The following is a 57,245-nucleotide window of genomic DNA, read 5'->3' on the forward strand; positions in this document are numbered from 1 at the left end:
AAACTCGGGAAGTACACCGTGATCATCAAGGTGGCCACCGCCGGGTAATAAAGGTCGTGCCTGAGCGAATCCCGCAGGGCATCGGCCAGGGTGCTGAACAACGCCAGGGCCGCGAGCGCCAGGATCACCGGCGAGGGGATCAGCGACAACAGGCTCACCAGGCTGGCGGCAAAGAGCGCCATGACCAGGTAACTGACACCTGCGGCACAACTGGCGATGTACCTCAGGGACTTGTCGCTGGACGCCAGCGGGCCTGCACACATCGCCGCCGTCAGCGCCGCCAGGTTGAGGTTATGGCAGCCCAGTAGCGAGGCACACGAGGTGGCCAGGCCGGTGACGAACAGCGTGCCCGGGAAATGCGTCGTGTAGCCATTGTTGCGCATGATCAGGTAGCCAGGGATGTTCTGGGAAAACAGGGTGACCACGAACAGCGGGATGGACAGGTTGATGAAGGACGAAAGCGTGAAGACCGGAACCACCCACTCGAAACGATAGGTCGACAGTTCGATGGCATATCCCGCTGGTTGCTTGAACAGGAAATAGACGAACAGCACTGCCAGGGAGGTCGGCAGGGCAAACAGCGGCTTGAAGATGAACAACAGCAACCAGACCAGCATTACCGCTCCAACGATCAGCGGATACTGCTCGAAGGCCGGCACGAAGGACTTGGCCAATGACAGCAGGACTCCCGCCAGCATCGCCGACGAAAGGCTGGCGGGGATCTTCTCGATGTACCGGGCGATCCTCGGCACCATGGCCAGTGCCAGCATCAGCATGCCGGACATGCAGAACGCCCCGACCGCTTCGTCGAAGCCCCCCAGGGGCTGGCTATAGCCAAGCAGGATCGCCGATCCCGGCGTCGACCAGGCGAAGGCATAGGGCTTGCGGGTAGCCAGGGAGAACCCGATGCCCATCAGCCCCTGGAACAGGCACAACATTGCCAGCGCACTCACCGCCTGGCTGGCCGAGGCCCCAACGTTGTAGAAACCCTGCAACACGATGAAGAACGTGCTGATGAAACCGATCAGCGCAGCACTGGCCCCGGTGCTGATAAGACTCCACCACTCACCGGACCAGCCGCCACCCGACACTCCCGCCCTGCTCAAAGCACCCATGTTGCCACCCCGTTCACAGAATCTGCGGCGAAAGAGCCAAGCCGCCTTGCATTCCCTAAAAGCTGGTGCTACAACCAATATCCATTGGATATTGGATACGCAAATTAATAGTAATGAGAAAGACTTGAAAAGCAAACGACTAAGCAACCTCGGTGAGATCCAACACAAAACAGCAAGTGAACAGATTGAACAGGTGTTAAAGCAGGCGATCCTTGAGGGGCGCCTTCCCCCCGGCGAGGTCCTGCGCCAGGAGGAGCTGGCGCAAACCTTCAATGTCAGCCGAATGCCGGTTCGCGAAGCACTGAAGAAACTGGAAGCACAGGCACTGGTGGACTTCGTTCCCTACAAGGGCGCGATCGTGACGCAGATATCCAAGGCCGACGGCCTGGACAACTACGCCATCCGGCTGGCCCTGGAACCTGCGGCCATCCGGTATTCGATTCCACACTTGACCAGTGCCGACCTGCAGCAGGCCAAGGACCTGATGCAGCAGATGAATGAAGAAACCGAGATGGACCAGCTAGGGGACCTGAACAAGCGCTTCCACATGTGTCTCTACGGGAAAACGCCCCACCTGAAATTACTGCAGTTGGTGGAGAAGCAGTTGTCCGTAGAGGACCGCTACTTGCGCTTTCACTTATCGGCCATGGGCCGTGAACACATGTCCCAGGATGAACACCTGGCGATGATCGAAGCCGCTACCGAGCAGGACCTGGACCGGGCCGAAGCCCTGGTACGCAACCATTTGATAAAGGCCGCCAAGGCCCTGGAAGACTTTTTCGACCGCAAGACCTGAACGTACGCTCATCACACAAGGAGGTGGACCATGGCCCAAGTCATGTCGGCATCAGCAATCGACTCTGCACAGAACCTGGCAGGCAAATCGATTTTCCTGGAGATGGGCGCACGCCTCGGGGTCATCGACCTGCTCATGCAAGGCGAGCCTTTCGATGTCGAGCAGGTAGTGCGCATCAGCGGTGCCAACCGGCACTTCGTCGTGTCCTACCTGGCCGCCTTGTGCAAACTGGGGCTGGCGACCCAGGAGGCTCGTCCCGACCGCTACAGCGGCACGCCTGCCCTGCCGGTGGCCGTCAACAACTGTGGCTACCTGCTCTGGGCCCTACAGTCCTGCGCGCCCTTGATCGAGCATCCGGTGCAGTTCGCCAACAACATGCCGGACGCCATCAACACCTATGTGCGCAACGGCGAACATGTGGCACGCACCTCCAAGTGGATGGGAGCCACCGACTTCTACCCCCATGCCGAACAAGAAATCCTCCAGGCCAATCCGAAGAAGATCATCGACTTCGGTTCAGGCACCTGCGGTTTGCTGATCCGACTGCTGGAGCGCCTGCCCCAGGCCACCGGGATCGGCATCGACCTGAGCGCCAGCGCCTGCCAGAAGGCCCGGGAAATCATCGAGGCAAAAGGCTTGAGCCACAGGCTCCAGGTGATTCATGCACCGGTGCAAAGCCTGATCGACGATCCGACCCTGCTCAAGGATGTCGATGTCGTCCATGCCGGATTCGTCTTCCACGATCTGGACCCCACCCAAAGCCAGGTCCTGCCGAGCCTGCTGGCCACCATCAAGGCCGCCTCGCCCCGGGCCAAGCTGGTCATCGCCGATGCCATACCCGACGATGCCCCCTGGGAAAACAACGCCTATTCATTGGCCTTCACGTTCCTGCACACCCACTTCATGGACCGCAAGTTCCCTTCGGAGGAAGGCTGGAAGGCCTTGCTCGAAAAGGCCGGGTTCATGGACGTGACCCTCTCTAAACCCGGCCTTTCCGGCAGTCGCCTGATCGTCGGTCACTAGAGCAACACCCAACTCCGAGCAGTAAGGAATCCTATGTAGCCGCCACTCATCGGGAGATCGATCATGCGCGTGGAAACCCTTGTAGAGCGTGTCAAGAACCATCGCTGCTATAGCCATCCGATTTTTCACAACTGGGCCCGGGTCAATCCCGGCACCGAAGCCATCGGCGCCCTGTTCCACCACATCCGCAGCTTTTGCGATGCCACCCGCCCAGGCTGGAACCTGCCCCAGGGGCTGAAGGAAATCGGCCTGTCCACGGAAAGCCACCTGTTGCAGGAGATCGTCGACAGCGAGGAAAACCATGGCCCTGAACTGGCGATGATGGCCGGGCACATCATCAACCGCTCGGTCCCCGGCAAGGCGATCTTCGACGACTTGAGCGACCAGATTCATATCGAATCCATGCTCAAGCGCTGCTCCGATGAATTGCTGGGCCAACTCCCCGGCTATGACTTCGCCACCGGCCTGATGCCCCAGACCAAAAGGGCTATCCACACCTTCGAGGCCCGCAAGTCGACAGCCGCCCAGGATGTCTACAAGAGCCTGGGGACCGCACTGGCCCTGGAGATCATCTCCAATCGCCAACTGATCCCCGGGGAAAAGGCCTGCCTGGTGGACAGCGGCCTATACCGCGCCAGCTTCGACGAGCCGGCCATGCACTACCTGCTGGAGCACTACGGCGAAACCGGAGCCGAATGCCAGCACGAGCAGAACGCCATCGAGGCGGTCGGCTCGGTACTCAACCCGCAGAACAGCGCCGCCATCGTCCAGGGCGCCGACGACTTCCTCGATAACCTGGAAGCCCTGTGGGACCTGCTGGACTCGACCCTGTTGCAGGCCGAGGGTGACCGCGCTGCAGCCTGACCCCTTCCCGGGCCGGGCAACCGGCCCTCTTCCCGACAACGAGGCAGGTCAATCATGAGTAGCGAAAAGCTCGACAAACTCTTCGAAGACGTCTTCCGCCGCCCGGTCGCCAATGACCAGGACATCTTCGAACTGGGCGCCAACTCGCTCACGGCCATCCAGCTGGTCAGCCAGGTGAACGAGACGTTCGGCGCAAACATCAACATGGAGCAGTTCTTCCTCAGCCCCTGCAAGCAAACCATCCTGGACCAGTTGCCCGCTGCCGCGACAGCGCGCTACGCCTGAAGAGGTGCTCCATGCACAGTCTGTTCACATCGACCTTGGATTTGCAGCGTGCCGGCAAGGTGATCTGTGTGCGGAGCCTGCCTTTTGATCCTACCCGCGAAACCCTGTTGCTGCTGGCGCCAGTGGGTACCCAGTGCTTCTACATGAAGAATGCGGCGCTGTTCCTCATCAGCCACTTCAACCTGGTCATTCTGGAAAGCGACGCCCTGTTGTCCTACGCCGCGGCAGCCGGGTTGGCGCCCAGCGAGGGCGTCGCCGACTTCGTCAGGCAACTGCACGCCGCCCTGCCCGAAGCCGTCAGCGTGGACGCCGTGGTGGGCTACTGCTCTTCGGCCCCCCTGGCGCTTCTGGCCGCCGCCCAAGGGGTGTGCAGCAAACTGCTGTTGCTCAACGGCGCTTACTTTCTCAAGGGCGACGACATCGCCAAGAGCCAGTACGAGCGCGATGTAGAACGCATGATGCAGTCGATTCCCCAGGGCAACTGGGCCCAGGTGTACGAGGCGGTCAGCCTGTTGCACGACAACAGCGGCCTGGCCCCCAGCGACTATCGCTACCAGCAGATCCGGCCCTTGCGCGAGCGACAGGCCTTTCATCAGTACCTGACCTTCCTCAACCACCTGGCGACCCTGGAAGTAGCCGCCACCGCCCAGGCCGTCGAGGCCCCGACCCTGGTCTGGTGCGGCGGCAACGACAGCTACACCGACACCGCATCCTCCCGATACGTTGCCAGATGGCTGCCCAACGGCGAGCTGGTCGAAGACCCGGCCGGGCACCACCATGACTTCGTCGATGGCCACGAACGGCTGTACCAGGCGATGACGCATTTCCTCACCCGCCATCAACCGAGGGCTGCCCGATGAATGCGCACACCTCGTCACCGACCAGGGTCTTTCGCAAGTTCCAGTCGATCTGCACGGTGACGCCCCATGCCCTGGCAGTGGTCGACAACGGCAATACGCTCACCTACCAGCAACTGCACGAGCAGGTACTGGGCTTGTCCCAGCAACTGGTCCGCCAGGGCCTGGCCGACAGTTCATGCCTGCCGCTGGTTGCCAGTCGTTGCCTGCCCTACCTGGTCACGCTACTGGCCTGCTGCAAGCTGGGGATCGCCTACGTATCCATCGATCCGAGCACGCCAGCCCAACGCATCCTCGCGCAACTCGAACAGCTCGACTGCCAGCACCTGCTGCTGATCGGCCAGGCCGAGGACCTGGAGATCGACCCACGCCTCACCTACCTGCACCTGGACGCCAAGGGCCGCCTGCGCAGCCGGGGCCCGACCCTGCGCCGCACCAGTCAGCGGCGCCCTGCCGACGCCGACAGCCTCACCGTGATGTTCACCTCAGGGACCACTGGGGTGCCCAAAGGGGTCCGGGTGTGCCATGCCGGCCTGCTGAACCTGGTGGAAAACGTGCAAGGACAGGTCCAGGGCAAGGCCCACAACTATGTTCATCACTCCTCCATCAGCTTCGATGCCGCCTTGTTCGAAGTCTGGGTGCCACTGCTGACGGGCGCCTGCGTCACCCTCCACGCCCCGGCGTTCAACATCGAGAGCCTGGCCGACTGTGTAGGGGCGAGCCACTGCGATGTGCTGTTGCTGACCACTTCACTGTTCCACCTGGTGGCCCAACATCGCCTGCAAATGCTCGATGGCGTCCGCGTGCTGTATGTCGGCGGCGAAGTGCTCAAGCCCGCATACGCCAGGGCACTCTTGGCCGCCAACCGTGAGATCACGCTGGTCAACGGCTACGGCCCGACCGAAAACACGGTGTTTTCCAGCTGGCACAGCATGAGTTCCCCCAAGGACATCGTCGGCGATGCGATCCCCATCGGCCGCCTGCTCAACCACGTGCACGCCAAGGTCGTCGATGCCCGGTTGCAGGAAGTGGAGCCCGGGGCTCCTGGCGAGCTGTTGCTCGGCGGGCGCAACCTGAGCCTCGGTTACCTGGACGAAGAACTGACCCGCACGCGCTTCCTGCACCAGGCCGAGGGGCTCTACTACCGCACTGGCGACCTGGTGGTGGAAAACGAACAGGGGGTGTTCTTCTACCAGGGACGCCTGGACGAACAAGTGAAGATCCAGGGCTACCGCGTTGAAATCACCGAGGTCGAACAGGCATTGGGGCAGTTGCCCGGCATTGCCCAGGCCGTCGTACTGGCGCGCCCCATGAATGCCCTGGAAAACTGCCTGCATGCCTTCGTGGTGTTCCAGCATGGCTGGCCGGACATCGACGAAGGCAAGCTATTGAGCCTGCTGTCGGCTCGACTGCCCCACTACATGCTGCCCGCCCGTATCCACCGGTTGTTCGAATTACCGGTCACGGCCAATGGCAAGCTGGACAAACGCACCCTGCACTCCCTGGCAGGCGAGCAACCCAAGGCCCACAGGTCGTCACCACCTGCCGGTTCGGCCGTCCTGGAAGCCTGGTCAGGCATCCTCGGCACCCGCGACCTGCAATTGGAGCACTCGATCTATGCCTACGGCGCCTCATCCTTGAGCGTCGTCATGGCCCATACCCGGATCAACCAGAGTCTTGGCAAGAAAACCCCATTCGATGAAGTCGCCCGGTTGAACACCTTGCAGGAGTGGGTGCAGTACTACGTAACGCATGAAAACCTCAGTAACCTCTCGTAGGAGCCGACATGGACATCACTGACTTTTCGTTGACGGAACAGGAACTCCAGCAATTCGACCGGGACGGCTTCATCGGCCCCTTCACGCTCTACGAGCCTGAAGAAATGATGCAGATGCACAAGACCGTCCGGGCGCAACTGTTCAACCGGACCCATGCGCCCTATGACGCGCCCCTGGACGTGGCGATCACCAACTACGATCGCCACCTGGATGTCGAACTGCTGACCCGCCATGTGTTTCGCAAGGAGATCGTCCATCGGCTGCGGAGCATCCTCGGCCCGGACGTGATTTGCTGGCGCAGCGAGTTCATTCCCAAGTACCCCGGCAATGAAGGCACCGACTGGCACCAGGCCGACACGTTCGGCCATGCCTCGGGACAACCCCAGCTGGTATGGCCCCAGGACGAGGCATTCGGTGGCGCCATCAACGTCTGGACCGGCTTCACCGATGCCACCCAGGAAAACGGCTGCATGCTGTTCATCCCCGGCACCCACAAGAAGATGAACTACGACGAATCCATCGGCATGACGTTCGACCCGGTCGCCAACAAGGACGTGGTCAAGGGCCAGTACGCACGTGGTTTCAACGGCTATGACTACAGCACCCTGCAAAAGGACAAGTCCTGGCGGCCGGATGAAGCCGCTGCGGTGCCGATCGTGATGAAGGCCGGGCAGTTCGTGATCTTCCGCTCGATGCTGATGCACTCCTCGCTGCCCAACTCGACATCGGACAAGACCCGCCTCGGCTATGTGGCGCGCTACGTGCCCGGGAGGGTGAAGGTCTATCCCGGCACCGACTACGTGAAAGAGTTCGGTGGTGAATATCGCCTGGACAAGTTCGGCGTGGTGCAGGTGGCCGGTACTCGCACCGACCAACAGAATCGGGTGGCGAGCCAGAGCCTTAGCGGCCTGGACCTCAAGCCCCTGGCCTGCAGCTGAGGAACGACCATGGAACAGCACTCCTACCTGGGGATCGACCATATCGCGTACGCCACGCGATCCACGCAGAAGACAGCCGCATTCTTCACGGCCCTGGGGTTCGAAGTGCTGTTCCATCGCCAACCGATCGACAAGTTCGGCGTGCTCATCACCAAGCTGCGCTCGCCGACCGGGGAGATCGTCGAGGTCGTCGAGCCCTTTCGCCCCGACAGCGTGGTCAGCCGCTTGCTGGTCAACGTCGAGGCCTGCATCTATCACGCTGCCTTCAGGGTCGACGACCTGGCGGCGACCCAGGCCTCGCTAGCCGGAATCGGGGGCGTGACGGTGACCAACGCCATGACCATTCCCTACCCCGCGACCGAGGAGCATCGCTCGCTGACCACCTCGCACATGTTCCATCCGGCGGTGGGCCTGTTCGAGATCACCGGATAGGAAACCCCCATGGCCACAGCCTCGATCACCCAGCCGCGCTGGCTCGCCCCACTGTCCACAGCCCCCTGCCGGGAGGGTCAGGACATACTGCTGTGCTTTCCCTATGGCGGCGGCGGCAGCTCGGCCTTCCATGGCCTGGAGGCACTACGCTACGCCGGCATCACGCCCTGGGTGGTCAAGTTGCCCGGACGCGAGGAGCGGATCCAGGAGCCCGCGGCCACCTGCATCCACGGGCTTATCGATGCCATCGTCGAGGCGCTGCAGGCATTCACCCGGCCATTGGCCTTCTATGGCCACAGCTTTGGCGCGGGCCTGGCCCTGGATGTTGCCCACGCCCTGGTCGAACGTGGCTGCCAGCCTCCAACACGGCTGGTGCTGTCCGGGCGCATGCCTCCCCACACCGGGTATTCACCGCTACTGGGCGCCATGGACGACGAGCAACTATGGCAGCACGTCTGTGCCGAAAGCGCGCTCCCCCTGCCCCGGGACGCCTCCTGCGGGTTTGCCCGGCAAGCCCTGGTCAAGCTCAAGGCCGACCTTGAACTCAATGCCCAGCTGACCTACAGGTTCATCCGCCCCCTGCCCATACCGCTGTATACCCTCAATGGCCTGGACGACCCGTTGATCGACACCCACCGCCTCGACGAGTGGCAGCGCTATAGCAGCATCCGCTACCAGGGGCAGTGCCTGCCCGGCGGGCATTTTTTCTTCGAAAACGATTTCCAACGCTTCTACGCGACCCTCCTGACCACCCTCACAGAGCAAGACAGCTAAGCCCTATGGAACGTGCCTTCTGGAATACCCCGTATCTTTCGACCCTGGATGCCCGAGTGCTGAGCATCGAAGGTGCCGACGTCACGATCAGCCCGACGATCTTCTTCGCCGAATCCGGTGGCCAGGAATCGGACCGGGGCACCATCAACCGGATCGAGGTTGCCCAAGCCACGGTGGTCGACGACCGGATCGTCTATCGCCTGGCGACCGAGCCGGACTTCGCCGTGGGCGACCTGGTCAACGTGCAGATCGATTGGCCCCGGCGCTATGCCCTGATGCGCCTGCACTTCGCCGCCGAGATCGTCCTTGAACTGTTCTACAAGAAATTCCCCGGGCTGGAGAAAGTCGGCGCCCACATCAGCCAGGGCAAGGCTCGCATCGACTTTGTAATGGAGGACAACGTCAGCCAGTACTTCCCTGAGATCCTCGAGCAGGTCGAACGATTGGTGGCCGCCGACCTGCCGATCGAAAGCCGCTTCACCGATGCCGAACACCTGCGCCGCTGCTGGCACATCGAGGGGTTCTCCCAGGTGCCTTGCGGCGGCACGCACCTGCGCAAGACCGGCGAAGTCGGACGGATTCGCCTCAAGCGCAACAACATCGGGGCGCACAAGGAGCGCGTCGAGATCTATCTAGTGGACTAGCCATCGCCCGTTGATCGTGGCCCGGCGTGCTTCAGGAGACCGCCTGCATGCTGAACATCATGCCTGCACTTGGATTGTTGCTGTTGATGCCGGGACCGACCAATACACTGCTGTTGCGCTCGGGGGTGCTCAGCGGGTTCAGGCATGCCTGGCCGCTGAGCCTGCTGGAGTGCCTGGCCTACCTGCTGCAGATTTCATTCTGGGGCTACCTGCTGGGCCATATCGGCGACAACGCGCCCTGGTGCCTGAGGCTGGTGCAGTTCGCCTCGGTCTGCTACCTGGCCAAGACGTCGTACCTGCTCTGGCGCAAGCCCGACGGTAAACTGTCGCCCCCCGCGGAGGGCCGAGTGTCCAGGCTGCACTTCTTCCTGCTGACCCTGATCAATCCCAAGGGCTTGCTGGTGGTCTCGTTCATCGTTCCGGTGCAGACCTTCACCGACCCTGGCCTCTACCTGCATTTTGTCGTGCAGTTCACCGCCGTGGTGATCCCGGTGGGGTGTGCCTGGGTGCTGTTCGGCGCCCGGATCAAGCGCAGCGGCCATGCCTGGCTGACGCCCCACGCCATCAACCGCACGGCCTCGGTGGTCATCTGCTGCTTCGCGGTGGCCATCCTCTCGCGACTGGCGGATTCCCTGATCAATAGCGGCCTGGCGCTGTAGTCAGCCAGGCGGGTCTGGCACTTTGCCACAACTCAAGGCATGCTAGCCGCCCTTCGGGCGTCCGGCTTATAGTGCACGTCGCGCCAGTCCAGCCAAACCGCAGGATCACAGCTTGTCCAACGTCACTTCGCCACAGCCCGCGCGCGCTAAGAACACTGCGCCGGCTTACCCTTTGCGAGGCACACTCAAAGGCGCACTGGCGACGCTGGTGCTGCTTCTCCTGGCCTTGCTGTTCTGGCAGTTGCTCGACCAACTGCAACAGAGCCGCCAGGACCAACGCCAGCATGCCATCGACTACAGCGCCGATCTGGCCGACCACTTGAGCCTGAACCTGGCACTCAATGCCCAGATCGCCCTCAATCTGCTTCCGATCGTCGAAGCCCCCCAGGACAGCCAGCAACAACAGCAATTGCTGCAAAAACTCCAGCGTTCCCTGCCAGATGTGCGCAGTTTCGCCCTGCTCGATACCCGGGGGCAGATCATCAGCGACAGTGCCACCGACAGCCAGGATGCCCTCTGGCTCGCCGACCTGATACAACGCAGCCGCTCCCAGCGCTTTTACTACAGCAACCCGGCCGATGGCTCGGTGGTGCATGTACTGCTGCACCAGGCCAGCGGCTCGACCCGCGGTTACTGGATCCTGCGGCTGGCCCCAGGCTTCCTCCAGACGCTGGTCCGCCAGAGCGAAGAAGGCAACAAGCCGAACTGGGTGATCGAGAATCGCCTGAGCCACCAGGTAATCACCCGCGACGAACACAGCACCGCGACGCCCGGCATGCTGGACCCCGACGAGATGGCCAGCAGCGTGCTGCTGGTGCCGCTGAACAACAGCGACTGGCAACTGCGCGGGTTGTTCGACCAGCGAGCGGTGATCGAACAACTGCTCCCGGCCTTCATCGGCAAGTGCCTGCTGGGCCTGGCCTTTTCCCTGCTGCCGGTGATCGCCCTGCTGAACATGCGCCGGCGCCAGCGCCAGTTGCATGAAGGCCGGCGCCGTTACCAGGATATTTTCGAAGGCACCGGCGTCGCCCTCTGTGTCCTGGATATCTCCGGTCTTCCGGGGCTGCTGGAAAAACACCATGTGCACAACAGCGATCAACTCAAGCGCTGGCAGGGCGAACACCCCCAGCAGCGGCGCCAGTTGCTCCAGGAACTGCGGATCACCGAGGTCAACCAGGTCGCCCTGCGCCTGCTCAACGTCGAGTCCAGCGAACAGGCCTGGCAACTGCTGATCGAAGGCCACCCGAACAGCAACAGCGCCATCGGCAACCAGTTGCTGCAGGCCCTGGTCAGCCAGCAGAAACAGCTGGAGCTGGAGATCAAGCTCGGCGATGCCCAAGGCAACGACCAGCACCTGTGGCTGGTCATGCGCCTGCCCGAGCAGAGCGAAGACTACGGCGCGGTGATCCTCAGCATCAGCGATATCACCAGCCGCAAGCTGATCGAGTTGTCACTGCTCGAGCGCGAGGGTTTCTGGTCGGACGTGGTGCGCACCGTGCCTGACCACCTGTACGTGCAGGATGTGATCAGCCAGCGGATGATCTTCAGCAACCACCATCTGGGGCAGACCCTGGGCTACAACAAGGCCGAACTGCAGCAGATGGGCGAATACTTCTGGGAGATCCTGCTCAACCCCGAGGACGCCGACCTCTACCACCGCCTGCGCCAGGAGCAACGGCACTCGGCCTACGCCCAACTGCTGCAATGCCAGCTGCGCTTCCGCCATCGTAGCGGCCAGTGGCGACGCTTCGAAATCCGTGAACAGGCCCTGGCCAGGGACCGCTACGACCAGGTGACGCGGATCATCGGCGTGGCCAAGGACATCACCGACCAGATCGAAGCCAGCGAATCCCTGCGCGACAGCGAGCAGCGCTACCGCATGCTCGCCGAAAGCATCAGCGACGTGATCTTCTCCACCGACAACAAGCTTTCGCTGAACTACGTCAGCCCCTCGGTGCAATCGGTGCTCGGCTACGACGTGGAGTGGGTGTTCCAGAACGGCTGGCAGTCGACCATCGCCAACCCGCACCAGCTGACCGGCATCTATGCCCTGATGGACCGGGTCAGCAAGGCCCTGGACAAGCCCGAGCAACTGGCACAACTGCGCAGCCAGGTGCAGACCCAGTTGTTCCTGTTCGACTGCCTGCGGGCCGACGGCCGCAAGATTCCCATCGAGCTGCGCCTGGTACTGGTCTGGGACGAGCACGGCGCCTTCGAAGGCGTACTCGGGGTCGGCCGCGATATCAGCCAGCAACGTCGTGCGGAAAAAGACCTGCGCATGGCGGCCACGGTATTCGAGCACTCGACCTCGGCGATCCTCATCACCGATCCGGCCGGCTACATCGTCCAGGCCAACGAGGCTTTCAGCCGGGTCAGCGGCTATGCGGTATCCCAAGTGCTGGACCAGTTGCCCAACATGCTCACCGTCGACGAGCAGCAGGAAGCCCACCTGCGCTACGTGATCAAGCAGCTGAACCAGCACAGCACCTGGGAAGGCGAGGTCTGGCTCAAGCGCCGCGATGGCGAGCACTATCCGGCCTGGGTCGGGATCACCGCGGTGCTCGACGATGAAGGCGACCTGGCCAGCTACGTGTGCTTCTTCAGCGACATCAGCGAGCGCAAGGCCAGCGAACAGCGGATCCACCGCCTGGCCTACTACGACGCCCTGACCCACCTGCCCAACCGCACGCTGTTCCAGGACCGCCTGCACACGGCCCTGCAATCGGCGGAGCGGCAGAAGTCCTGGGTGGTGCTGATGTTCCTCGATCTCGATCGCTTCAAGCCGATCAACGACTCCCTGGGCCACGCCGCCGGCGACCGCATGCTCAAGGAGATGGCCGTCCGCCTGCTCGCGTGCGTCGACGATGACGACACCGTGGCGCGCATGGGCGGCGACGAGTTCACCCTGCTGTTGCAACCGCGCGTGAGCCGGGAAATCGCCCTGAACCGGGCGATCCATGTTGCCGAGCAGATCCTTGCCAGCCTGGTCAAACCCTTCGTTCTCGAAGGCCGGGAGTTCTTCGTCACCGCCAGTATCGGCATCGCCCTGAGCCCCCAGGACGGCAACGAACTGAGCCAGCTGATGAAGAACGCCGACACCGCGATGTACCACGCCAAGGAGCGTGGCAAGAACAACTTCCAGTTCTACCAGGCGGACATGAACGCCAGCGCCCTGGAGCGCCTGGAACTGGAAAGCGACCTGCGCCACGCCCTGGAACAGCAGGAATTCGTGCTCTATTACCAGCCGCAATTCAGTGGCGATGGCAAGCGCCTGACCGGTGCCGAGGCGCTGTTGCGCTGGCGCCACCCACGTCGCGGGCTGGTGCCGCCGGGAGACTTCATCCCGGTGCTGGAGGAACTGGGCCTGGTGGTGGACGTCGGCGACTGGGTGATCAGCGAAGCCTGTCGCCAGCTCAAGGCCTGGCACATGGCCAAGGTACGGGTGCCGAAGGTCTCGGTGAACATTTCCGCCCGGCAGTTCTCCGACGGCCAGTTGGGCATGCGCATTGCCACCATTCTCCGGGACACCGGCCTGCCGCCGGCATGCCTGGAGTTGGAACTGACCGAAAGCATCCTGATGCGCGAGGTCAGCGAGGCCATGCAGATCCTCGATGGCCTGAAGAACCTGGGCCTGAGCATTGCGGTAGACGACTTCGGTACCGGCTACTCGTCGCTCAACTATCTCAAGCAGTTCCCCATCGACGTGCTGAAGATCGACCGCACCTTCGTCGACGGCCTGCCGTCCGGCGAGCAGGACGCGCAGATCGCCCGCGCCATCATCGCCATGGCCCACAGCCTGAACCTGGCGGTGATCGCCGAAGGGGTGGAAACCCACGAACAGCTGGACTTCCTGCGCGAGCACGGCTGCGACGAAGTGCAGGGCTACCTGTTCGGCCGACCGATGCCGGCCAACCGCTTCGAGGCGCAATTCAGCAACGACGCCCTGTTCATGTTCGACTAGAAGCAGCGGCACGCTTCAAGCGACAAGCTGCAAGAGAAAAGCGATCCGCTTGCAGCTCGTCACTTGAAGCTGTTTTGCGTGCGACATGATGTCCTTTCATATGCCATCCAAAACCCATTGGGTTAGAATGCCTGCCTTTTCTGCCCCCGATCCTTGAGGACCGCCATGTTCAGCCGTGATTTGACTATTGCCAAGTACGACGCAGATCTCTTTGCCGCCATGGAGCAAGAAGCTCAGCGCCAGGAAGAGCACATTGAGCTGATCGCTTCGGAAAACTACACCAGCCCAGCGGTGATGGAAGCTCAAGGCTCGGTACTGACCAACAAGTACGCCGAAGGCTACCCAGGCAAGCGCTACTACGGCGGTTGCGAATACGTCGACGTGGTCGAGCAGCTTGCAATCGACAGAGCCAAGGAGCTGTTCGGCGCCGATTACGCCAACGTCCAGCCCCACGCCGGCTCCCAGGCCAACGCCGCGGTCTACCTGGCCCTGCTGCAAGGCGGCGACACCATCCTGGGCATGAGCCTGGCCCACGGCGGCCACCTGACCCACGGTGCGGCCGTTTCCTCCTCCGGCAAGCTGTACAACGCTGTCCAGTACGGCATCGATGCCAATGGCCTGATCGACTACGACGAAGTCGAGCGCCTGGCCGTCGAGCACAAGCCGAAGATGATCGTCGCCGGTTTCTCCGCCTACTCGCAGATCCTGGACTTCCCACGTTTCCGCGAAATCGCCGACAAGGTCGGTGCCTACCTGTTCGTCGACATGGCCCACGTGGCCGGTCTGGTCGCCGCTGGCGTCTACCCGAACCCGGTGCCATTCGCCGACGTGGTGACCACCACCACCCACAAGACCCTGCGCGGTCCACGTGGCGGCCTGATCCTGGCTCGCGCCAACGCCGACATCGAGAAGAAACTGAACTCCGCCGTATTCCCTGGCGCCCAGGGCGGCCCGCTGGAGCACGTGATCGCCGCCAAGGCCATCTGCTTCAAGGAAGCCCTGCAACCTGAGTTCAAGGCCTACCAGCAGCAAGTGGTGAAGAACGCCCAGGCCATGGCCGAAGTGTTCATCGAGCGCGGTTTCGACGTGGTTTCCGGCGGTACCCAGAACCACCTGTTCCTGCTGTCGCTGATCAAGCAGGACATCTCCGGTAAGGACGCCGACGCCGCTCTGGGCAAGGCCTTCATCACCGTGAACAAGAACTCCGTGCCAAACGACCCACGCTCGCCGTTCGTCACCTCGGGCCTGCGCTTCGGTACTCCAGCCGTGACCACCCGTGGTTTCAAGGAAGCCGAGTGCCGCGAACTGGCCGGCTGGATCTGCGACATCCTGGCTGACCTGAACAACGAAGCGGTGATCGACGCCGTACGTGAGAAGGTCAAGGCCATCTGCAAGAAACTGCCGGTATACGGCGCCTGATCAGCACCGCACCGCAACAGAAAAGCCCGGCCTAGTACCGGGCTTTTTCATGTCCCCCAAAAACTTCCTCTAGCCGCTACTGCAGGCCGGCGACGCCCCTGCAAAATCCTCCAAGGCTCTGCAACGGCACTTGCACGCCCCCCGAACGGCCATCAAGCCAAAAGTCCGGTTCGGTGACACACGGTCACTGGTCAGACCGGTCAAGCCAATTTGCCCGAGCCCTCTTGTAAACCCCAAAAAACCGAGCGTAGACTGCGCCTGCACTGGACATACCGGTAAGACCACAATAATTAAGTCCGCCACCCGCTGCGCCCTCAAACGCACGGCAGGCAGGACACCGACCAGGACTCCTCCCATGCTCAGATGGTGCTCGCGTTCGATTTTTCTCCAGGTAGTGCTCGGGCTGATACTCGGCATCGTGTGCGGCCTCACCCTCCCCGAATACTCCTCGCAACTCAAACCACTGGGCGATGCCTTCATCAAACTGATCAAGATGCTGATCGGGCTCATCGTGTTCTGCGTAGTCGTCAGCGGTATCTCCGGCGCCGGCGACCTGAAGAAGGTCGGGCGCATCGGCCTGAAGTCGGTGATCTACTTCGAAATCCTCACCACCCTGGCCCTGGTGATAGGCCTGGTCATGGCCTTTGGCACAGGCATCGGCACAGGCGCCAACATCCACCTGGAGCAGCTATCCCAGGCAGACATGGGCGATATCGCCGAACGTGGCCAGCACCTGCACACCACGGCGCAGTTCCTCATGGGCCTGATCCCCTCTTCGGTCATCGGCGCCTTCGCTGAGAACAACATCCTCCAGGTCCTGCTGTTTTCGGTGCTGTTCGGCAGCGCCCTGAACCTGGTGGGCGAGGCCGCCTCGGGCATCTCACGCCTGATCAACGAACTGAGCCACGTGATCTTCCGCATCATGGGCATGATCGTACGACTGGCCCCCATCGGGGTGTTCGGCGCCATTGCCTTCACCACCAGCAAGTACGGCCTGGACTCACTGCAGCACCTGGGTAGCCTGGTGGGGTTGTTCTACCTGACCTGCATCGCTTTCGTCGCGTTGGTCCTGGGCCTGGTGATGCGCCTGTCCGGGCTACGCATGCTGCCTTTCCTCAAGTACCTGCGCGAGGAGCTCCTGATCGTCCTGGGCACCGCGTCATCGGACGCCGTGTTGCCGCAGATCATGCGCAAGCTGGAGCACCTGGGAGTGGGCAGCTCCACGGTGGGGCTGGTGATTCCCACTGGCTACTCGTTCAATCTCGACGGCTTCTCCATCTACCTGACACTGGCGATCGTCTTCATCGCCAATGCCACCGGCACGCCGCTGTCCATGGCGGACTTGCTGACCATCCTGCTGGTGTCGCTGATCACCTCCAAGGGTGCCCACGGTATTCCCGGGTCGGCCCTGGTGATCCTGGCGGCGACCTTGACCGCCATCCCGGCAATCCCGGTGGTCGGCCTGGTGCTGGTGCTGGCGGTGGACTGGTTCATGGGGATCGGCCGAGCCCTGACCAACCTGATTGGCAACTGCGTGGCCACCATCGCCATCGCCCGCTGGGAACAGGACATCGACCTGCAGCGCGCCGACAAGGTACTCAGCGGCCAGCAAGGCTATGCCTTCCAGGCACGCAAGACCACGGCCAGCCCCCAGCAACAGGAGTTCTGAGTGCATCTTGTGCCAGCCGGCGACTGGCACAACAATCAGCGCGCAACAGCGCGCTACCTATAGCTTATGGAGTCGACAGTGATCAGCTCGTCAACGGTTGTGAACTCAGTGGTAGAAAAACTCCGCACCGCCCTGGCCCGCGGCCAATGGCGCTCGGGCGACATGCTGCCGGGGCAGCGCGAACTGGCCGAGCAGATGGGCATCAGCCGCCCCAGCCTGCGCGAGGCGGTCATCGTCCTGGAGACCCTGGGCCTGGTGCGCTCGATGCCTGGCAAAGGCGTGCTGGTACTCGACACTCCGCCAGACGAGATCCAGGGCGAGAACAGCGTGGCCGGGGCCAGCCTGGAGGACCTGCTGCAACTGCGCTATACCCTGGAGCCGTTCATCGTCGGCCTGGTGGCGCAATCCATCAGCAGCAAGGAAATCGGCCAGTTGCGCCTGACCCTGATGGACATGCGCGAGGCCCTCGAAGCCCGGGACGCCGAGGCAGGCGCCAATGCCTACATCGCCTTCCATGAGGAGCTGTTCGCCCTGACCAGCAACCCGATCTTCCAGAACGTGGTGCAACAAACCAGCAACGCCCTCAAGCAAAGCACACAGATCCTGCGTAACTCGCCGGAACACCTGGCCGAGCGCCTGGAGGAGAACGAGGCCGTGGTACGGGCGATTCGCAACCGCAACAGTGCCCAGGCCAGCGCCGAGATGCGCCGGCATATCCTCCAGGAGGGACAACGCATGGGCATCGAGCTGAACATCCCGGACGACCACCTGGGTTAGCGCTTCTTGTAATCCCCTTTCATTCGAGCAACTGGACTGGAGACAGGCCATGGCCAGCCACGCCCTGGAAAACCCGCACTTCACCCCGGTGAGCCACCTGCCCCGGCGCCGGCGCAGCGAAAGAAAACTGCTGGTGGACGATGTTTATCCGCAGATATTCGATGCCATTCTCGAACAGCGCATCGCTCCGGGCAGCCGCTTCACCGAGGACAGCCTGGGCCAGGCATTCGGTGTCAGTCGCAGCATCATCCGCGAAGTGCTGGCACGCCTTTCACACCAGCAAGTGATCATCCTGCAGCCCCATCGTCGGCCACAGGTCGCCGCTCCGGACCTGGAGCACACCCGGCAGATCCTGCACGCCAGGCGCCTGGTGGAAGTCACCCTGGTGCTCCTGGCTTGCCAACAGCCCCGCAGCCGCCTGCAACCGCTACGACAGTGGGTGGCCCGGGAACGGGAGGCCATCGAGCACAACCAGCATGGAGCGGCGATCCGCCTGTCTGGAGAATTCCACCTGCAGCTGGCGCAGATCGCCGGCAACGCACCGCTGGGCCAGTTCCTTGGCAGCCTCGTGCCCCTGACGTCCCTGGCTATCGCCCAGTTCGCCGGGCGGGCCCGGCACCACTGCGCCTGGCAGGAACATTCGGCGCTGGTGGAAGCCTTGCAGGATGGCGATGCCAATCGGGCCGAGCAGTTGATGCAGCAGCACCTGGAACATCTGCAGCAACGCTTGCTGGATGGCTTGCAGGAGCGCCTGGAGAATCTTGCCCAGCCCCCGGGAAAACTCAGCCGGCGAGCATCCGCGCAAACCCCTCGCGAATCTTCTGCTCCGGAAGGTCATCGGCGATGAACACCATCACGCTCTCGCGTGTTTCGCCTTCGGCCCACTGGCTGTCCCAGTCAAAGCCGTACAATTTGAGTACCCCCTGGAACACCATGCGCCGGGGCTCGTCGATGACGTTCAGCACCCCCTTGTAACGCAACAGCTGCTTGCCATGGTCTTCCAGCAACTCGTTCATGAACTCGCTCAAGCGGTCCAGGTCCAGGGGCTGTTCGGTGCGCAGCACCAGGCTGGCGATACGGTCCACCGACGGTGCCTTGCTCACCGGGCGCAGGCTGATGCCGCCGCCCAGGTCGGCGTTGAGGTTGAAACCGCGCACATCGAGCAACTGCGAAAGCTCGATATTGCCGTGGTCCACCCCATGGATCGATGCCCGGCGGTTGATCCGCGTCAGGCGCTGGCAGAGTGCCTCGAAGGTGTCCTGGTCCACCAGGTCGCGCTTGCTTACCAGCAATCGATCGGCAAAACCGACCTGGGCCTGGGCGATGGTCTGGGTCAGGTGGAACTCGGCGTGCTTGGCATCCACCAGGGTGATGATGCCGTCGAGGATATAACGCTCGCGCAGTTCTTCATCGATGAAAAAGGTCTGCGCCACGGGTGCCGGGTCGGCCAGGCCGGTGCATTCGATCACCAGCCGGTCGAAGGCGATCTCACCGCTGTCCAGGCGCTCCAGCAACAGGTACAGGGCCTTGTTCAGGTCGGTGTGGATGGTGCAGCAGACACAACCATTGGACAGGGTCATGACTTGGACCGGTTCGTCCCCCAACAACTGGCTATCGATACCGGCCTCACTGAATTCGTTTTCGATCACGGCGATCTTCAAGCCGTGCTCGGCCTTGAGCAGGTGACGCAGCAAGGTGGTCTTGCCGGCACCGAGAAAACCGCTGAGGACGGTGACGGGAACGGGATTGTGCAAAACGGGATCTCCCACGCCTGAAAGCGCAAGAGCCGGCGGGCCGGCTCTTGCATGGAGTGTTATCTAATCATCGTGCTTCAACAGCACTTCGGACCACCCTTGCCGCCATAGCGTGCCTCCTGGCGTTCGCGAAAGAACGCCTCGTAGGACATCACCGGCTTGTCCGGGTGCTTGGTCTGCATATGCTCGACGTAGTTGTCGTAGTCGGGCATGCCGACCATCAGGCGTGCGGCCTGACCGAGGTATTTACCGAGGCGACTCAAGTCATTGAACATCGCTGCATTCCTCTATTACGCGTCCGGTACCGCCTGGTATGGCGATTCCTTGTCCGTGCGTTCCTTGTTGCCCCAGGCGGCGACACCGACCTTGAGCGCATAGAACAGGATGCTGAATACCACCAGCAGGAACAAGGCCGTCAGGGTCGCATTGGTGTAGGCGTTGAAGATCACGTGCTGCATCTGCGTGATGTCCTTGGCCGGAGCGAGGATCTGGCCGGCGGCCAGGGCATCGTTGTACTTCTTGGCCAGCGACAGGAAGCCAATCGCCGGGCTTGGGTCGAACAGCTTGATGAAGCCTGCGGTAGTGGTGCAGATCAACAACCATACAGCCGGCAGCAGGGTGACCCAGATGTAGCGCTGGCGCTTCATCTTGATCAGGACCACGGTGCCCAGCATCAGGGCAATACCGGCCAGCATCTGGTTGGAGATACCGAACAGCGGCCACAAGGTATTGATGCCCCCCAGCGGATCGATCACGCCCTGGTACAGCAGGTAGCCCCAGAGTGCCACGCAGCCGGCGGTCGCGATCAGGTTGGCAGTCCAGGACTCGGTGCGCTTGAGCGCCGGGACGAAGGAGCCCAACAGATCCTGGAGCATGAAGCGCCCGGCACGGGTCCCGGCATCCACTGCGGTGAGGATGAACAGGGCTTCGAACAGGATCGCGAAGTGGTACCAGAACGCCATGGTGTTTTCGCCCGGCAGTACGTGGTGCAGGATCTGCGCGATCCCCACCGCCAGGGTCGGCGCACCGCCGGCACGGGCCAGGATAGTGTTCTCACCGATGTCCTTGGCCACGGCCTGCAGTTGTTCAGGGCTGATGACGAACCCCCAGCTGCTGACGGTCTGGGCCACGGATGCCACATCACCGCCGACGATCGCCGCCGGGCTGTTCATGGCGAAGTACACGCCCGGCTCGATCACCGAAGCGGCGACCATGGCCATGATGGCCACGAAGGATTCCATGAGCATGCCGCCGTAGCCGATGTAGCGGGCGTTGGTCTCGTTATCCAGCAACTTGGGCGTGGTGCCCGAGGAGATCAGCGCATGGAAGCCGGACACCGCGCCACAGGCAATGGTGATGAACAGGAATGGGAACAGGCCACCCTTCCAGACCGGGCCGGTACCATCGGTGAACTGGGTCAGGGCCGGCATCTTCAGCTCGGGCATGGTGATCAGGATGCCGATCGCCAGGGCGATGATGGTGCCGATCTTGAGGAAGGTCGACAGGTAGTCGCGCGGTGCCAGGATCAGCCACACCGGCAGCACTGCCGCGACGAATCCGTAGCCGATCAGCATCCAGGTGATCTGCACGCCGGTGAAGGTGAACATCTTGCCCCAGACCGGGTCGGCGGCCACCTGGCCCCCCAGCCAGATGGAGCCGAGCAGCAGGACCACGCCGATCAGCGAGATCTCACCGATGCGCCCCGGACGGATGTAGCGCATGTAAACGCCCATGAACACCGCGATCGGAATGGTCGCCATTACCGTGAAGATGCCCCAGGGGCTCTCGGCCAGGGCCTTGACCACGATCAGCGCCAGCACCGCGAGGATGATGATCATGATCAGGAAGCAGCCGAACAGCGCGATAGTGCCGGGGATCCGGCCCATCTCTTCGCGAACCATGTCGCCCAGGGAGCGACCGTTACGCCGGGTGGACAGGAACAGCACCATGAAGTCCTGCACGGCACCGGCCAGCACCACCCCGGCGATCAGCCACAGGGTTCCGGGCAAATAGCCCATCTGTGCCGCCAGGACGGGCCCCACCAGGGGGCCTGCGCCGGCGATGGCTGCGAAATGGTGACCGAAAAGAATGTGCTTGTTGGTCGGCACGTAGTCCAGACCGTCATTATTGAGTACGGCGGGAGTGGCCCGGCGCGCGTCCAGTTGCATCACGTTATTGGCGATGAACAGGCTGTAGTAGCGGTAGGCCACCAGATAGATGGCTACGGCGGCGACCACGATCCACAGGGCGTTGATCGCCTCGCCTCGACGCAATGCAACGACGCCAAGGGCGCAGGCTCCGACTATCGCCAACAGCAACCAGGGTAGGTGGCGTAGCGGGCTATTATTGTTTTTCATTTTTATATTCCAGCCAGGGTGGACAGAAAGATAGCGTTTCGAGTTTAGCGCTACTGCACCCAAAGACCAGCCCCCACGTTGGTCTAGAGCCTTCTTTTAGCGACTCGAGGTGGCCCCGGGCTGCAACCAGGAGCGTGCTTGCCCTCGTCACGCCCCATTTGCCCATGCCCGCCATGCGCCCGCGTTGCGGCGACTGCTTCGCAACTGCGGCACAGGCTGTAGCGGCAGTCATGCAGCGGGGTCTATAGTCAGTGCACCATGCAGAGGGCCAGCCCATGAGCGAGCAACACGACGACCGCCGACGCTTCAAACGTATCGCCTTCGATGCCAGGACCGAGCTCAGCCAAGGCACCTACCGCTGGCCAGTCCAGTTGCTGGACCTGTCCCTCAAGGGCTTGCTGATCGAACGCCCCACACCCTGGATGGGTGACCCCAAGCGCCCTTTCGAGGCCGACATCCACCTGGGCCAGGACGCCGACGTGCGCATGGATGTGCAATTGGCCCATGACAACAATGGCCAGCTGGGCTTCGTCTGCCTGCATATCGGCCTGGAATCCATCGAGCACCTGCGGCGCCTGATCGAGCTGAACCTGGGCGACCCCGAGGAGCTGGAGCGCGAGCTGGGCGCGCTGATCGATATCTGACCAGCCGCACCAAATCAGGGAAACAGCGCGGGCTCGGGGAAGTCGTGCTCCATGTCCCAGTAGCCCGGCTGTTGTCGGGAAACCGCCGTCCACTGTCCATCGACATAACGGAAGGTGCGATAGGTGGTGATGAACTCATCGTCCACCATGGTCGAGGCCGACGAGACCTGCTGGATGGTTTCGGTCCCGCCGCCTCTGGCGGGCACTATCTGCCAGGCCGCCTTGCCGGTATGGCTGAACATCAGCGGCCGCTTCTCGCCACTCTCATCCTGGCATGGCACCGGGTCCAGGCGGTTCTGCGCCGGCACCAGCACCTCGGTGAGCGGACCGCTGTAGCTGCCCAGGGGGGCGGTCTGGTCGATGGACAAAAAGAAGGTCGGCGATGGCAGGCCGCTGAGCGGGGCCTTCTTCACATTGGCCAGGGGATAACCCAGGGCCCGCTGCGCCAGCACCTGGCCGCTGTCCGAAACCAGGCGCGCCTGGGCTTCCAACGGCTCCGCCGGCTGGCCGTCCGCAGCCTCTGGGAGATTGTCCGCGTCCATGCCGCTGCCCCAGTTTTCGTCATGGACCTCCTGGGTGATGCGTTGGTCTTCCAGCACCTGCAGCGTCGTGCCATCCCCCACCGGCAGTTGTTGCGCGATCCAGTAGCCTGGCGGCGCCTCGGCCTGCTGCGCCAGGGCCAGGCTGCAGCCACAGAGCAAGCCGATCCCCAGCAACCAGTCCTTCATGTGTGTCATGCCCATGTCGCGTGCGTCCCTTCAGTAACAGCCCGAGTTATTCGAAAAGTGCATCCAATGCCTGCTCCAGGCGGGTCACGGCGATGATCTTCAGCCCTGCCGGCGGCTCCTTCGGCGCATTGCCCTTGGGCACGATGGCCCGCTTGAAGCCGTGCTTGGCCGCTTCCTTCAAGCGCTCCTGGCCACTGGGCACCGGACGCACCTCGCCGGACAGGCCCACCTCGCCGAACACCAGCAGGTCATGGGGCAACGGCCGGTTGCGCAGGCTCGACATCACCGCCGCCATCAACGCCAGGTCGGACGCGGTCTCCAGGACCTTGACCCCGCCCACCACGTTGAGGAACACATCCTGGTCGTGGGTCGGGATACCGCCGTGGCGGTGCAATACTGCCAGCAGCATGGACAAGCGGTTCTGGTCCAGGCCCAGGGTCACCCGGCGCGGGTTGGCCAGGTGGCTGTCATCCACTAGCGCCTGGACCTCCACCAGCATAGGCCGGGTGCCTTCCCAAGTGGCCATGACCACGCTGCCCGGCACCTCCTCCTGGGCCCGGGTGAGGAAGATCGCCGACGGGTTGGAGACCTCCTTCAAGCCACGATCGGTCATGCCGAATACGCCAAGCTCGTTGACCGCGCCGAAGCGGTTCTTCACCGCCCGCAACAGGCGCAGGCGCCCATCGGACTCGCCTTCGAAATACAGCACCGTATCCACCATGTGCTCCAGCACCCGCGGACCGGCCAGGGCGCCTTCCTTGGTCACGTGGCCGACCAGGAAGATCGCCGTGCCGCTCTGCTTGGCATAACGCACCAGCAAGGCAGCACTCTCGCGTACCTGGGATACACCGCCCGGGGCCGATTGCAGCTGTTCGGTGAAGATGGTCTGGATGGAGTCGATCACCATCACCTTGGGCTTCTCTACCCGGGCCGTGGCAATGATGGTCTCGATGCAGGTTTCGGTCATCACCCGCAGCTGGTCCTGGGGCAGGCCCAGGCGCCGGGCGCGCATCGCCACCTGCTGCTGGGATTCCTCGCCAGTGACATACAGCGCCGGCATGCGCATGGCGATGTTGCACAAGGTCTGCAGGAGGATGGTCGACTTGCCGATCCCCGGATCACCGCCGATCAGCACCACCGAGCCATCCACCAGGCCGCCGCCGAGCACCCGGTCGAGTTCGCCGGATGCCGTGGAGAAACGCGGGATTTCCTCGACGCTGACCTCGGCCAGGGTCTTGATCTGCGCCTGCTGCCCGGCCCAGCCCGTACGCCCGGCGGGAGCCGCGGCACCGCCGCTTTCGATCATGGTCTCGGTCAGGGTGTTCCAGGCACCGCATTCACCGCATTGCCCGGCCCATTTGGGAAAGGTGGAACCGCACTCGGTGCAGCCGTACATGCGCTTGGCCTTGGCCATCTGAACCCCCGGCAAAAACCGCGATGATAGCTCAGCTGACGCCGATCAGCGCGGCGTAGCCGTGCGGATCTGCCCACTGGCCAGGCGCGTGGCGCTGTTGCCCAGCGGATCCTCGGCCTCAAGATCGGCGCCCCTGGCCGCCAGGGCCTGGAGCAGTTCGGTGCGCTTGAACAGGCCGGCATACATGGCTGCCGTCTGGCCCGCAGCGTTACGCTGGTCGGGACTGCAATCGGCTGCCATCAGGCGCCGGGCAATCCGCACCTCACCCTTGAAGATCGCCCCCATCAGGGCGGTGTTGCCACGCAGGTCCTGGGCGCAAGCGTCGGCACCGGCGGCCAGCAGGCGCTCCACCGCCGCTCCCTGGCCGTGATAGGCGGCCAGGATCAACGCGGTATAACCCTTCTCGTCACGGGTATCGAGGGAGTAACCGGCCTGGATGAAGGTATCGAGGATCTCGACATCGCCGCGGCGAGCGGCATCGAAATAGTAGTTGGCCAGCTGGACCTTGACCGCTACCGGGTCGGCGGGGCCCGGTTGTTCCGCATAAGCCCCCAGGGAGCAGGCGGCCAGCAGCAGTGAAATGAACAGGCGCATGGTGCGACTCCCTTTGTTTCAAGAAACACCTACAAAGAAGGTGCGTCACGCCCGGGGCGTGACGCGGGTCGAGGTCAGTCCACCAGTTTGGCGGCCAGGGCCTTGACGCGGGCCAGATCGCCCTTGGCCACCTTGGCCACGCCAGTGCCGTACTCCGGATCGGCCTTATAAAGGAACGACAGCATGATGTGCTTGCTCTCGTCGTCGGTGTCGGCCAAGGACTGGCCAAAGCTCTCGATCAGGTCCTGGCGCTCCTTCTTGCTGTAGGAACGGTACAAGTCGCCGGCCTGCTTGAAGTTCTGCTCACGCTGGATCTTCGCCTGCTGGGTGCTGCCCGCCAGCGCTAGCTGGCTGTAGCGCGCGTCCTGTGGCTCTTCACGAGGCAGCAGGCGGCTGGGCTGGTAGTTGACTCCACTGCTGGTGTGCCCCAGGTTCATGGCACCGTCCTGGTTGCCATTGTTCACCGCAACCTTCGGTGCGTTGATCGGCAGTTGCAGGGCATTGGCTCCCAACCGGTACATCTGGGTATCGGCATAGGAGAACACCCGGCCTTGCAGCAGGCGATCTTCCGAAGGCTCGATACCCGGCACCAGGTTGGCCGGAGCCATGGCGACCTGCTCGGTTTCCTGGAAGACATTGGCCGGATTACGATTGAGCACCATCTGCCCGACCTTGCGCTCGGCGATGCCGGGCCAGATCTTGGTGGCATCAAGCGGGTCGAAGTCGAACTTGGCCAAGTCTTCGGGTTTCACTACCTGGACATACAAGTCCCACTTGGGAAAGTCCCCTTTATTAATGTGGGATACCAAGTCATGGGTCATATGACTGTAATCGCGCCCTTGTACCTCGACCACTTGTTCAGGATCGAGATTCTTCACCCCTTGCAGACTCTTCCAATGAAACTTCACATAGTGCACTTCGCCCTTGGCATTGACCAACTTGTAGGCATGCACGCCATTACCGTCCATTTCTCGATAACTGGCCGGGGTCCCGGAATTTGAATACAGCTCGGTCAAAGTGCGAGTGGCTTCGGGAACATGGGAGAAGAAATCGAAACGTCGCGAGTCATCGTCCAGGTTGGTACGCGGATCAGGCTTGAATGCATGGACCATGTCCGGGAACTTGATGGCATCACGAATGAAGAAGGTCGGGAAGTTGTTGCCCACCAGGTCCCAGTTGCCGTCCGCCGTGTAGAACTTGGTGGCAAAACCCCGTGGGTCACGCAGGGTTTCCGGTGAATGGTTGCCATGCACCACCGCCGAGAAACGCACGAACACCGGAGTCACCTCGCCAGCGGCGAACACCTTGGCCCGGGTCAGGTCGCTGAGGTTGTCAGTGACGGTGAAAGTGCCATGGGCGCCGGTACCGCGAGCATGCACCACCCGCTCGGGAATACGCTCGCGGTCGAAGCGCTGGAGCTTCTGGATCAGCTGAACATCCTGCAACAGCACCGGCCCAATGGCGCCTGCGGTCTGCGAGTTCTGGTTGTCGCCCACCGCCGCGCCATTGTCGCGGGTCAGCGTGGCGGCCTGTACGGAAAGGGACAGCATACTGGCGGCGAGTACGCCCAGTACGCCGCGCGGGGAAAGATTCCCTAGGCCAATGGAAACAGTCATGTCGGATTCCTCTAGTTATATAAGGCGTATCTCGATACGCCTGCTAGAGGCTAGTGGCTAAACATTTGAAAGCTAAATAGAAAGCCCGCAAGCGCTTGATTGACAGAATGTTGTGGTTATAGCGGCAATGACGAGGTATATCGCGCGCGAAAAATGATGGCACTTTGATTAAACTCTTGACCGATATATGGGTCATACCCGCGAGCTGTAGAAAGTTGAGTCGGCAAAATGCTTTTTGCTGACTTACACTGCTGTAACCAATCTCATCCGTAACAAGGGAATAACCTATGGGCGTGTTAAGTGAGTTCAAGGCCTTCGCGGTCAAAGGTAATGTGGTCGATATGGCCGTCGGTATCATCATCGGCGCCGCATTCGGCAAGATCGTCTCCTCCTTTGTCGGTGACGTGGTCATGCCACCCATCGGGCTGCTGGTCGGTGGGGTGAATTTCGCCGACCTGGCCGTCACTCTCAAGGCGGCCGCAGGCGATGCACCGGCGGTCGTTCTGGCCTACGGCAAATTCATCCAGAGCATCATCGACTTCATCATCATCGCCTTTGCCATCTTCATGGGCGTGAAGGTGATCAACCGCCTGAAGCGCGAAGAAGCCGTGGCACCAGCAGAGCCGCCAGTACCGACCCAGGAAGAGGTCCTGCTGACCGAGATCCGCGACCTGCTCAAGGCCAACAACAAGTCCTGAGGCACGCCGTAGCGACCCGTGGCCGCGCGAAGCAGCGGCCACGGGGCTTTTCCCCTACCAATAGGTTTCCACTGCCACCTGTCCCGGGCGTCGGCTCAGGCTCAGGTTCAGGCCCCGTTGCTTGAGCAGGGCCCGGGTGTCGTCGATCATCTGCGGGTTGCCGCAGAGCATCACCCGGGAGTGTTCAGGACTCAGTTCCAGACCCGCCGCACGCTCCAACTCACCGTTCTCGATCAACTGGGTAATGCGCCCGTTGAGGCTGCCCGGATGCTGTTCGCGGGTAACGGTGCTGATGAACTGCAGCTTGTGGGCAACTTCAGCCAGGTACTCGCGCTGGGGCAACTCGGCGAGCAGTTGCTGGTAGGCCAGTTCCTTGGCCTCGCGCACGCTGTAGACCAGGATGATCCGCTCGAATTTCTCCCAGACTTCGAAGTCCTGCAGGATCGACAGGAATGGCGCAATACCAGTGCCTGTGGATAACAGCCAGAGGTCACGCCCATCGACGAAACGGTCCAGGGTCAGGTAACCGAAGGCCTGGCGATCCACCATCAGGCTGTCGCCCACTTCCAGGCGACTCAATTCACTGGTGAACTCCCCACCGGGTACCACGATGGAAAAGAACTCGAGAAACTCATCGAACGGCGAAGACACCATGGAGTAGGCGCGCCACACCGTAGTGCCATCGGCCTTGGCCACCCCGAGGCGGGCGAACTGGCCGGAACGGAAGCGAAAACCCGGGTCCCGGGTGGTGCGCAGGGTGAACAGGCTGGGGGTCAACGGCTGGACATCGAGCAGGGTCTGGCGGGTGTACTTTTCTTCACTGGCAGTCATGACGAACTCCACAAAACCGATGCTCCTAGTGTCCCGCAAAGCGCCTTGCAGAAACACCGGCGGTTTGTAGTGGCATAGACCACGGGCAATCCTCGGCGAAAAACCGTAAAATCGCCGCACCTCACACAGCCGCCTGCGCTGCCCAACAGCGCTGTCCAAAGGCTCCTGTCAGCCTCCATGTCGCGCCGACAGGTTTTCACCGCTTATCCAGAGTTTGCCCCATGCCCCTGCTTGCCAGCCCCTTCGCCCAGCTCGACCTGATCCGCCAGCCCGAACAGCAGAACGAGCCGCTGCAAGCCTTCGACGCGGCAGACGAATACCTGCTCAACCACCTGGCCGAGCAGCAACCGGCCGAGGAGAGCCGCGTGCTGGTGCTCAACGACAGCTTCGGGGCCCTGGCCGCGAGCCTGCTGGGCAAGGTCCGGGTCACCAGCAGCGGTGATTCCTACCTCGGGGCCCTGGCACTGGAGAAGAACCTGGCACGCAACGGCCTGTCCTTCGATGCCCTGCGCGTGGTACCGGCCAACGAGCCGCTGAGTGGTCCTTTCGACCGGGTCCTGATCCGCGTGCCCAAGACCCTGGCGCTGCTGGAAGAACAACTGATCCGCCTGCAAGGCCAACTGGCCCCCGGGGCACAGGTGGTCGCCGCAGCCATGATCAAGCACCTGCCGCGGGCTGCCGGCGATCTGCTGGAGCGCTACATCGGCCCGGTCCAGGCGTCGCTGGCAGTGAAGAAAGCCCGCCTGCTGATCGCCACCGTTGAGGCCAGGACGCCGCTGGCATCGCCCTACCCAACCCGCTATCGCCTGGACAAGCCGGCCATCGAGCTGCTCAACCACGCCAACGTGTTCTGCCGCGACGGCCTGGATATCGGTACCCGCGCCTTCCTCCCGCACCTGCCACAGAACCTGGGCAATGCCCGGGTCGCCGACCTGGGCTGCGGTAACGGCGTACTGGCCATCGCCAGCGCCCTGGACAATCCACAAGCCCGCTACACCCTGGTGGATGAGTCGTTCATGGCCGTGCAGTCGGCCCGGGAGAACTGGCAGGCGCTGCTTGGCGAGCGCGAAGCCGTGATCCGTCCCGGCGACGGCCTGGCCGGCCAGGAGCCGCAATCCCTGGACGTGGTGCTGTGCAACCCGCCGTTCCACCAGCAGCAGGTGGTGGGCGACTTCCTTGCCTGGCGTATGTTCCAGCAAGCCCGGGAAGCCCTGGTGGTGGGCGGTGCGCTGTACATCGTCGGCAACCGCCACCTGGGCTATCACAGCAAGCTGGCTCGCTTGTTCCGCGGTGTTGAACAGGTGGCGGCCACACCCAAGTTCGTGATCCTCAAGGCCCGCAAGTAACCCCACCCTTCCCCGTGTAGGGGCGAAGCTTGCTCGCGATGAAGCCCCGCGAAATGCCTGCAGCACCGCGTTCTCGCTCATCGCGAGCCGAGCGGCTGCTCCTGCACAGAAAAGACGCAGCAAGCCCAGGTCAAAAAAAACCCTCCAATGGAGGGTTATAAACCGCGCCGCAAGACACGGGATGGGATGAGCGGTGATGAAAATCAGTGCGTGGTCAGGCCCGCGGCGTTCATGAACATGCGCATCAGGCTGGCCACCAGGAACAGGGCCAGGACGCTACCGCCCCAGATCATGGCCAGCCAACCCAGGCGCTGCCAGAGCGGCTTCTTCTCGGCTTCTTCAATTTCCTGCAATGAATGTTTACCAGCCATCGTCGAATGCTCCTTTCAAAAGGGAGGCGATGGCGCCTGCAAGGGCGCCATCGCGAGCAAGCTTCGCTCCTCTCGAGGAGCGGTGCCTGGCTAGTGATAGCCGTCCTCGTGGGTGACCTTGCCGCGGAACACGTAGTAGCTCCAGAAGGTGTATCCCAGGATGAACGGAATGATGAACAAGGTGCCCACCAGCATGAAGCCCTGGCTCTGCGGCGGTGCGGCGGCGTCCCAGATGGAGATCGACGGCGGCACGATGTTCGGCCACAAGCTGATGCCCAGGCCGCTGTAGCCGAGGAAGATCAGTACCAGGGTCAGCAGGAACGGCGTGTAGTGAGCGTTGCGCGCCACAGCCCGGAGCAGCCCGTACAGGGTCACCAGCACCAGGATCGGCACCGGCAGGAACCAGAACAGGTTCGGCAGGGTGAACCAGCGCGCGGCGATCTCGGCATGGGCCAGGGGCGTCCAGATACTGACCACGCCGATCACCGCCAGCAGGACGAAGGCCAACGGCCGCGCCAGGTCGTGCATCTGCAGCTGCAGCTTGCCTTCGGTCTTCATGATCAGCCAGGTGCAACCGAGCAAGGCATAGGCCACCACCAGCGCCAGGCCGCAGAACAGGGTGAAGGGCGTCAGCCAGTCCATCGAGCCGCCGGCGAACTGGCGGTTGACCACTGGCAGGCCATCGATGAAGGCCCCCAGGGCCACGCCCTGGAAGAAGGTGGCTGCCGCGGAGCCGCCGATAAAGGCCTTGTCCCAGATATGGCGCTTGGCTTCCTTGGCCTTGAAGCGGAACTCGAAAGCCACGCCACGGAAGATCAGCCCCACCAGCATCAGGATCAGCGGCATGTACAGCGCCGAGAGCACCACCGAGTAGGCCAGCGGGAAGGCGCCGAACAGCGCCGCCCCGCCCAGTACCAGCCAGGTCTCGTTGCCGTCCCAGACCGGGGCGACGGTGTTCATCATTACGTCACGGTCGCGGCTGTCCTTGACGAACGGGAAGAGAATCCCGATCCCCAGGTCGAACCCGTCCATGACCACGTACATCATGATGCCGAAGATGATAATCACGGCCCAGAGCAGCGGAAGATCGATACCCATGACTCAATTCCCCTTGTTCAGGCTGGTGCTGTGGTCGTCATCGTCGGCCGCGGAGAGCGGACGGGCCGGCGTGCGTTTGCGGCCAGGGCCACCGTGGCTGGTCTCGGCGCCTTCGTTGGTCACAGGTCCCTTGCGTACCAGGCGCATCATGTAGCCGATACCCACACCGAACAGCGCGAAATACACCACCACGAACAACGCCAGGGTGATGCTCATCTGCACCAGGCTATGCCCGGAAGATGCATCGGCGGTGCGCATCAGGCCGTAGACCACCCAGGGCTGGCGACCGATCTCGGTGGTGAACCAGCCCGCGAGGATCGCGATCAGGCCGGACGGTCCCATCCACAACGCCAGGTACAGGAACGGCCGCGAGGTGTAGAGGTTGTCACGCTTGCGCAGCCAGAGGCTCCACAGGCCGGTGAAGATCATCAGCATGCCCAGGCCGACCATGATCCGGAACGACCAGAAGACGATGGTCGAGTTGGGCCGGTCCTCGGGCGGGAACTCCTTGAGCGCCGGCACCTGCTTGTCCAGGGAGTGGGTGAGGATCAGGCTGCCCAGGTAAGGGATTTCCACGGCGAACTTGGTTTTCTCGGCCCTCATGTCCGGCCAGCCGAAGAGAATCAGCGGGGTCGGCTCATTGCCGACGTTTTCCCAGTGGCCTTCGATGGCGGCAATCTTCGCCGGCTGGTGCTTGAGGGTGTTGAGGCCATGGAAGTCGCCGATCACAGCCTGTACCGGAGCCACGATCAGGGCCATCCACATGGCCATGGAGAGCATGCGCCGGATCGCCGGGTTGTCCCGCCCGCGCAACAGGTGCCAGGCCGCCGAGGAGCCGACGAAGAACGCCGTGGCCACGAACGCGGCAACGGCCATGTGCGCCAGGCGATAGGGGAAGGACGGGTTGAAGATCACTGCCAGCCAATCCACCGGGATCACCTGGCCATTGACGATTTCATAGCCCTGTGGAGTCTGCATCCAGCTGTTGGACGAGAGGATCCAGAAAGTCGAGATCAGGGTGCCGATAGCCACCATGACCGTGGAGAAGAAGTGCAGCTTGCGCCCGACCTTGTTCCAGCCGAACAGCATCACCCCAAGGAAGCCGGCCTCCAGGAAGAACGCCGTCAGCACCTCGTAGGTGAGCAAGGGGCCGGTGACAGACCCGGCAAAATCGGAGAATCGACTCCAGTTGGTGCCGAACTGGTAGGCCATCACCAGGCCGGACACCACGCCCATGCCGAAGTTGACGGCGAAGATCTTCGACCAGAAGTGGTAGAGATCGCGGTAGGTATCGTCGTGGGTCTTGAGCCACAAGCCCTCGAGCACCGCTAGGTAGCTCGCCAGGCCGATGGTGATCGCCGGGAACAGGATGTGGAACGAGATGGTGAACGCGAACTGGATTCGGGCGAGATCAAGAGCCTCTAAACCGAACATAAGCTTTCCTCTGTCAGGTAATACCGGCTGCCGGCCAGAGGCCTGCACCCACTGCCCCCACGGATATGGAGTGCGGCGAATTCGGATTCGTTCTTTTAAACCATCGCTACGCAGGGATTCTGGCCTCGCGGCCGCCACACCAATCCTCGAAAAAGGCCTTGATCTGGATCAATCAACGTTAAAAGAGTAGTCCTAAATTCGCTGCGCAACTGTGTGGTTATTTGCCGCGTGACAGCTTGCCTCACCCTCTCAAGACCGGGGTTTCCCGACGCTTCTCCAGCACACATCATCCCTGTAGCCGCTGCTGAGCCCGCGAAGCTGCGACAAGGTCCGCAGGACCTTCGGCGTCCAACCGATCAGCCGGAACCTGCGCCGTGGCAACAGGGACTCTCATCGAAAAAAGGAGCCAGGAACGAGATAGATGCGCGGCTAACGATTTCCCCTAGACCGCAACTATTGGTTACATCTTGATGGTAACCTCGCTGCACTCCCCGCTCAGATTTGCCTGCCGATGCCCAGCCCAGAACCTTTGCTGCTCCGTCACCACCGCCCGTTCATCGCTTTCTGGATAGCCCGGATCTTCACCGCCAGTGGCTTCCAGATGCTCACCGTGGCCATTGGCTGGAATCTCTACCAACTGACCGGGAACGTCCTCGACCTGGGGCTGGTGGGGCTGGTGGAGTTCGCCCCACGGGTGCTGTTCATGCTGCACACCGGGCACGTGGCCGACCGCTACGACCGGCGCCGCGTGGCCGCCATCTGCCAGTCGCTGCAAGCCTTGATCGCCCTGTCCCTGGCCATCGGCAGCCTGACCGACAGCGTCACCCGGGAAATGATCTTCATCCTGGCCTTCCTGCTCGGGGGCGCGCGCTCCTTCGAGATGCCCACCACCCAGGCCCTGCTGCCAAGCATCGTGCCCGCCGCGCTGTTTCCCCGGGCAGTGGCCGCCGCGCAATCCGCCCAACAGTCGGCCACCATCGTCGCCCCGGCCCTGGGCGGCTTGCTCTATGCCTTCGGCAGCGCCTGGGTCTATGGCCCGACCGTGATCCTGTACGTGATCGCCTGCCTGTTGATGCTCAACCTGCCTGCCCGCCAGGCCGCCCTGAACAAAAGCAAGGCCACCCTCGACTCGCTGCTGGCAGGCATTCGTTTCATCCGCAGCCGCCCGGATATCCTCGGGGCCATTTCCCTGGACCTGTTCGCCGTCTTGCTCGGTGGCGCCACCGCGCTGTTGCCGGTGTTCGCCAAGGACATCCTGCTGACTGGCCCCTGGGGCCTGGGCCTGCTGCGCTCGGCGCCGGCGGTGGGTGCCTTGCTGATGTCGCTGTGGCTGGCGCGCTTCAGTGTCGAGCGCAAGGTCGGGCGGGTGATGTTCACCGCCGTCGGGGTGTTCGGCGTGGCGACCATCGCCTTCGGCCTGTCCACCTCGTTCTGGTTCTCTTTGGCAGTGCTGGTGGTATTGGGCGCGGCGGACATGATCAGCATGGTGATCCGCGCCTCCTTCGTACAACTGGAAACCCCGGATGAAATGCGCGGTCGGGTCAGCGCGGTGAACGGCCTGTTCATCGGCGCCTCGAACCAGCTGGGGGAGTTCGAGTCCGGGCTAACGGCCCACTGGTTCGGCACCGTGCCGGCGGTGGTGCTGGGCGGGGTCGGTACGCTGGTGGTGACCGGGACCTGGATCAAGCTGTTCCCGACCCTGGCCAGGCGCGACCGGATGCACGAGCCGCAAACGGAGCCCACCCGGGCGGGTTAGGTGACTGAGCCAGCCGGTCTGAACCTGCCCGGCTGGAGTACGCCGGAACAGGCAAGGCCCGGATCGGGTTGGCAGCCAAGGCCGGCTGCAATACCTGGAGCCCACCATCGAGCCCATCGTCGGCTGCGACCTACTTGATGTAGATCTGCGCACTCATGGTGTTGCCCGGCGCATTGAGCGAGGTGTTGGTGAAACGGAAGGTGCCTTCCTGCTTGCCGGCCAGGTCGAAGATATAGAGGTAGCCGGCGGTGATCCCACCGGTCTCGCAGGGCACATAGGTGGAGCCGTCTTCGCACACCGGGGTCCGGGTCCCGTCGACCTCCAGGCCGTCCAGGGTCACGTAGGGCTCGCGGCCGTAGCCGATCTCCAGCACGTAGACCTTGATGCCCGGCCCGTGATGCTCGCACTGGGTCCGCTCGCGACCGTCGGAGACATCCTCCAGCCCGCAGGCTGGCGACAGCACCTTGAGGATTTCCACCTGGCTCAAGGGCGGAGCCGAGCGGGCCATGGCCGAGGTGGCGAACCCGCAGGCCGCGGCTCCCAGCAGCGCCAAGGCGGTCATTTTCACTGTACTGCGCATAAATCCCCCCGCGAAATCAGGCCGCAGTATGCGCTACTTGCCAGCCTGGCAAAACATCGACGACGATCGCAGCCATTGGCCCACGCTGCTGGTATGATGCGCGGCTTTTCCCGACCCAAGGCAAATCCACAGGCGCATCAGGCAGTCTGTGCTTTGCTGTTGGAGTCGATACATTCACGGCGCCTGGCGGCGCCACGGGGAGCAGACATGCTGGAAAGGCTGTTTCAACTCAAGGCACACAACACCAACGTGCGCACCGAGATACTTGCGGGCGTTACCACCTTCCTGGCCATGGCCTACATTCTTTTCGTCAACCCGAGCATCCTCGGCGAGACCGGCATGGACAAAGGCGCGGTGTTCGTTGCCACCTGCCTGGCGGCGGCCATCGGCTCCACCGTCATGGGCGTGATCGCCAACTACCCGATCGCCCTGGCACCCGGCATGGGCCTGAACGCCTTCTTCACCTACACCGTGGTCCTGCACATGGGCCATACCTGGCAAGTGGCGCTGGGTGCGGTGTTCATCTCGGCGGTGCTGTTCTTCCTGTTGTCGATCTTCCGCATCCGCGAATGGATCATCAACAGCATCCCCCTGCCCCTGCGCTCGGCGATTGCCGCCGGTATCGGCCTGTTCCTGGCGCTGATCGCCCTGCATAACGCGCAGATCGTGGTGGGCAACGAGTCGACCCTGGTCGGCCTGGGCGACCTGAGCAAACCGGCCCCTATCCTCGCGGCCCTGGGTTTTGCCCTGATCGTCGCCCTGGAAGCCCTGAAAGTGCGTGGCGCGGTGCTGATCGGCATCCTCGCGGTGACCGTGGTGTCCATCCTGCTGGGCGTTACTCCATTCGGTGGCGTGACCTCGATGCCTCCGTCCCTGGCCCCGACCTTCCTGCAACTGGACATCAAGGGCGCCCTGGACATCGGCCTGATCAGCGTGATCTTCGCCTTCCTGTTCGTCGACCTGTTCGACAACTCCGGCACCCTGATCGGCGTGGCCAAGCGCGCCGGCCTGATGGGCAAGGACGGCCACATGCCGAAAATGGGCCGGGCCCTGATCGCCGACAGCACCGCGGCCATGGCCGGTTCCCTGCTGGGCACCTCGACCACCACCAGCTACATCGAATCCGCAGCAGGCGTGAGCGCTGGCGGCCGCACCGGCCTGACCGCCATCGTGGTGGCGATCATGTTCCTGCTGGCACTGTTCTTCTCGCCACTGGCGGCCAGCGTTCCAGCCTTCGCCACCGCACCGGCACTGCTGTTCGTCGCCGTGCTGATGACCTCGGGCCTGGCGGAAATCGACTGGGAAGACATCACGGTCGCCGCTCCCGTGGTGGTCACCGCCCTGGCCATGCCGTTCACCTATTCCATCGCCAATGGCATCGCCTTCGGTTTCATTGCCTGGACCGTGATCAAGCTACTGTCGGGCCGTGCCCGTGAGCTGAACGCGCCCCTGGTGATCCTGTCGATCCTGTTCGTGATCAAGCTGGGCTACCCCGCATGACTTTCGACGCCGCAAGCTACAACACCCAGTTGCAGGAAAAGGTCACGCGCTTGCGTGGCCTGCTGGCCCCCTTCGATGCGCCCGAGCCCCAGGTCTTCGACTCGCCGCTGCAGAACTTCCGCCTGCGCGCCGAGTTCCGCCTGTGGCGCGAAGCGGGCGAGCGCCACTACGCGATGTTCTCCCAGGAGGACAAGCGCACGCCGATCCTGATCGAGCAGTTCCCCATCGCCAGCCAGCGCATCAACCAGTTGATGCCGCAGCTCAAGGCCGCCTGGCAAGCCAGCCACGCCCTGAGCCACAAGCTGTTCCAGGTGGAGTTCCTCACCACCCTGGCCGGCGATGCGATGATCACCCTGTGCTACCACCGCCCGCTGGACGAGCACTGGCACCAGGCCGCGAGCCAGCTGGCCGCCGAGCTGAAAGTCAGCGTGATCGGCCGCTCCAAGGGCAAGCGTGAAGTCATCGGCCAGGACTACGTGGTGGAACGCCTGGAAGTCGGTGGTCGCAGCTTCAGCTACCGCCAGCCCGAAGGCGCCTTCACCCAGCCCAACGGCACGGTGAACCAGAAGATGCTCGACTGGGCCTATGCCGCCCTGGGCGAACGCCAGGATGACCTGCTGGAGCTGTACTGCGGCAACGGCAACTTCACCCTGCCCCTGGCCACCCGGGTGCGCAAGGTGCTGGCCACCGAGATCAGCAAGACCTCGGTCAACGCCGCCCTGAGCAACCTCAGCGAAAACGCCGTGGACAACGTCACCCTGGTGCGCCTGTCCGCCGAGGAGTTGACCGAGGCCCTCAATGAAGTGCGGCCGTTCCGCCGCCTGCAAGGGGTGGACCTGAAGAGCTACGCGTTCGGCAGCGTGTTCGTCGACCCACCACGGGCCGGCATGGACCCGGACACCTGCGAGCTGACCCGGCGCTTCGACAACATCCTGTACATCTCCTGCAACCCGGAAACCCTGGCGGCCAACATCGCCCAGTTGCACGACACCCACCGGATCGAGCGCTGCGCGCTGTTCGACCAGTTCCCCTGGACCCACCACATGGAATCCGGGGTCCTGCTGACCCGCCGCTGATCCATAGCCCCACCAACGGCCGTCCTCGTGACGGCCGTTTTCATTCTGTCAGCGGCCGTCATTGAAGGCCCTGCGGGCCTTGTCGCAGCCTCGCGGGCTCGACAGCGGCTACAGGGTCGGGTGGAAGTAGTCGGCCAGTTGCACCATGTCCTGCTCGTTGAGCAGGCCAGCCTGGCACTTGAGCTGGATACGCGCCAGCAGGTAGGCATGCCGGGCATCGGCCAGGTCGCGGCGGGCGCTGAACAGATGCTGCTCGGCGTCCAGCACATCGAGGTTGACCCGTTCACCACCGCGCACGCTTTTCTGGGTCGCGGCCACCAGGGCCTGGGCCGAGTCCACCGCCATCTCATAGGCCTGGACCCTCGCTGCGGCACTGGTATTGAGGTTGAACTGCTTGCGCAGTTCGTTAAGGGTAGTGGCCGTTTGCGCATCCAGCTCGTACTGCGCCTGGGACAGCTGGCTGGCCGCCTGGCGGGTCGAGGCCGACACCGAGCCTCCGGCGAACAGCGGCAGGCTGACCTGGATACCGACCGTGTTGGTGTCGTACTGCTGGTTGTAGGAGCTCTCGGAGTCGGAGCGGGTCTGGCGGCTGCTGGCGTACAGGCTGACCTTGGGCAGGTGCCCGGCACGCTTGCGCTCCACCTCATACTCGGCCGCCCGCAGGGCCTGCTGCTGGGAGGCCAGCTGCGGGTTGTTGGCCATGGCCAGCTCACGCCAGGTCTCGAAGCGGTTGGGCAGCAACGGCCGGATCTGGAACTGGCGGACCAGTGGGTCCAGCTCGTCGATCTGCAACGGCTCGCCAACGATGGCCTGCAACTCGCGCAGGGCGGCATCCTGCTGGTCCCGCGCCTCGATTTCCTCGGCCAGTGCCAGGCTCAGGCGGGCCTGGGTTTCCAGCGCATCGGTCCGGGTACCTTCACCACTCTTGAGCAACCGTTGGTTGAGCTGCAAGCGCTCGGCAAAGGCGCGCTTCTGCGCGCCACTCAACTCGATACGCTCCTGGGCCAGCAATGCCTGGCTATAGGCACCCAGCAGGCGTACGGCCAACTCCTGGCTCTTGCTACGAAAGCGCTCGTCGGCGAACAGTGCCTGGGCCGCGCCCTGACGAAAGCGCGCATAGGCTTCGTAGTCCAGCAAGGGTTGCTGCAAGGTCAGCGTCGATGCGTAGCTGCGATAGTCACGGTTGCTGGTGAGATCACCACGCAGGGTTTCCTGGGTCACCTGCGAGCGGTTGCGCGAATTGTTGTAGTTCCAGGACAGGCTCGGCAGCAGTCCGGCCCGCCCAATGGCGCGATTCTCCTCCCCGGCATCGCGCTCCTTGATCGCCGCCTGGAAGGTCGGGTCATTGCGCAAGGCCAGGTCGTAGGCTGCCAGCAGCCCCAGCGCCCGGACCTCAGGCGCCAGCAGCAGCCCCAGCAGGAGCAGGTATCGTCCAGCGCGGCTCATTCTTCCACCAGAGCCATGTGGCTACGGTCCAGCAAGGGCTTGAACAGGTAGTTGAGCATCGAGCGTTCGCCGGTACGGACAAAGGCTTCCACCGGCATCCCCGGGCGAACCTGCAGGCCTTGCAACTGCTGCATGCCCTGGCTGCTGACCGTGGCGCGCAAGGTGTAGTAAGGCTCCTCGGTACGCTCATCCACCTGGCGATCGGCGGAGACCAAAGTCACCTCCCCCGCCACCCTTGGCGTGGTGCTCTGGTTGAACGCCGGGAACATCAATTCCACCGCCAGCCCCGGATGCACCTTGTCGATCAGTTGCACCGGTACCCGCGCCTCCACCAGCAGCGGTTCGTCCTGGGGCACGATGTCCATCAACGGCTGGCCCGGCTTGATCACCCCGCCCTCGGTATACACCTCAAGGCCCACCACTACGCCAGCAGCCGGCGCCCGGACCAGGCTGTTGGCCAGGTCGAACTCCGCGGAGGCCAGCCGATTGCGCAAGTCCTCGGTGCGGATACGGGTATCGGCCAACTGGCTGCGCAGGTCTTTCTGGAAGTCCTCGCCGACCTGGCGGATGCGCAGGCGCAGTTCGAGGATCTGGCGCTGCAGCAAACCGATCCGACCAAAGTCTTCTGCGATCGCCCCCTCGACCTGGGCATACAAACGCTCGCTGTCCAGCAGCCGGTTACGCGGGATATAGCCATCCCGGGCCAGCTCGCGCAAACCTTGCAGCTGCTCGTTCAAGGCTTGGCGCTGCTGCACCTTGCTGGCCTGGGAATCCCGGGTACCGCGCAGCTGCGCCTCGGAGCCGGCGATGGTTTCGGCAATCCCCTGCTGCTCCATGGCCAGGGCCTGGCGCCGGCTGTCGAACAACTGCCGTTGCAGGGTCAGGCTGGCGGCTACTTCCGGCTCGCCCGCCAAGGCCAGTAGCTGGGGGTCGAAGGTGATCTGGGGCGTACCCTCGCGCTCGGCGTTGAGGCGCGCCTCGCTGGCCAGGGACCCCAGGTACTGGCTGCGCAAGGACTGCATCTGGGCACGCAACGGGGTTTCGTTGAGCCGCAGCAGGACTTGCCCGGCACCGACCCGCTGCCCCTCCTTGACCTCGATGCGCTCGACGATCCCGCCGCTCTGGTGCTGTACGGTCTTGCGATGCCCCGAGACCATGACCTTGCCCGACACCGCCACCCCCTTGTCCAGGGGCGCCAGTGCGGCCCAGCCGAGGAAACCGATGAAACCGGCCAGCACCAACAGCCAACCCAGCCGGGAGTATTTCCTGTCGTCCAGCACCAGCACCTTGCCGGCCACCAAGGGTTCGCCTGCGCTGGCATGGCCTGTGGATAACGCTGCCTTCATGCTTTTCTACCTTCCCCGCCGGCCATGCCCAGGCGATAACTCATGTTCAGATTGGCCACCGGATTGCTCACAGGTGACGCCGGTGGGGCGGCCTTGGCCTTGTGGCTGGCTTCCAGCACCCGGGCGGTAGGGCCGAATGCTTGCAACTGCCCCTCGCGCAGGATCATCAACTGGTCGGTCAGGGTCAGCACATTGGGTTTATGGGTGATCAGCACCAGGGTCCGGCGCAACTGCTTGAGCTGGGCGATGGCTTGCAACAGTGCCTGCTCGCCGGCCTCATCCAGATTGGAGTTGGGCTCATCGAGCACGATCAATGCCGGCAAGCCGTACAAGGCACGGGCCAGGCCGATACGCTGGCGCTGCCCCCCGGACAGGCCGGCTCCCCCTTCACCCAAACGCGTGTCGTAGCCCTGGGGCATCTGCAGGATCAGTTCATGCACCCCGGCCATCTGCGCCGCTTGCAGTACCTGGTCCGAGTCCACCTGGGCAAACCGTGCGATATTTTCGGCAATGCTGCCGGCGAAGAGCTGGATGTCCTGGGGCAGGTAGCCGATATGCGGGCCCAGTTGCCGCTTGTCCCATTGAGCGAGGTCCGCACCATCCAGGCGCACCTTGCCGGTCAGCGGCGTCCAGGCCCCGACCAGCAAGCGGGCCAACGTGGATTTACCGCAACCAGAGGGGCCGATCACCCCCAGGACCTGGCCTGCCTCCAGGGTGAACCCGAGGTTGGCCAGGGCCGGGCGCCGTCGCCCCGGGGCACAGGCGCTCAACTGTTCGATATCCAGTTGCCCCTTGGGTGCCGGCAGGCTCATGCGCACGGGGCGCGGCGGATTTTCCTGCAGCAACTGCGCCAGCCGTTCGTAGGCCAAGCGCGCCGAGCTCCACTGCTTCCATACCGCAATCAACTGATCGATGGGGCTGAGCACCCGCCCCATCAGGATCGAGCCGGCGATCATCATTCCCGGAGTGATCTGCCCCTGCACCGCCAGCCAGGCACCCAGGCCCAGGACCAGGGATTGCAAGGCCATGCGCACGCCCTTGGACCAGGCACTGATGGTCGCGGTCTTGGCGCTGGCCAGGTTCTGCTGGGCAAGAAACGCCTGGTGCCCGGCAAACCAGCGCTCGCGCAAGGCCGCGAGCATCCCCATGGCCTCGATGGCATCGGCGTTGCGCAGGTTGGCCGAAGCCTGCTGGCTGGTCAGGATGGACAACTGGCTGGCCTCGGCCAACGGTGCCTGGCAGATACGCTGGTTGATCCAGGCCAGCGCCACCAGCAGCAGCGCGCCGCCCAGGGCCAGCAACCCGAGCCAGGGATGAAACAGGAAGATCACCAGCAGGTACACCGGGAACCACGGGGCATCGAAGAAGGCGAACAAGGCGTTGCCGGTGGCGAATTGGCGCAGCGCCGTCAGGTCGTTCAGCGCCTGCCCGGCCGCCTGCGGGCTGCCCTTGAGCTGGGCCTCGAACGCCGCGTCGTACACCCGCTGGTTCAAGCGCATGTCCATCTGCGTACCGAGGTGGATCACCACCTGGCTGCGCACCCACTCCAACGCCCCCATCAAGCCGAACAGGCCGAGGATCATCAGCGTCAGCATCAGCAGGGTCATCTGGTTGCCCGAAGCCAATACCCGGTCATAGACCTGCAGCATGTACAGGGCCGGCGCCAGCATCAGCAGGTTGATCACTGCCGAGAACAGGCCAATGTTGAAAAAGCCGCTCTTGTAGGCCGCCAGGGCCGCCAGCGTCTCGGAAGCGGCAAGTGAGTTCGGCCTGCTCATCCAGATGTCCTGTGGAAAGTTAAAGGAGAGGTGGCCCTCCACCCCGACAGGATGGAGCGGCAAGAGGCGCGCCCGGTACGTTGACAGGCACCGCGGCGCTCCCCAGAATTTGCCACCGCCGTCGCCCTGGCCTTCGAAAACTCGGGCGACGACGGTGAGTTGAAACAGCGAATGGAGGAGCGATCCTGCATTCGCTTTTTTATTGCCTCAGGCCTGCACTCAGGCCGCCAGCGCCCAGTCGTGGGCCACATCCTGTACGCCCACCAGGCCGATATCGGCGGCAGCAGGTAGCGGATTGGCGTGGGCAACACCGGCCGCTGCCAGGTCGTCGAACGTCGAGTTCACCGACAGGTTCGGGTTGATCGCCTTGAGCAGCGCATCGATTTCGCCTGCCAGTGCCGAGCTGTCGCCACTCATCAGGCCATAGACCACCTTGTGCACCTCACCCGCACGGCCCTCTTCGCGCAGGCTGTTCAGGCCCAGGTTGGCGAAGCTGACTTCCTGGCTGACCAGGCTGTAGTTGCTGCCCGAGCCACCGGCGAGGGTGTCGCCCAGGGAGACCTTATCCAGCGAGCCCCACAGGGTATGGCTCGGGTTGTTGAACAGGGTGTAGTGCAGGTTGCCATCGGCCACGAAGGCGGCATCGCTGGCCGTGCTCTTGATGGCGTATTGGGTGCCGTCGAACGGCCCCGGGTTGAAGCCTCCGGTGTTGGTGCCGTCCACCACCTGGCCCGGACGATGGTTGACGTCGCCGAAGTAGGCCGACCAGTCGTTCAGGTATTGCGCGACAGTGTTACCGCCATAGGTAGCGCTGTAAGAGATCGAAATGCTCATGCAAAACTCCAATACATAGGTGGGTCATGTCCGCAGCACGCCTGTGCCTGCTGCGGTTTTGCCCGTCACTGGGCAAAAGCGGTCAGAACTGATATTCCACGGTGCCTTGCAGGGTGCGGCCACGGCCGAGGGTGAAGGCCAGGACATCGCCAAGGGGAACCAGGTAGGCGCGATCGGTGACGTTCTCCATGGCCAGGCGCAAGGTCAGCTCCTGGGTGGCCCGGTAGCTGCCATAGAGGTCGTAGACGGTGTAGGGCTTCCAGTCGGCCGGATAGACGCCCGACTGGCTGACCGTCATGTTGGCCGAGTCGGAGATCGAGTAGCCGGCGCTGTATCGGGCGCGGGCGCCGATATCCAGCCTGCGGTCGAAAAAGCGCGCGCCCAGGGTCAAGGTGCCGCGATCCATGGGCATATGCTCGGCCGAACCCAGGATGGCAGCCTTGCATTGGGTGGCGTTGTTGGCGGCGTCATCGGGGCGCATGCCGGTAACGACCGCCCGGCGCCCGGTACCGTTCTTCACCGGCTGGGTCACGCCGCCCAGCCATGCGGTCTTCATGCAGAAATCGTTGTCGCCGATCATGCGGGTGTAGTTCAACTGGCCATAGGCCCCGCCGGTGTCATAGTCGAGTTGGTATTCGATGCCCTTGAACCGGGTGCCGCTCATGTCGTTGACATAGGCGCTGTTGCCGATACCGGCCATGCCATAGCCCGGAGGCTGGACGCCCATGGCCATGTAGATGAAGTCATCGACCCGGGTATCGAAGTAGGCCACCTTGACCCCGAGGCGGTCGTCGTCGAACCAGAGGTTTTCCTTGAAGATGTTGAACCCCGCCTCCCAGGTGGTGGAACGCTCAGGCTTGAGGAACGGATTGGGGTACATGCTTTCCGAGCCACCGCCATGGGGGCGACCGGTGATCATGGTTTCGGTCACCGCTGGCGGACGCCAGCCCTTGCCGTAACTGGCGAACAATTGCAGCCATTCCACCCCTGGCTTGACCGACAGGCCGAAGGTCGGCGAGAACCGCCCTTCCTGGTCGTCGATGTCGTAGGCCACGGGCACCGAGACTTGCTGCGGCGTCTTGCCAATCACGAAGGTCCGGGTATTGATCCCGGTTTCACCGCGCAACCGATAACGGTCATAGCGCAAGCCCGCGTTGAGGTTCAGCCAACCGTCATAGTCGTAGTCCAGGCGGGTGAACAGGCTGCCCAGGGCCCGGTCGCCCTCGGGCGTCATGCTGGCCGCGGGCGAGGCACTGACCGCCGAGCCCTTGGGGACTGGCTGGCTGGAGTCCGGGCGAACCTTGTCGTAGAAGAACTCCAGGCCGTAGTTGGCCTTGACCGTGGAGCGCTCGCTCAGGGCGAAGGTCGAGGTGTTCTGTGCCTGGGCGCCATAGGTATCGGTCTGGTAGGTGATCGAGTAGCCAGGATTGATACCGCGCTGCAAGGTGCTCTGGTCGTTGCGATTATCGACGTAGTACAACTTGGCCTTGAAGTCGATCAGCGGGTTGTCCGGCGCGTAGCTGTAGTCGAGGCCAAAGTTCTGCGAGCGCACGTCGCTGCTGCCGAGCTTCTCCCACAGCTGGCCGGTTTTCTCGACGTTCATCATGTTGGCATCGTCGTAGTCGACCTGGGTGCTCAGGTAGCTCAGTTGCAGGCGCTGGTCCTCGGGCAGGTTGAGTCCCAGCTTGGCCAGGCGCGAGCGCATCACCGAGCCGGAGTAGGCAACCGGGGAGTTCTTGACCCGCTCGCTGACCGCCGGGTTCTTCGCGGCGCCGGTGCGCAACTCGCCGATACCGCCCTTGGTTCCAGGATCGTAATCACCCAGGTGGCGTTCGCTGGCCGCCAGCAGCATGTCCCAGGCCTGCGTGCCGATGGCGAAGGCCGAGCTGCCAATGAAGTGAGTACCGTTGCGGCGTCCACCCAGGCCGCTGGTCACACGGATCCGACCGCCGATTTCCTGGCCGGGCTTGAGCAGGTCACGGGCATCGAGGGTGCGAAAGTTGGCGACCCCGCCGATCACCCCGGCACCGCCCATGGTCGAAGTGGCGCCCTTCTCCACCACGACTTCGGACAACAGCTCAGGGTCGATGTAGAGGGTGCCGTTGCGTTGCTGGTGGCCGCTTTGCTGATAGTTCTGGCGCATGCCGTCCACCGACATGTTGACCCGGCCGTAGTCCTGGATCCCGCGGATGTTCACCGACAACCCCGGATCCTGCTGGCTGACTGCCGAGTACACCCCGGAGGTCTCCTCCAGCATGTCGGCCGCGTGCCGGGGCGGGTTGCGATCGAGTTGTTCGCGGGTGACCTGGCTCACCGAGCGTGGCGCGGTATAGGTCCAGTCGCGCGGGTGGCCTTCGAGGTGGCCGGAGATCGTCGTGGGAGACAGGGCCAGGGCGCCATCCTGCAAGGTCTCGACCCGGGTCAGGGTTACCTGGCGCTCACTGGTGAAGCGATACGTTACTGGCGCACTGCCCAGCAACCTCGCCAAACCGTCCTCGGCGCTGTAGCGCCCCTTGAGCGACGAACTCTGCAAGCCATGCAGGCGCTGGCTGTCGAACAATACTTGCACCCCTGCCTGCTCGGCAAAGGCCAGTACGGCGGTACCGAGGGCCTGAGCGGGAATATCGAAATCCAGCCCGTGCTGGCGCTGCGTACCCTGCGCAACGGCGCCCACGACTTCCGCCGCCTGCAACACGCCGCTACCCGCCAACAGTCCCGCCACACCCAGGTGAATGGCCAGGGCCAAACGACTTGCGGCGTGAACTCCAGTGCGACTGCCTACCCTCATGTCCGTCATTCCTGCGCTGGCTATTTTTATTGATGCGAATGCATCTCAGTTAGCTAGACGTGCCACGCAGGAAAACTCAGTAAGGTTTTTTCCAAAAAATTTCAGAAATGTCAGGAAAGCTCCGCCAGCCCTAGTAAATCAGGCTGACGCCAGGCAGATCCAAACGCTGCATTTTCAGCTCCTGGGTCAGGCTGGTCAGGGCCGCATCCAACATGTCCAGGTGGAATACCCCGCTGACCTGACGCTGGGCCAGGGCATCGTTGGCCAGTACCACCCGCCCGGGACGATAGTGGTTGAGGCGCTCGATCACCACCGCCAGGGGCTGTCGGTCGAATACCAGGACCCCACGACGCCAACTGGTAGCCCGTTGCAGGTCGAGTCCGTCCAGGGCCACCACTCCCGAGTTCGAATCGTAGCGAGCACTCTGCCCCTCCTGCAGCACCTGCTCGCGGGCCCCTTGCCGCGCGGGATCATCCAGGCTCACCGCGACACTGTGCTGCAAGACGCCGACCCAGGCCTGCCCCGGGCCTTCCCGACCGACCACAAAGCGGGTGCCCAGGGCCCGGGCCTGACCACCTGAACTGCGCACCACAAAGGGACGTGTCTCGTCACCAGCCATCGGTGCGACATCGAATATCGCAGACCCTGCCAGCAGATCGACTTGCCGTTGGCTGGTGCTGAAATCAACCCGAATGGCACTGGTGGAGTCCAGTTCTACCTGGCTGCCGTCGGCCAATCGCACCGTACGCACCTCACCTTTGCCAGTCAGGTAGTCAGCCTCGAGGTACAGCAAGGCCTGGGGACCTTGTAGCCAGCCCAGGGCCAACGCCATGACCAGCATCGCGGCACTGGCGGCCCTCAGGATTCTGCGACGACGCGGCGGTCGCCGTGCAGCGCCTTTCGCTTGCCTGGCCCGGTGCAGCAATGGCGCGGTGCCCGTCGGCGCAGGCTCCAGGTGCAACGCTCCAAGGGCGTCCCACGTGCGCTGGGCGAACGCCAGGGCTTCGGGATGGCGAGGGTCGGCGGCCTGCCAGCGGGCAAGCTCGACCTGCTCGGCAGCGCTGAGCTCGCGTGCCTGCAAACGCACGGCCCAGTCGGCGGCGGCCTCGGTAATACTGTGCTCTTGCGAACCCTGGCTATTCACGTGTGAATCTCGATTTCTCGTTATGTATAAGCAGTGACGTCTGACCCCGGGATTTACGGTAATTCACTCGTCGGCTGGCCGCTCGTCATTGGCCTGCAGGCGCTGCATCACATAGGCCAAGGCCTTGGACAGGTGCTTTTGCACCGAGCTGTCGGAAATATCCAGGTGCCGGGCCACCTCGGCGTGGGTCATGCCTTCCATGCGGTTCAGGCGAAAGATTTCCCGAGTGCGTTCGGGCAATTCGGCCACTGCCTGTTTCAATGCCTTGCGCTGCTGCTGCGCCATCGCCTGAGCCTCCAGCCCGAGGCTTTCATCTTCGATCTCGGCCAGCATTTCATGAGGTACGGTTTCGGTCTTGCGCCGCGCCTCCTGCCGGACATGGTCGATCAGAAGATTGTTCGCCGTGCGGTAGAGATACCCCTGGGAGTTGTCGATGGGTTCGCCACGCGTCTGCTCAGCCAGCCGCAGGAAGCTCTCCTGCACCAGGTCAGCCGCCAACTGAGGGTCCCGTACTCGACGCGCCAGATAACCACGCAAGGTGGCGGCATGCTTGAGGAACAGTCCCTTGAGATCCACGTCCGACAAACCGACTCCCTGGAACATGAAGGAAATTTCCGGGCATCTTACGGCTAGTCGAGAATGATTTTCAATTAACAAGAGCGTTGTCGCCGCCCTGCACCCAGGGTACGAGCGACGACAGCGGCTACCGGCTCATTCGCCCTTGAGTTGCAAACGCGACAGCAGGCCGATCAGCAATACGTTGAAGAGGATCATCAGCAGGCTGCCGAAAATGCCTATCACGTTGATCACCTGGGTCGGCAACCAATCGAACAGACTCACGCCGGCAAGGGACAGCAGGCGTTCGCCAAACCAGAATGAGTCGACCACGATCATCAGGATCAGGATGATTTTCAGCGTTGGGACGGGGTTGCCCATGGTGCCTTCCTTGTCGAGGGAGAATGTCGCAGGAGCCGGTTGGATTCGGCTCGCGATGGCGATCTTAAGGGGCTTGCCATCGGCCTGCCAGTCCCTGCTGCCGAGTCAGGCTTGCAGGTAGCGCAGCACCGATTCGCAGATCATTTCCCGATGCCGTTGCTTGACGGTTTCATCGGGCAGATCGACCTGGAAGATCTCGCCAAAGGTGTGGCGATTCGAAACCCGATAAAAACAGAACGAACTGATCAACAGGTGGACATCCAGGGAGTCCAGGCCAGGGCGGAACAGCCCCTGTTTCACACCGCGCTCGAGGATCTCGTCCAGGGTGTGGAGGACGTTGTCTTTCATCGCCCTGATCACGCCGGACTGCTTCACGTACTCGGCGTTGTGGATATTCTCGATGCTGACGATCCGCACGAAATCGCCGTGGAGATCGAGATGATCGAAGGTGAATTCCACCAGGCGGCGAATAGCTTCCCGAGGGCCCAGTTCTGCCAGGTTCAAGCGACTCTCGATGTGGCGGATGTCGCCGTAGATTTTTTCCAGGACCTCGACATACAGCTGTTCCTTGCTGCCGAAGTAGTAATAGATCATGCGTTTGGAGGTGTGGGTACGCTCGGCGATAGCGTCTACTCGTGCTCCGGACAATCCCTGCTGCACGAACTCGACGATGGCCTCTTGCAGGATGTTCTCGCGGGTTTTTTCCGGGTTGTTCTTGCGACTCTTGCGTGGCTCGAAAACAGGTTCGCCAGGGGCGATTGAGCATTCATTGGTTATTGTCATTCTAGGTTCACGGCCGTCACTCACAAGCGGCCGATTATGGGCCGCTGCCTGTCGCGAAGAAAGCACAGAGGAGGCCGTTAGTGCCCTCGGTTACAGATCTTCTACAACTTGGGGCACCTGGCTTGCCAAGGGCTCTCATCGATCGCCGGGAGCGGCTCGTGGCCGTGGCGGTAACAGCCAATCAGGCCAGCCTAGAAATCGAAGAACACCGTCTCGCCTTCGCCCTGGATACGGATATCGAATCGATAGGCTCGCCCCCCCTCCACCTCACAGGGCTGGGCCAGCAGGGTCTCCCGGCGTTGTGGCTGCTCGATCAGGCCCAGCACCGGACACAGGCTGTTGGCCTGCGCTTCATCGGCGAAGTACAGCCGGGTCTGCAAATGGATATTGATCCCCCGGGCGAACAGCGCCAGGTTGATGTGCGGTGCCATGGGCAGGCCGGCGGCATTGTTCACCACCCCAGGCTTGATCGTGTGCACGGCCCACTCCCCGGTATCCAAGGCAGTGGCAGAGCGACCGAAGCAATTGAAGGGTTTTTCCGTATCCACCAGCGAATCGTAGAAGCCTTCGTGGTTGGCCTGCCAGAACTCCAGGAACGCATCGCGTACCAGGTGCCCGTTGCCATCGTAGACACGACCAAACAGCAGGATGTGTTCACCGGGGGCGTCGGGCCGAGCCATCCGCTCGCTGATTTCCTCGGGCCGTACGGGATTGCCCGCAGCCGCCAGGGCCAGGCCGATATGCACATAGGGACCGGCGGTTTGCGAAGGGGTTTCAGGCAGCAGTTGAACAGGCATGGCAGGCTCCTCAGCAGTTCTCGAAATGGGTCCGGCGCTGGCCGCGCAACACGATGTCGAAGCGATAGGCCAGGCAATCCATGGGGTTGGCAGCGCCCATGTCCAGGCGCGCGATCAGGCTCTGCACAGCCGCCGGATCGGCGATGGACTTGACGATGGGGCAGAGCGGGATCAACGGGTCCCCCTCGAAATACAGTTGGGTAACCAGCCGCGTGGCGATTGACGGCCCGCTGATGGAAAAGTGGATGTGCGCCGGGCGCCAGTCGTTGGGACCATTGCGCCATGGATAGGGGCCGGGCTTGATGGTGCGAAAGCTGTAGTAGCCGTCTCGGTCGGTGAGCGTACGCCCAACGCCACCGAAGTTCGGGTCCAGGGGCGCCAGGTAGCGGTCGTTCTTGTGCCGATAGCGGCCTCCGGCATTGGCCTGCCACATTTCCACCAGGGTATGGGGCACCGGCTGGCCGTATTGGTCGCAGACCCGCCCGGCGACGATGATCCGCTCCCCCACCGGCAAGCCGCCGTTGTCGAAGTTGCGCAGCAAGTCGTTGTCCAGGCGAGCGATACGCAGGTGAGAGAAATCCGGCCCCGTGGTTTCACTCAGCGATTGGGGAATGCTCACCAGCGCCTGGCGTGGCGAACGGGCAACCGAGGTCTTGTAGTCGGGCGTCAAGGCCTTGGGGTGCCAGTTACGGTCGCGAATCACGAAGCGACGGCTGTCCTCGGACATGTCGGTCTCCTGTTGTTTGAATGTGTGGAGCGCAGCCCACGAAGTTTCAAACAGGCCAGGAGGATGGAAAACTGAAAAACCACCCCACATCCATAACCATATGGTTAAGGATAATGCCCCTCGCGATAGGCCTGCCCCACTTCCCGCAGCACCTCCACCGTCCATTGCGCCGCCAGGGGCAAGGCCAGGCTGGCATTGCTGGATATCCCCACCGAGCCACCGGGTTCGCGCAGTCCCAGGTCCAGTTCCAGCAAGTCACCGCTGGCCAGGTCCAGGCGCACGGCATCCAGCGGCGCGATCCACAGGGCATCACTGGACAGGGTGTAGCGCCGGCTCAAGGCCAGCGACAAAGTCTCCAGGCGCTGTTGTGCCTGGCGGATGCCGCACTGCACGAACAGGCTGTCGGCGTGCTTGCGGATGCTGGTGCCAGCCAGCGGCAGGACCAGGGGATAGGCGCTGACCGTGGCCCGATCCAGAGCCTTCGCCGCCAGGGGGTGCCCGGGCCGGGCCACCAGGGTCATGGATTCACTGTATAGGTGCTCGAAGCTCAGGCCCTGGATCTCCGGGCTCTCGGTCATGCGCCCCACCACCAGGTCCAGGTCGCCGACCCGCAACTGCGAAAGCAGATAGGCGCTGGGGCCCGTCACTACGCTGATCGTCAATGCAGCATGCCGCTGGTGCAGGCGGCGCAGCACCTCAGGCAACAGCAGGCTTTCCACGGTGGACAGCACCCCGATGCGCACTACCTTTGCTGCGTGCTCGCCACCGCGCAAGCTGCTCACCCCTTCGCGCAAGGCCTGCACCGAAGGCCCGGCGTACCGCAGGAAGGCCCTCCCGGCGTCAGTCAGGCTGAGCCCGGCCTTGCTGCGGACAAACAGTTGGGTGTCCAGCAGCACCTCCAACTCCTTGAGGGTCTTGGACATCGCGGGCTGGCTCACCGCCAGCACATCGGCGGCCCGAGCCAGGCTGCCCTGGCGAGCCATTTCAAGAAAACCCACCAGGTGACGGAATTTGATGCGGGTATCGATGTTCAATAGGGAGCCCCAAATGGTGTCTGGAACGAATCGGTCCGGCACCAGGCCATGGTAGCGTGGGCAAAAATCCCTGACGACCGGACTGGCGCCGGCTCGAGCCACCAGCAACACTGACCAGCAGAAAGAACGAGGACTCCCCCATGCTTTGGAAAAAAGGCCGGCGCAGCGACAACGTCGTGGATGTACGAGATGACAGCAGCGGCGGTGGAGGCGGTGGCTTGCGCTTCGGTGGTGGCAAGGGATTGAGCCTGACGGCGATCGTGCTGATCGTCGGCATCGGCTGGGCCACCGGCCAGGACCCCATGCAGATCCTCGGGCAACTGCTCAGCCAGGGCGGTGGCCAGGTCTCGGCGCCGGCCACCACCCAGCAACGCAAGGCGCCACCGGCCAACGACGAACAGGCGGAGTTCGTCCGTGCGATCCTCGGCGACACCGAAGACACCTGGGGCCAGATCTTCCAGCAGGCCGGCCGCCAGTACCAGGCGCCCAAGCTGATCCTGTTCCGGGGCCGGGTCAACTCCGCCTGCGGCGCCGCGACCTCCGCCAGCGGCCCCTTCTACTGCCCTGCCGATCGCCAGGTGTACCTGGACATGGACTTCTTCCGGGAGATGGCCCAGCGTTTTTCCGCCGCGGGCGACTTTGCCCAGGCCTACGTGATCGCCCATGAGGTGGGCCACCACGTACAGACGCTGCTCGGGGTCTCGGCCAAGATGCAGGCGGCCCGCCAGCAGGGTCGGCAGATGGAAGGTGATGGCGGCCTGCTGGTACGCCAGGAACTGCAGGCCGACTGCCTGGCCGGGGTCTGGGCCTACCACGCCCAGAAACGCCTGAACTGGCTGGAACCCGGCGACGTGGAGGAAGCCCTGAACGCCGCCAACGCCATCGGCGACGACCGCCTGCAGCAGCAGGGCCAGGGCCGCGTGGTACCGGATTCCTTCACCCACGGCACCTCGGCCCAGCGAGTGCGCTGGTTCAAGACTGGCTTCAGCCAGGGCCAGGTCGGCCAGTGCGACACCTTCGCCGCCAAGAGCCTGTAGATGCGCCGCCTGCTCGCTGCACTGCTGTGCCTGGGTAGCCTCGGCGCCCAGGCCGGCGAGCATGGGGTCAAGGTCATCAGCCCCGGACGACTGGAACTGCCAGCCGGTGAGCTGGCCCTGGGCCTGAGCCAGGACTGGCGCCAGCCACTGCCGCAAGTGCAGCGGGTGCTGATCATCGTCCATGGCCGGCTGCGCAACGCCCAGACGTATCTGCACAGTGGCGAGACCGCCGCCAGGCAGGCCGGCAAAGACACCACGACGCTGGTGATCGCGCCGCAGTTCCTCAATCAGGATGACATTGCCCGCCATCACCTTCCCGACAGCCTGCTGCGCTGGCAAGGCAACGCCTGGATGGCGGGCGAACCTGCCGTCGGTCCCCATGCCTTGAGCTCCTATGCCGCGCTGGACGCCATCCTCCTGCGCCTGGGCGAGCGCCAGCGCTTTCCCGCACTCAAGGAAATCGTGGTTGCCGGTCATTCCGGCGGTGCCCAAGTCGTACAGCGCTATGCCCTGACCTCAGGCAAACATGCCGAACTGCAACAGGCAGGGGTCGGACTGCGCTTCGTGATCGCCAACCCTTCGTCCTATGCCTACTTCGATGCCTGGCGCCCGGTTGCCTTCGACCCCGCCACCTGCCCGGGCTTCAATCGCTGGAAATATGGCCTGGAGCAGCGCCCCGCCTACGCCGCCCGACCATCATCGCAACAGTTGGAACGCAGCTATGCCAGGCGCGACATTACCTATCTGTTGGGGCAACAGGACACCGATCCCCAGCACCCGGCCCTGGACAAGAGTTGCGCCGCCCAGGCCCAGGGAGCCTATCGACTGGTGCGCGGGCACAATTACTTCGACTACCTGCGCAAGCGCCATCCCCAGGGCTTGCACCAGCGCCTGGTAGAAGTGCCCGGGGTCGGGCATGACGGGGACAAGATGTTCACCTCTGCCGAAGGCCAGGCGGCGCTGTTCAGGTAGAACGGCTACCGCCTGCGGCACCAGGCGTTCAGGGCTGGAGCAGGCGATGCAAGTGCGCGCAATCGCGTGCATGCCAGTCGGTCAGTTCCGGCCAGGGGTTGTCCGGCAGGTTCACCAGCACTGTGCGGGTACCGGCTGCGCGCCCACAGTCCAGGTCGAAACGATAGTCGCCGACCATCACCATGCACTGCGGAGCCACGTTCCAGGCCTGGGCGAGCTTGAGCAAGCCACCGGGATGGGGTTTGGGCGCAGCTTCGTCGCGACCCAGCACATCGGCCTCGGCAAAGCAGTCGGCCAGGCCGATGGCCTGCAACGTCACATGGGCCAGCTCCCGGGCATTGCGGGTGAGAATGCCCAGGCGATAACCACGCCCGGCCAGGTCCCGCACCAGCTCCACCGCGCCCGGCGCCGGACGCGAGCCCAGGGCCAGTTCCCGCTCATGCTCCAGCAGCCAGGCATGCTTGGCTGCGGACTCATCCGCTGGCAGGGCTGCCAGATGCGTGAGGATGTCCGCGTCTGCCGGGATCGACAACGCCTGGCGGATCGCCGCGAAGTCATGCACGGCAATGGTCAGGGTGCCGTCCATGTCGAACACCCAATGCTCGATATCCGAAAGGCTCATGCCCAGTCCTTGCGATGCCGGATCAACCCTTCCTGGGTCACCGAGGCGACCAACTGGCCGGCGCGGTTGAACACGCTGCCGCGCGAAAAGCCCCGGGAGTTGCCAGCCCACGGGCTATCCATGGCGTACAGCAGCCAATCGTCGGCCCGCAGGTCGGCATGGAACCACAGGGCGTGATCGAGGCTGGCCACCTGCATGTCCTTCTGCCAGACCGACTTGCCATGGGGCAGCAACGAAGTGACCAGCAGGCCGAAGTCCGAGGCATAGGCCAGCAGGTATTTATGCAACGCCGGGTTGTCGGCCAGGGTGCCGTCGGCGCGGAACCAGACGTACTTCACCGGGTCCATCGGCTGTGGGTTGTAGGGGTCCCTCTCGGTCACCGGGCGCACTTCGATGGGCTTGGGGCACAGCAGCTTTTCACGCATGTGCTCGGGAATCAGGTGCGCGCGCTGGGTGGCGATCTCCAGCTCCGAGGGCAGGTTTTCCGGGCCGACCACCTGGGGCATGCTGCTCTGGTGCTCGAAGCCCTGCTCGTCGTACTGGAACGAAGCGCTGCAGGTGAAGATCGGATGGCCCTTCTGGATCGCCGTCACCCGCCGGGTGCTGAAGCTGCCGCCATCGCGGACCCGGTCTACCTGGTAGACCACCGGCAGAGCAGCATCTCCCGGACGCAGGAAGTAGCCGTGCATGGAATGTACGTGGCGCGCCTCCTCTACCGTCTGGCTGGCGGCGGACAAGGATTGGCCAAGTACCTGGCCACCGAACAGCTGGCGAAAACCCAGGTCCTGGCTACGACCGCGAAACAGGTTTTCCTCGATCGGTTCCAGGGTCAAAAGATCGACCAGATCATCCAGCACATGACTCATTCAGACTCTCCTCACACAGAGCAAAACCGCGCAATCTCGGCTGCGGCGGTCAAATCAATCGGGGGCAAGCAACCTCATCGGCACATTCTAAACGTGCACGATTGCTATCCATGCAAGGTTTCCAACCATTGTTCACGGGTGATGCGGTACAGCACATGCTCGCGCAATGGGTGATCGGCGGCGAGCTTGGGATGTTCGAAATCCCCCTGGACGGCGTGCTGCATGCCGATGGCCTGCATCACTTTCTGCGACGGCAGGTTGGTCCGGGTGGTGAAGGCTACCACCTCGTCCAGGGCCAGGTGCTCGAAAGCGCAGCGTAAGGCTGTCCAGGCCGCCTCACTGGCATAACCCAGCCCCCAATGCTCACGGGCCAGGCGCCAGCCGATCTCCACCGCCGGAGTGAAAGGCGCGTCGAAACCCACCACGCCCAGGCCGGTAAAACCGATGAAGGCGCCGTTGTCCTTGCGCTCCAGGGCCCAGGTGCCAAAACCATGCTCGGCAAAATGCCCACGTATGCGGCCGATCAGGGCGGCACTTTCCAGGCGGCTCAAGGGCGCCGGAAAATAACGCATGACCTGGGGATCGGCACACATCGCCGCAAAAGCCTGCAAGTCATCGTCACGCCATTGGCGCAGCAACAGGCGCGCGCTTTCCAGTTGCAGTATCGGCTCCATCGGTGCCCTCCGTTTTCATGGGTGCAAGTCTACATCGCTGGTAGGATCCTTCACGGGTTCCTCTAAGAAAATGCCATGACACTGCCGCTGATCTACCACGACGACTACAGCCCGGAATTTCCCCCAGAACATCGCTTTCCCATGGACAAGTTCCGTCTGCTGCGCGACCACCTGGTGGACAGCGGCCTGGCTCGCGACGCCGATCTGCTACGGCCGCAGTTGTGCCCGGCCGAGGTGCTGGCCCTGGCCCACGACCGCGGCTACATCGAACGCTATATGAATGGCGAGTTGTCCCGGGAAGACCAGCGCCGCCTGGGGCTGCCGTGGAGCGAAGCCCTGGCCCGACGCACCGTGCGCGCTGTCGGCGGGTCGCTGCTGGCTGCCGAGCAGGCGCTGGAACATGGCCTGGCCTGCCACCTGGCGGGCGGCACCCACCACGCCCACTACGACTATCCAGCAGGGTTCTGCATCTTCAATGACCTGGCGGTGATCAGCCATTACCTGCTGGAAAGTGGACGCGTGGGCCGAGTGCTGATTTTCGACTGCGACGTCCACCAGGGCGACGGCACCGCGCGGATCCTGCGGCATACCACCGATGCAGTAACGGTCTCGCTGCACTGCGAAAAAAACTTCCCCGTACGCAAGGCCCAAAGCGACTGGGACATTCCCCTGGCCATGGGCATGGGCGATGCCGAGTACCTGGAGGTGGTGGACGATGCCCTGAACTACCTGCTGCCGCTCTACCAACCCGACCTGGTGCTGTATGACGCCGGGGTCGACGTGCATCAGGACGATGCCCTGGGCTACCTCAAGCTCACCGATGCTGGCGTCGCCGAGCGCGATGAGCGAGTCATGCGCCATTGCCTGGGTCGCGACATTCCGGTGATGGGCGTGATCGGTGGCGGCTACAGCAAGGACCGCCAGGCCCTGGCCCGGCGCCATGGCATCCTGCATCACAGCGCCCAGCGAGTCTGGGAGTCGTCCGGCTGCTACTGAGCCCCTGGCCTGATTACCCACATCCACTGTGGAACCGCTTGTGGATAACCTGGGAGAAAGCCTCTGCAGCCCTTGTGCCACGAGGGCTACGGCCTATCGTCTGTTTTTTGACCAGTGACATCGGGGTGTCATGTTGCTGTGGATCGCTTACCCCCAATAGCTGTGGAATGGCTTGTGGATAACCTGCGCGAAACTCTCTACAGCCCTTTATTTTAAAGGGCTACAGCGCGATGCCTGTTTTTTGAGCAGCATTCGCCAGCGCTCAGCCGGCGATCCGGTGTTTACCCCCAATCGCTGTGGAACCGCCTGTGGACAACCTGCGTGAAAGTCTCTGAAGCCCTTGCAGTCAAAGGCCTCCAGACAATCGGACATTTTTTGACCAGGTTCATCATGGCGTCATTTTCCCATGGGTCGCTTACCCCCAATCGCTGTGGAGCCGCCTGTGGACAACCTGCGCGAAAGTCTATCCAGCCCACGGTTTATAAGGCCCGCAGCCCCATGCTCAGTTTTTGACCAGGCATCATCGGGTCAGCAAGGCACTCGCGCCTCGGGTAGAATGCCCGGCCTATTCCTCCAGCCCATCCTTGCCATGACCTCATCGACCTCCCCCACGCCCCACCACGTCGCGATTATCGGCGGTGGCCCTGCCGGCCTGATGGCCGCCGAGGTCCTGAGTC

54 protein-coding genes (2 of these 54 running past the window's edge) are annotated in these 57,245 nt (G+C 63.2%); 26 read left to right on the forward strand and 28 right to left on the reverse strand.

Features of this window, described 5'->3' with window-relative positions:
- Nucleotides 1–1,115, reverse strand: partial view of a benzoate/H(+) symporter BenE family transporter gene (locus I9018_RS27975; protein ID WP_068581803.1) — the 5' portion only. Its footprint begins 82 nt before the window's first position; only the first 1,115 of its 1,197 coding nucleotides appear in the window; the start codon lies at nt 1,113–1,115; the stop codon falls past the left edge of the window.
- Nucleotides 1,116–1,239: 124 nt separating this feature from the next.
- Here I9018_RS27975 and I9018_RS27980 point away from each other — a divergent pair, with 124 nt between their 5' ends.
- The 16 genes from I9018_RS27980 (at nt 1,240) to I9018_RS28055 (ending at nt 18,838) form a co-directional block, all read left to right on the forward strand.
- On the forward strand, nt 1,240–1,911 hold the full coding sequence (locus I9018_RS27980; protein ID WP_068581806.1) for a GntR family transcriptional regulator: 672 nt from the start codon (nt 1,240–1,242) through the stop codon (nt 1,909–1,911).
- Between the two features lie 30 nt (nt 1,912–1,941).
- Nucleotides 1,942–2,934, forward strand: a complete 993-nt coding sequence (locus I9018_RS27985) for a class I SAM-dependent methyltransferase (protein WP_068581808.1) — start codon at nt 1,942–1,944, stop codon at nt 2,932–2,934.
- Between the two features lie 63 nt (nt 2,935–2,997).
- Nucleotides 2,998–3,798 (forward strand): hypothetical protein, encoded by an 801-nt coding sequence (locus I9018_RS27990; RefSeq protein WP_068581811.1) that lies wholly within the window; start codon nt 2,998–3,000, stop codon nt 3,796–3,798.
- A gap of 54 nt (nt 3,799–3,852) precedes the next feature.
- Nucleotides 3,853–4,083 (forward strand): acyl carrier protein, encoded by a 231-nt coding sequence (locus tag I9018_RS27995; RefSeq protein WP_068581820.1) that lies wholly within the window; start codon nt 3,853–3,855, stop codon nt 4,081–4,083.
- An 11-nt stretch (nt 4,084–4,094) separates the two neighbouring features.
- Nucleotides 4,095–4,943, forward strand: a complete 849-nt coding sequence (locus I9018_RS28000; protein WP_068581813.1) for an alpha/beta fold hydrolase — start codon at nt 4,095–4,097, stop codon at nt 4,941–4,943.
- Nucleotides 4,940–6,718: a non-ribosomal peptide synthetase gene (locus I9018_RS28005; RefSeq protein ID WP_277398080.1), complete on the forward strand. Its 1,779-nt coding sequence runs from the start codon at nt 4,940–4,942 to the stop codon at nt 6,716–6,718. The genes I9018_RS28000 and I9018_RS28005 overlap by 4 nt, the downstream gene beginning before the upstream one ends.
- 8 nt (nt 6,719–6,726) lie before the next feature.
- Nucleotides 6,727–7,656: a chlorinating enzyme gene (locus I9018_RS28010; RefSeq protein ID WP_068577365.1), complete on the forward strand. Its 930-nt coding sequence runs from the start codon at nt 6,727–6,729 to the stop codon at nt 7,654–7,656.
- Nucleotides 7,657–7,665: 9 nt separating this feature from the next.
- A complete protein-coding gene (locus I9018_RS28015) occupies nt 7,666–8,088 on the forward strand; it encodes a VOC family protein (RefSeq protein ID WP_124347341.1) in 423 nt (140 codons plus the stop codon).
- Between the two features lie 9 nt (nt 8,089–8,097).
- Complete coding sequence (locus I9018_RS28020) at nt 8,098–8,862, forward strand: alpha/beta fold hydrolase (RefSeq protein WP_241108056.1); 765 nt, start codon at nt 8,098–8,100, stop codon at nt 8,860–8,862.
- A gap of 5 nt (nt 8,863–8,867) precedes the next feature.
- Complete coding sequence (locus I9018_RS28025; protein WP_068577359.1) at nt 8,868–9,506, forward strand: alanyl-tRNA editing protein; 639 nt, start codon at nt 8,868–8,870, stop codon at nt 9,504–9,506.
- 47 nt (nt 9,507–9,553) lie between these two features.
- Nucleotides 9,554–10,165 carry a LysE family transporter gene (locus tag I9018_RS28030; RefSeq protein ID WP_068577357.1) on the forward strand — a complete coding sequence of 204 codons (612 nt, stop codon included), beginning with the start codon at nt 9,554–9,556 and terminating at the stop codon, nt 10,163–10,165.
- 112 nt (nt 10,166–10,277) lie between these two features.
- Nucleotides 10,278–14,126 (forward strand): bifunctional diguanylate cyclase/phosphodiesterase, encoded by a 3,849-nt coding sequence (locus tag I9018_RS28035; RefSeq protein WP_241108057.1) that lies wholly within the window; start codon nt 10,278–10,280, stop codon nt 14,124–14,126.
- Between the two features lie 165 nt (nt 14,127–14,291).
- Nucleotides 14,292–15,545: a serine hydroxymethyltransferase gene (gene glyA, locus I9018_RS28040; protein ID WP_185698348.1), complete on the forward strand. Its 1,254-nt coding sequence runs from the start codon at nt 14,292–14,294 to the stop codon at nt 15,543–15,545.
- Between the two features lie 355 nt (nt 15,546–15,900).
- Complete coding sequence (locus I9018_RS28045) at nt 15,901–17,214, forward strand: C4-dicarboxylate transporter DctA (RefSeq protein ID WP_068576405.1); 1,314 nt, start codon at nt 15,901–15,903, stop codon at nt 17,212–17,214.
- 78 nt (nt 17,215–17,292) lie between these two features.
- A complete protein-coding gene (locus tag I9018_RS28050; protein ID WP_068576403.1) occupies nt 17,293–17,991 on the forward strand; it encodes a FadR/GntR family transcriptional regulator in 699 nt (232 codons plus the stop codon).
- Between the two features lie 49 nt (nt 17,992–18,040).
- A complete protein-coding gene (locus I9018_RS28055; protein ID WP_241108058.1) occupies nt 18,041–18,838 on the forward strand; it encodes a GntR family transcriptional regulator in 798 nt (265 codons plus the stop codon).
- Here I9018_RS28055 and yjiA read toward each other — a convergent pair.
- The 3 genes from yjiA to I9018_RS28070 form a co-directional block, all read right to left on the reverse strand.
- Nucleotides 18,774–19,745 (reverse strand): GTPase, encoded by a 972-nt coding sequence (gene yjiA, locus I9018_RS28060; RefSeq protein WP_241108059.1) that lies wholly within the window; start codon nt 19,743–19,745, stop codon nt 18,774–18,776. The genes I9018_RS28055 and yjiA overlap by 65 nt on opposite strands.
- Nucleotides 19,746–19,822: 77 nt before the next feature.
- Nucleotides 19,823–20,020: a YbdD/YjiX family protein gene (locus I9018_RS28065; RefSeq protein WP_007937254.1), complete on the reverse strand. Its 198-nt coding sequence runs from the start codon at nt 20,018–20,020 to the stop codon at nt 19,823–19,825.
- A 15-nt stretch (nt 20,021–20,035) separates the two neighbouring features.
- Complete coding sequence (locus I9018_RS28070) at nt 20,036–22,102, reverse strand: carbon starvation CstA family protein (protein ID WP_068576401.1); 2,067 nt, start codon at nt 22,100–22,102, stop codon at nt 20,036–20,038.
- A 275-nt stretch (nt 22,103–22,377) separates the two neighbouring features.
- Between I9018_RS28070 and I9018_RS28075 the strand changes: the two genes are divergently transcribed.
- Complete coding sequence (locus I9018_RS28075) at nt 22,378–22,746, forward strand: PilZ domain-containing protein (protein WP_068576400.1); 369 nt, start codon at nt 22,378–22,380, stop codon at nt 22,744–22,746.
- Nucleotides 22,747–22,760: 14 nt separating this feature from the next.
- On the opposite strand, the gene I9018_RS28080 is transcribed toward I9018_RS28075, so the two are convergent.
- From I9018_RS28080 to katB, 4 genes are all read right to left on the reverse strand, one after another.
- Nucleotides 22,761–23,483, reverse strand: a complete 723-nt coding sequence (locus I9018_RS28080) for a hypothetical protein (protein ID WP_241110204.1) — start codon at nt 23,481–23,483, stop codon at nt 22,761–22,763.
- Between the two features lie 37 nt (nt 23,484–23,520).
- A complete protein-coding gene (gene radA / locus I9018_RS28085) occupies nt 23,521–24,888 on the reverse strand; it encodes a DNA repair protein RadA (protein WP_068576397.1) in 1,368 nt (455 codons plus the stop codon).
- 45 nt (nt 24,889–24,933) lie between these two features.
- The gene (locus I9018_RS28090) at nt 24,934–25,482 is read right to left on the reverse strand and encodes an ankyrin repeat domain-containing protein (RefSeq protein WP_241108060.1); all 549 of its coding nucleotides are present in this window, start codon (nt 25,480–25,482) and stop codon (nt 24,934–24,936) included.
- A 74-nt stretch (nt 25,483–25,556) separates the two neighbouring features.
- Nucleotides 25,557–27,098, reverse strand: a complete 1,542-nt coding sequence (gene katB / locus I9018_RS28095) for a catalase KatB (protein ID WP_241108061.1) — start codon at nt 27,096–27,098, stop codon at nt 25,557–25,559.
- A 287-nt stretch (nt 27,099–27,385) separates the two neighbouring features.
- On the opposite strand from katB, the gene mscL reads away from it, so the two are divergent.
- Entirely contained in the window at nt 27,386–27,796 is a 411-nt protein-coding gene (mscL, locus tag I9018_RS28100) for a large-conductance mechanosensitive channel protein MscL (RefSeq protein ID WP_241108062.1), read from the forward strand.
- 54 nt (nt 27,797–27,850) lie between these two features.
- On the opposite strand, the gene I9018_RS28105 is transcribed toward mscL, so the two are convergent.
- Entirely contained in the window at nt 27,851–28,627 is a 777-nt protein-coding gene (locus I9018_RS28105; protein WP_241108063.1) for a ferredoxin--NADP reductase, read from the reverse strand.
- 221 nt (nt 28,628–28,848) lie between these two features.
- Here I9018_RS28105 and I9018_RS28110 point away from each other — a divergent pair, with 221 nt between their 5' ends.
- Nucleotides 28,849–29,973: a methyltransferase gene (locus tag I9018_RS28110; protein WP_241108064.1), complete on the forward strand. Its 1,125-nt coding sequence runs from the start codon at nt 28,849–28,851 to the stop codon at nt 29,971–29,973.
- 203 nt (nt 29,974–30,176) lie between these two features.
- On the opposite strand, the gene I9018_RS28115 is transcribed toward I9018_RS28110, so the two are convergent.
- From I9018_RS28115 to I9018_RS28125, 3 genes are all read right to left on the reverse strand, one after another.
- Entirely contained in the window at nt 30,177–30,344 is a 168-nt protein-coding gene (locus I9018_RS28115) for a DUF2474 domain-containing protein (RefSeq protein ID WP_068576418.1), read from the reverse strand.
- A gap of 90 nt (nt 30,345–30,434) precedes the next feature.
- A complete protein-coding gene (gene cydB / locus I9018_RS28120) occupies nt 30,435–31,442 on the reverse strand; it encodes a cytochrome d ubiquinol oxidase subunit II (protein ID WP_022641127.1) in 1,008 nt (335 codons plus the stop codon).
- 3 nt (nt 31,443–31,445) lie between these two features.
- Nucleotides 31,446–32,876 (reverse strand): cytochrome ubiquinol oxidase subunit I, encoded by a 1,431-nt coding sequence (locus tag I9018_RS28125; protein WP_124347332.1) that lies wholly within the window; start codon nt 32,874–32,876, stop codon nt 31,446–31,448.
- A 511-nt stretch (nt 32,877–33,387) separates the two neighbouring features.
- Between I9018_RS28125 and I9018_RS28130 the strand changes: the two genes are divergently transcribed.
- Nucleotides 33,388–34,632, forward strand: a complete 1,245-nt coding sequence (locus tag I9018_RS28130) for an MFS transporter (protein WP_068576383.1) — start codon at nt 33,388–33,390, stop codon at nt 34,630–34,632.
- A 130-nt stretch (nt 34,633–34,762) separates the two neighbouring features.
- On the opposite strand, the gene I9018_RS28135 is transcribed toward I9018_RS28130, so the two are convergent.
- A complete protein-coding gene (locus I9018_RS28135) occupies nt 34,763–35,212 on the reverse strand; it encodes a DUF4879 domain-containing protein (RefSeq protein WP_241108065.1) in 450 nt (149 codons plus the stop codon).
- Nucleotides 35,213–35,419: 207 nt separating this feature from the next.
- Between I9018_RS28135 and I9018_RS28140 the strand changes: the two genes are divergently transcribed.
- Complete coding sequence (locus I9018_RS28140) at nt 35,420–36,712, forward strand: NCS2 family permease (RefSeq protein ID WP_068576378.1); 1,293 nt, start codon at nt 35,420–35,422, stop codon at nt 36,710–36,712.
- Nucleotides 36,709–37,788: a tRNA (uridine(54)-C5)-methyltransferase TrmA gene (trmA, locus tag I9018_RS28145; RefSeq protein WP_068576377.1), complete on the forward strand. Its 1,080-nt coding sequence runs from the start codon at nt 36,709–36,711 to the stop codon at nt 37,786–37,788. The genes I9018_RS28140 and trmA overlap by 4 nt, the downstream gene beginning before the upstream one ends.
- A gap of 108 nt (nt 37,789–37,896) precedes the next feature.
- Here the strand turns inward: trmA and I9018_RS28150 are convergent, their stop codons facing one another.
- The 12 genes from I9018_RS28150 to pcaQ all read right to left on the reverse strand — a co-directional run bounded on the left by I9018_RS28150 (nt 37,897) and on the right by pcaQ (nt 51,401).
- Complete coding sequence (locus I9018_RS28150; protein WP_241108066.1) at nt 37,897–39,234, reverse strand: TolC family outer membrane protein; 1,338 nt, start codon at nt 39,232–39,234, stop codon at nt 37,897–37,899.
- Nucleotides 39,231–40,580 carry an HlyD family type I secretion periplasmic adaptor subunit gene (locus tag I9018_RS28155; protein WP_241108067.1) on the reverse strand — a complete coding sequence of 450 codons (1,350 nt, stop codon included), beginning with the start codon at nt 40,578–40,580 and terminating at the stop codon, nt 39,231–39,233. The genes I9018_RS28150 and I9018_RS28155 overlap by 4 nt, the downstream gene beginning before the upstream one ends.
- A complete protein-coding gene (locus tag I9018_RS28160) occupies nt 40,577–42,358 on the reverse strand; it encodes a type I secretion system permease/ATPase (protein WP_124347331.1) in 1,782 nt (593 codons plus the stop codon). The genes I9018_RS28155 and I9018_RS28160 overlap by 4 nt, the downstream gene beginning before the upstream one ends.
- Before the next feature lie 219 nt (nt 42,359–42,577).
- A complete protein-coding gene (locus I9018_RS28165; protein ID WP_068576369.1) occupies nt 42,578–43,192 on the reverse strand; it encodes a heme acquisition protein HasA in 615 nt (204 codons plus the stop codon).
- 82 nt (nt 43,193–43,274) lie between these two features.
- Nucleotides 43,275–45,980 (reverse strand): TonB-dependent receptor, encoded by a 2,706-nt coding sequence (locus I9018_RS28170; RefSeq protein ID WP_241108068.1) that lies wholly within the window; start codon nt 45,978–45,980, stop codon nt 43,275–43,277.
- Nucleotides 45,981–46,110: 130 nt separating this feature from the next.
- The gene (locus tag I9018_RS28175) at nt 46,111–47,124 is read right to left on the reverse strand and encodes a FecR family protein (protein ID WP_241108069.1); all 1,014 of its coding nucleotides are present in this window, start codon (nt 47,122–47,124) and stop codon (nt 46,111–46,113) included.
- A gap of 63 nt (nt 47,125–47,187) precedes the next feature.
- On the reverse strand, nt 47,188–47,709 hold the full coding sequence (locus I9018_RS28180; RefSeq protein ID WP_068576415.1) for a sigma-70 family RNA polymerase sigma factor: 522 nt from the start codon (nt 47,707–47,709) through the stop codon (nt 47,188–47,190).
- Nucleotides 47,710–47,835: 126 nt separating this feature from the next.
- The gene (locus I9018_RS28185) at nt 47,836–48,060 is read right to left on the reverse strand and encodes a hypothetical protein (protein WP_068576362.1); all 225 of its coding nucleotides are present in this window, start codon (nt 48,058–48,060) and stop codon (nt 47,836–47,838) included.
- Between the two features lie 105 nt (nt 48,061–48,165).
- Nucleotides 48,166–48,843 (reverse strand): TetR/AcrR family transcriptional regulator, encoded by a 678-nt coding sequence (locus I9018_RS28190; protein ID WP_124347328.1) that lies wholly within the window; start codon nt 48,841–48,843, stop codon nt 48,166–48,168.
- A gap of 191 nt (nt 48,844–49,034) precedes the next feature.
- The gene (gene pcaG, locus I9018_RS28195; protein WP_068576360.1) at nt 49,035–49,640 is read right to left on the reverse strand and encodes a protocatechuate 3,4-dioxygenase subunit alpha; all 606 of its coding nucleotides are present in this window, start codon (nt 49,638–49,640) and stop codon (nt 49,035–49,037) included.
- Between the two features lie 10 nt (nt 49,641–49,650).
- The gene (pcaH, locus tag I9018_RS28200) at nt 49,651–50,367 is read right to left on the reverse strand and encodes a protocatechuate 3,4-dioxygenase subunit beta (RefSeq protein ID WP_241108070.1); all 717 of its coding nucleotides are present in this window, start codon (nt 50,365–50,367) and stop codon (nt 49,651–49,653) included.
- 104 nt (nt 50,368–50,471) lie between these two features.
- Entirely contained in the window at nt 50,472–51,401 is a 930-nt protein-coding gene (gene pcaQ, locus I9018_RS28205) for a pca operon transcription factor PcaQ (protein WP_124347325.1), read from the reverse strand.
- A gap of 140 nt (nt 51,402–51,541) precedes the next feature.
- Here pcaQ and I9018_RS28210 point away from each other — a divergent pair, with 140 nt between their 5' ends.
- Both I9018_RS28210 and I9018_RS28215 read left to right on the forward strand, forming a co-directional pair.
- Nucleotides 51,542–52,438, forward strand: a complete 897-nt coding sequence (locus tag I9018_RS28210) for a neutral zinc metallopeptidase (RefSeq protein WP_241108071.1) — start codon at nt 51,542–51,544, stop codon at nt 52,436–52,438.
- Nucleotides 52,439–53,410, forward strand: a complete 972-nt coding sequence (locus tag I9018_RS28215) for a hypothetical protein (RefSeq protein WP_068576353.1) — start codon at nt 52,439–52,441, stop codon at nt 53,408–53,410. It abuts the gene before it with no gap.
- A gap of 28 nt (nt 53,411–53,438) precedes the next feature.
- On the opposite strand, the gene I9018_RS28220 is transcribed toward I9018_RS28215, so the two are convergent.
- The 3 genes from I9018_RS28220 to I9018_RS28230 form a co-directional block, all read right to left on the reverse strand.
- Nucleotides 53,439–54,032, reverse strand: coding sequence for an HAD family hydrolase (locus I9018_RS28220; protein WP_241108072.1), 594 nt, complete (start codon nt 54,030–54,032; stop codon nt 53,439–53,441).
- On the reverse strand, nt 54,029–54,898 hold the full coding sequence (gene tesB / locus I9018_RS28225; protein ID WP_068576347.1) for an acyl-CoA thioesterase II: 870 nt from the start codon (nt 54,896–54,898) through the stop codon (nt 54,029–54,031). The genes I9018_RS28220 and tesB overlap by 4 nt, the downstream gene beginning before the upstream one ends.
- Nucleotides 54,899–55,002: 104 nt before the next feature.
- Nucleotides 55,003–55,572 (reverse strand): GNAT family N-acetyltransferase, encoded by a 570-nt coding sequence (locus I9018_RS28230; protein ID WP_124347321.1) that lies wholly within the window; start codon nt 55,570–55,572, stop codon nt 55,003–55,005.
- 75 nt (nt 55,573–55,647) lie between these two features.
- On the opposite strand from I9018_RS28230, the gene I9018_RS28235 reads away from it, so the two are divergent.
- Together I9018_RS28235 and I9018_RS28240 are read left to right on the forward strand one after the other, a co-directional pair.
- The gene (locus tag I9018_RS28235; RefSeq protein ID WP_241108073.1) at nt 55,648–56,568 is read left to right on the forward strand and encodes a histone deacetylase; all 921 of its coding nucleotides are present in this window, start codon (nt 55,648–55,650) and stop codon (nt 56,566–56,568) included.
- A 589-nt stretch (nt 56,569–57,157) separates the two neighbouring features.
- Nucleotides 57,158–57,245: the 5' end (the start) of a TIGR03862 family flavoprotein gene (locus tag I9018_RS28240; protein WP_241108074.1), read on the forward strand. Its footprint extends 1,160 nt past the window's final position; the window shows 88 of its 1,248 coding nt (coding positions 1–88); the start codon lies at nt 57,158–57,160; its stop codon lies beyond the right edge, outside the window.

Origin of the sequence: Pseudomonas sp. MPFS (genome assembly GCF_022537035.1) — a bacterium.
Taxonomy (GTDB): domain Bacteria; phylum Pseudomonadota; class Gammaproteobacteria; order Pseudomonadales; family Pseudomonadaceae; genus Aquipseudomonas; species Aquipseudomonas sessilinigenes.

Excerpts from the sequence above, each read along its gene's own strand:
- I9018_RS28005 (WP_277398080.1), top strand. The coding sequence starts at position 4,940 with ATGAATGCGCACACCTCGTCACCGACCAGGGTCTTTCGCAAGTTCCAG.
- I9018_RS28055 (WP_241108058.1), top strand. The coding sequence starts at position 18,041 with ATGGCCAGCCACGCCCTGGAAAACCCGCACTTCACCCCGGTGAGCCAC.
- I9018_RS28115 (WP_068576418.1), bottom strand. The coding sequence starts at position 30,344 with ATGGCTGGTAAACATTCATTGCAGGAAATTGAAGAAGCCGAGAAGAAG.
- I9018_RS28030 (WP_068577357.1), top strand. The coding sequence starts at position 9,554 with ATGCTGAACATCATGCCTGCACTTGGATTGTTGCTGTTGATGCCGGGA.
- I9018_RS28110 (WP_241108064.1), top strand. The coding sequence starts at position 28,849 with ATGCCCCTGCTTGCCAGCCCCTTCGCCCAGCTCGACCTGATCCGCCAG.
- I9018_RS28105 (WP_241108063.1), bottom strand. The coding sequence starts at position 28,627 with ATGACTGCCAGTGAAGAAAAGTACACCCGCCAGACCCTGCTCGATGTC.
- I9018_RS28070 (WP_068576401.1), bottom strand. The coding sequence starts at position 22,102 with ATGAAAAACAATAATAGCCCGCTACGCCACCTACCCTGGTTGCTGTTG.
- I9018_RS28215 (WP_068576353.1), top strand. The coding sequence starts at position 52,439 with ATGCGCCGCCTGCTCGCTGCACTGCTGTGCCTGGGTAGCCTCGGCGCC.
- trmA (WP_068576377.1), top strand. The coding sequence starts at position 36,709 with ATGACTTTCGACGCCGCAAGCTACAACACCCAGTTGCAGGAAAAGGTC.
- pcaH (WP_241108070.1), bottom strand. The coding sequence starts at position 50,367 with ATGTCCGAGGACAGCCGTCGCTTCGTGATTCGCGACCGTAACTGGCAC.
- I9018_RS28190 (WP_124347328.1), bottom strand. The coding sequence starts at position 48,843 with ATGACAATAACCAATGAATGCTCAATCGCCCCTGGCGAACCTGTTTTC.
- glyA (WP_185698348.1), top strand. The coding sequence starts at position 14,292 with ATGTTCAGCCGTGATTTGACTATTGCCAAGTACGACGCAGATCTCTTT.
- I9018_RS28015 (WP_124347341.1), top strand. The coding sequence starts at position 7,666 with ATGGAACAGCACTCCTACCTGGGGATCGACCATATCGCGTACGCCACG.
- I9018_RS28150 (WP_241108066.1), bottom strand. The coding sequence starts at position 39,234 with ATGAGCCGCGCTGGACGATACCTGCTCCTGCTGGGGCTGCTGCTGGCG.
- katB (WP_241108061.1), bottom strand. The coding sequence starts at position 27,098 with ATGACTGTTTCCATTGGCCTAGGGAATCTTTCCCCGCGCGGCGTACTG.
- I9018_RS28160 (WP_124347331.1), bottom strand. The coding sequence starts at position 42,358 with ATGAGCAGGCCGAACTCACTTGCCGCTTCCGAGACGCTGGCGGCCCTG.
- I9018_RS28135 (WP_241108065.1), bottom strand. The coding sequence starts at position 35,212 with ATGCGCAGTACAGTGAAAATGACCGCCTTGGCGCTGCTGGGAGCCGCG.
- I9018_RS28090 (WP_241108060.1), bottom strand. The coding sequence starts at position 25,482 with ATGCGCCTGTTCATTTCACTGCTGCTGGCCGCCTGCTCCCTGGGGGCT.
- I9018_RS28025 (WP_068577359.1), top strand. The coding sequence starts at position 8,868 with ATGGAACGTGCCTTCTGGAATACCCCGTATCTTTCGACCCTGGATGCC.
- I9018_RS28165 (WP_068576369.1), bottom strand. The coding sequence starts at position 43,192 with ATGAGCATTTCGATCTCTTACAGCGCTACCTATGGCGGTAACACTGTC.
- mscL (WP_241108062.1), top strand. The coding sequence starts at position 27,386 with ATGGGCGTGTTAAGTGAGTTCAAGGCCTTCGCGGTCAAAGGTAATGTG.
- I9018_RS27985 (WP_068581808.1), top strand. The coding sequence starts at position 1,942 with ATGGCCCAAGTCATGTCGGCATCAGCAATCGACTCTGCACAGAACCTG.
- I9018_RS28010 (WP_068577365.1), top strand. The coding sequence starts at position 6,727 with ATGGACATCACTGACTTTTCGTTGACGGAACAGGAACTCCAGCAATTC.
- pcaG (WP_068576360.1), bottom strand. The coding sequence starts at position 49,640 with ATGCCTGTTCAACTGCTGCCTGAAACCCCTTCGCAAACCGCCGGTCCC.
- I9018_RS28170 (WP_241108068.1), bottom strand. The coding sequence starts at position 45,980 with ATGAGGGTAGGCAGTCGCACTGGAGTTCACGCCGCAAGTCGTTTGGCC.
- tesB (WP_068576347.1), bottom strand. The coding sequence starts at position 54,898 with ATGAGTCATGTGCTGGATGATCTGGTCGATCTTTTGACCCTGGAACCG.
- I9018_RS28185 (WP_068576362.1), bottom strand. The coding sequence starts at position 48,060 with ATGGGCAACCCCGTCCCAACGCTGAAAATCATCCTGATCCTGATGATC.
- I9018_RS28080 (WP_241110204.1), bottom strand. The coding sequence starts at position 23,483 with ATGACACACATGAAGGACTGGTTGCTGGGGATCGGCTTGCTCTGTGGC.
- I9018_RS28140 (WP_068576378.1), top strand. The coding sequence starts at position 35,420 with ATGCTGGAAAGGCTGTTTCAACTCAAGGCACACAACACCAACGTGCGC.
- I9018_RS28230 (WP_124347321.1), bottom strand. The coding sequence starts at position 55,572 with ATGGAGCCGATACTGCAACTGGAAAGCGCGCGCCTGTTGCTGCGCCAA.
- I9018_RS28155 (WP_241108067.1), bottom strand. The coding sequence starts at position 40,580 with ATGAAGGCAGCGTTATCCACAGGCCATGCCAGCGCAGGCGAACCCTTG.
- I9018_RS28220 (WP_241108072.1), bottom strand. The coding sequence starts at position 54,032 with ATGAGCCTTTCGGATATCGAGCATTGGGTGTTCGACATGGACGGCACC.
- I9018_RS28000 (WP_068581813.1), top strand. The coding sequence starts at position 4,095 with ATGCACAGTCTGTTCACATCGACCTTGGATTTGCAGCGTGCCGGCAAG.
- I9018_RS28235 (WP_241108073.1), top strand. The coding sequence starts at position 55,648 with ATGACACTGCCGCTGATCTACCACGACGACTACAGCCCGGAATTTCCC.
- I9018_RS28020 (WP_241108056.1), top strand. The coding sequence starts at position 8,098 with ATGGCCACAGCCTCGATCACCCAGCCGCGCTGGCTCGCCCCACTGTCC.
- I9018_RS28210 (WP_241108071.1), top strand. The coding sequence starts at position 51,542 with ATGCTTTGGAAAAAAGGCCGGCGCAGCGACAACGTCGTGGATGTACGA.
- I9018_RS28125 (WP_124347332.1), bottom strand. The coding sequence starts at position 32,876 with ATGTTCGGTTTAGAGGCTCTTGATCTCGCCCGAATCCAGTTCGCGTTC.
- I9018_RS27990 (WP_068581811.1), top strand. The coding sequence starts at position 2,998 with ATGCGCGTGGAAACCCTTGTAGAGCGTGTCAAGAACCATCGCTGCTAT.
- cydB (WP_022641127.1), bottom strand. The coding sequence starts at position 31,442 with ATGGGTATCGATCTTCCGCTGCTCTGGGCCGTGATTATCATCTTCGGC.
- I9018_RS28075 (WP_068576400.1), top strand. The coding sequence starts at position 22,378 with ATGAGCGAGCAACACGACGACCGCCGACGCTTCAAACGTATCGCCTTC.
- radA (WP_068576397.1), bottom strand. The coding sequence starts at position 24,888 with ATGGCCAAGGCCAAGCGCATGTACGGCTGCACCGAGTGCGGTTCCACC.
- I9018_RS28065 (WP_007937254.1), bottom strand. The coding sequence starts at position 20,020 with ATGTTCAATGACTTGAGTCGCCTCGGTAAATACCTCGGTCAGGCCGCA.
- I9018_RS28130 (WP_068576383.1), top strand. The coding sequence starts at position 33,388 with ATGCCCAGCCCAGAACCTTTGCTGCTCCGTCACCACCGCCCGTTCATC.
- I9018_RS28045 (WP_068576405.1), top strand. The coding sequence starts at position 15,901 with ATGCTCAGATGGTGCTCGCGTTCGATTTTTCTCCAGGTAGTGCTCGGG.
- I9018_RS27995 (WP_068581820.1), top strand. The coding sequence starts at position 3,853 with ATGAGTAGCGAAAAGCTCGACAAACTCTTCGAAGACGTCTTCCGCCGC.